Origin of the sequence: Paenibacillus sp. FSL K6-1330, from assembly GCF_037976825.1 — a bacterium.
Classification (GTDB): Bacteria; Bacillota; Bacilli; order Paenibacillales; family Paenibacillaceae; genus Paenibacillus_AQ.
The window spans coordinates 952,398-1,010,068 of the sequence record NZ_CP150269.1; the positions used below are offsets into that span (position 1 = coordinate 952,398).

General features: G+C 50.0%; 56 protein-coding genes and 1 pseudogene (2 of these 57 cut by a window edge). 37 read left to right on the forward strand and 20 right to left on the reverse strand.

Features of this window, described 5'->3' with window-relative positions; genetic code table 11:
• The 3 genes from NYE54_RS04175 to NYE54_RS04185 all read left to right on the forward strand — a co-directional run.
• Nucleotides 1-610: the 3' portion of an acyl-CoA dehydrogenase family protein gene (locus NYE54_RS04175; RefSeq protein ID WP_339270251.1), read on the forward strand. The gene continues 575 nt to the left of window position 1, outside the view; only the last 610 of its 1,185 coding nucleotides appear in the window; the start codon falls outside the window, past its left edge; its stop codon occupies nt 608-610.
• A 307-nt stretch (nt 611-917) separates the two neighbouring features.
• Entirely contained in the window at nt 918-1,691 is a 774-nt protein-coding gene (locus NYE54_RS04180; RefSeq protein WP_339270253.1) for a hypothetical protein, read from the forward strand.
• A 167-nt stretch (nt 1,692-1,858) separates the two neighbouring features.
• Nucleotides 1,859-2,626 carry a MerR family transcriptional regulator gene (locus tag NYE54_RS04185; RefSeq protein WP_339270255.1) on the forward strand — a complete coding sequence of 256 codons (768 nt, stop codon included), beginning with the start codon at nt 1,859-1,861 and terminating at the stop codon, nt 2,624-2,626.
• A gap of 192 nt (nt 2,627-2,818) precedes the next feature.
• Here the strand turns inward: NYE54_RS04185 and NYE54_RS04190 are convergent, their stop codons facing one another.
• Nucleotides 2,819-3,856: a YheC/YheD family protein gene (locus NYE54_RS04190; RefSeq protein ID WP_339273391.1), complete on the reverse strand. Its 1,038-nt coding sequence runs from the start codon at nt 3,854-3,856 to the stop codon at nt 2,819-2,821.
• A 190-nt stretch (nt 3,857-4,046) separates the two neighbouring features.
• On the opposite strand from NYE54_RS04190, the gene NYE54_RS04195 reads away from it, so the two are divergent.
• Together NYE54_RS04195 and NYE54_RS04200 are read left to right on the forward strand one after the other, a co-directional pair.
• The gene (locus tag NYE54_RS04195) at nt 4,047-4,211 is read left to right on the forward strand and encodes a hypothetical protein (protein WP_339270257.1); all 165 of its coding nucleotides are present in this window, start codon (nt 4,047-4,049) and stop codon (nt 4,209-4,211) included.
• Nucleotides 4,212-4,229: 18 nt separating this feature from the next.
• Complete coding sequence (locus NYE54_RS04200; RefSeq protein ID WP_339270258.1) at nt 4,230-4,574, forward strand: hypothetical protein; 345 nt, start codon at nt 4,230-4,232, stop codon at nt 4,572-4,574.
• Here NYE54_RS04200 and NYE54_RS04205 read toward each other — a convergent pair.
• Complete coding sequence (locus NYE54_RS04205) at nt 4,533-4,745, reverse strand: hypothetical protein (protein WP_339270260.1); 213 nt, start codon at nt 4,743-4,745, stop codon at nt 4,533-4,535. The genes NYE54_RS04200 and NYE54_RS04205 overlap by 42 nt on opposite strands.
• Before the next feature lie 104 nt (nt 4,746-4,849).
• Here NYE54_RS04205 and NYE54_RS04210 point away from each other — a divergent pair, with 104 nt between their 5' ends.
• From NYE54_RS04210 to NYE54_RS04225, 4 genes and pseudogenes are all read left to right on the forward strand, one after another.
• Nucleotides 4,850-5,275, forward strand: coding sequence for a hypothetical protein (locus NYE54_RS04210; RefSeq protein WP_053490059.1), 426 nt, complete (start codon nt 4,850-4,852; stop codon nt 5,273-5,275).
• Nucleotides 5,276-5,673: 398 nt separating this feature from the next.
• Nucleotides 5,674-5,889, forward strand: a pseudogene (locus NYE54_RS04215) (TipAS antibiotic-recognition domain-containing protein); the annotation flags it as partial.
• A 287-nt stretch (nt 5,890-6,176) separates the two neighbouring features.
• Nucleotides 6,177-7,595, forward strand: coding sequence for an alanine/glycine:cation symporter family protein (locus NYE54_RS04220; RefSeq protein WP_339270263.1), 1,419 nt, complete (start codon nt 6,177-6,179; stop codon nt 7,593-7,595).
• Between the two features lie 128 nt (nt 7,596-7,723).
• Nucleotides 7,724-8,704 carry an anti sigma factor C-terminal domain-containing protein gene (locus NYE54_RS04225; protein WP_339270264.1) on the forward strand — a complete coding sequence of 327 codons (981 nt, stop codon included), beginning with the start codon at nt 7,724-7,726 and terminating at the stop codon, nt 8,702-8,704.
• A 234-nt stretch (nt 8,705-8,938) separates the two neighbouring features.
• On the opposite strand, the gene NYE54_RS04230 is transcribed toward NYE54_RS04225, so the two are convergent.
• The 3 genes from NYE54_RS04230 to NYE54_RS04240 form a co-directional block, all read right to left on the reverse strand.
• Complete coding sequence (locus NYE54_RS04230; protein WP_076325955.1) at nt 8,939-9,454, reverse strand: DinB family protein; 516 nt, start codon at nt 9,452-9,454, stop codon at nt 8,939-8,941.
• A gap of 73 nt (nt 9,455-9,527) precedes the next feature.
• Nucleotides 9,528-10,133 (reverse strand): class I SAM-dependent methyltransferase, encoded by a 606-nt coding sequence (locus tag NYE54_RS04235; RefSeq protein ID WP_339270267.1) that lies wholly within the window; start codon nt 10,131-10,133, stop codon nt 9,528-9,530.
• Nucleotides 10,126-11,541, reverse strand: coding sequence for an NAD-dependent malic enzyme (locus NYE54_RS04240; RefSeq protein WP_339270269.1), 1,416 nt, complete (start codon nt 11,539-11,541; stop codon nt 10,126-10,128). Before NYE54_RS04240 ends, NYE54_RS04235 begins: the two co-directional genes overlap by 8 nt.
• A 205-nt stretch (nt 11,542-11,746) precedes the next feature.
• Here NYE54_RS04240 and NYE54_RS04245 point away from each other — a divergent pair, with 205 nt between their 5' ends.
• Together NYE54_RS04245 and NYE54_RS04250 are read left to right on the forward strand one after the other, a co-directional pair.
• Nucleotides 11,747-12,046 (forward strand): hypothetical protein, encoded by a 300-nt coding sequence (locus NYE54_RS04245; protein ID WP_076325952.1) that lies wholly within the window; start codon nt 11,747-11,749, stop codon nt 12,044-12,046.
• Nucleotides 12,047-12,436: 390 nt separating this feature from the next.
• Entirely contained in the window at nt 12,437-13,474 is a 1,038-nt protein-coding gene (locus NYE54_RS04250) for a lytic polysaccharide monooxygenase (RefSeq protein WP_339270272.1), read from the forward strand.
• 799 nt (nt 13,475-14,273) lie between these two features.
• On the opposite strand, the gene NYE54_RS04255 is transcribed toward NYE54_RS04250, so the two are convergent.
• On the reverse strand, nt 14,274-15,035 hold the full coding sequence (locus NYE54_RS04255) for a DeoR/GlpR family DNA-binding transcription regulator (protein ID WP_071221931.1): 762 nt from the start codon (nt 15,033-15,035) through the stop codon (nt 14,274-14,276).
• 361 nt (nt 15,036-15,396) lie between these two features.
• Here NYE54_RS04255 and NYE54_RS04260 point away from each other — a divergent pair, with 361 nt between their 5' ends.
• The 6 genes from NYE54_RS04260 (at nt 15,397) to NYE54_RS04285 (ending at nt 21,576) form a co-directional block, all read left to right on the forward strand.
• Nucleotides 15,397-16,452, forward strand: a complete 1,056-nt coding sequence (locus tag NYE54_RS04260) for an ABC transporter ATP-binding protein (protein WP_339270274.1) — start codon at nt 15,397-15,399, stop codon at nt 16,450-16,452.
• Nucleotides 16,445-17,323 carry a sugar ABC transporter permease gene (locus NYE54_RS04265; RefSeq protein WP_213647855.1) on the forward strand — a complete coding sequence of 293 codons (879 nt, stop codon included), beginning with the start codon at nt 16,445-16,447 and terminating at the stop codon, nt 17,321-17,323. Before NYE54_RS04260 ends, NYE54_RS04265 begins: the two co-directional genes overlap by 8 nt.
• A gap of 30 nt (nt 17,324-17,353) precedes the next feature.
• Nucleotides 17,354-18,187 carry a carbohydrate ABC transporter permease gene (locus NYE54_RS04270; RefSeq protein WP_339270277.1) on the forward strand — a complete coding sequence of 278 codons (834 nt, stop codon included), beginning with the start codon at nt 17,354-17,356 and terminating at the stop codon, nt 18,185-18,187.
• A gap of 61 nt (nt 18,188-18,248) precedes the next feature.
• Nucleotides 18,249-19,565, forward strand: coding sequence for an ABC transporter substrate-binding protein (locus tag NYE54_RS04275; protein WP_339270279.1), 1,317 nt, complete (start codon nt 18,249-18,251; stop codon nt 19,563-19,565).
• Between the two features lie 26 nt (nt 19,566-19,591).
• A complete protein-coding gene (locus tag NYE54_RS04280) occupies nt 19,592-20,359 on the forward strand; it encodes a glycerophosphodiester phosphodiesterase family protein (RefSeq protein ID WP_339270281.1) in 768 nt (255 codons plus the stop codon).
• Nucleotides 20,356-21,576, forward strand: a complete 1,221-nt coding sequence (locus tag NYE54_RS04285) for a sn-glycerol-1-phosphate dehydrogenase (RefSeq protein WP_339270283.1) — start codon at nt 20,356-20,358, stop codon at nt 21,574-21,576. The genes NYE54_RS04280 and NYE54_RS04285 overlap by 4 nt, the downstream gene beginning before the upstream one ends.
• A gap of 163 nt (nt 21,577-21,739) precedes the next feature.
• On the opposite strand, the gene NYE54_RS04290 is transcribed toward NYE54_RS04285, so the two are convergent.
• Nucleotides 21,740-23,203: a carboxylesterase/lipase family protein gene (locus NYE54_RS04290; RefSeq protein ID WP_339270285.1), complete on the reverse strand. Its 1,464-nt coding sequence runs from the start codon at nt 23,201-23,203 to the stop codon at nt 21,740-21,742.
• Between the two features lie 204 nt (nt 23,204-23,407).
• Between NYE54_RS04290 and NYE54_RS04295 the strand changes: the two genes are divergently transcribed.
• The 6 genes from NYE54_RS04295 to NYE54_RS04320 all read left to right on the forward strand — a co-directional run bounded on the left by NYE54_RS04295 (nt 23,408) and on the right by NYE54_RS04320 (nt 30,247).
• Complete coding sequence (locus NYE54_RS04295) at nt 23,408-24,406, forward strand: Gfo/Idh/MocA family oxidoreductase (RefSeq protein ID WP_339270287.1); 999 nt, start codon at nt 23,408-23,410, stop codon at nt 24,404-24,406.
• Nucleotides 24,403-25,398: a Gfo/Idh/MocA family oxidoreductase gene (locus NYE54_RS04300; protein WP_339270289.1), complete on the forward strand. Its 996-nt coding sequence runs from the start codon at nt 24,403-24,405 to the stop codon at nt 25,396-25,398. Before NYE54_RS04295 ends, NYE54_RS04300 begins: the two co-directional genes overlap by 4 nt.
• A 469-nt stretch (nt 25,399-25,867) precedes the next feature.
• Nucleotides 25,868-26,767: an AraC family transcriptional regulator gene (locus tag NYE54_RS04305; RefSeq protein ID WP_339270291.1), complete on the forward strand. Its 900-nt coding sequence runs from the start codon at nt 25,868-25,870 to the stop codon at nt 26,765-26,767.
• A gap of 268 nt (nt 26,768-27,035) precedes the next feature.
• Nucleotides 27,036-27,854 (forward strand): MurR/RpiR family transcriptional regulator, encoded by an 819-nt coding sequence (locus tag NYE54_RS04310; RefSeq protein ID WP_339270292.1) that lies wholly within the window; start codon nt 27,036-27,038, stop codon nt 27,852-27,854.
• Nucleotides 27,855-28,082: 228 nt separating this feature from the next.
• The gene (locus tag NYE54_RS04315; protein ID WP_076325939.1) at nt 28,083-29,573 is read left to right on the forward strand and encodes a PTS transporter subunit EIIC; all 1,491 of its coding nucleotides are present in this window, start codon (nt 28,083-28,085) and stop codon (nt 29,571-29,573) included.
• A gap of 29 nt (nt 29,574-29,602) precedes the next feature.
• Nucleotides 29,603-30,247 (forward strand): N-acetylmannosamine-6-phosphate 2-epimerase, encoded by a 645-nt coding sequence (locus NYE54_RS04320; RefSeq protein WP_213647847.1) that lies wholly within the window; start codon nt 29,603-29,605, stop codon nt 30,245-30,247.
• A gap of 173 nt (nt 30,248-30,420) precedes the next feature.
• Here NYE54_RS04320 and NYE54_RS04325 read toward each other — a convergent pair whose 3' ends face one another.
• From NYE54_RS04325 to NYE54_RS04360, 8 genes are all read right to left on the reverse strand, one after another.
• A complete protein-coding gene (locus NYE54_RS04325) occupies nt 30,421-31,263 on the reverse strand; it encodes an undecaprenyl-diphosphate phosphatase (protein WP_076325937.1) in 843 nt (280 codons plus the stop codon).
• Nucleotides 31,264-31,337: 74 nt separating this feature from the next.
• Nucleotides 31,338-31,949 (reverse strand): DedA family protein, encoded by a 612-nt coding sequence (locus tag NYE54_RS04330; RefSeq protein ID WP_215160472.1) that lies wholly within the window; start codon nt 31,947-31,949, stop codon nt 31,338-31,340.
• A gap of 40 nt (nt 31,950-31,989) precedes the next feature.
• Nucleotides 31,990-33,939, reverse strand: a complete 1,950-nt coding sequence (locus tag NYE54_RS04335; protein ID WP_339270296.1) for an ABC transporter permease — start codon at nt 33,937-33,939, stop codon at nt 31,990-31,992.
• Nucleotides 33,914-34,684 carry an ABC transporter ATP-binding protein gene (locus NYE54_RS04340; RefSeq protein ID WP_076325934.1) on the reverse strand — a complete coding sequence of 257 codons (771 nt, stop codon included), beginning with the start codon at nt 34,682-34,684 and terminating at the stop codon, nt 33,914-33,916. The genes NYE54_RS04335 and NYE54_RS04340 overlap by 26 nt, the downstream gene beginning before the upstream one ends.
• 184 nt (nt 34,685-34,868) lie before the next feature.
• Nucleotides 34,869-35,876 (reverse strand): HAMP domain-containing histidine kinase, encoded by a 1,008-nt coding sequence (locus NYE54_RS04345; protein ID WP_339270298.1) that lies wholly within the window; start codon nt 35,874-35,876, stop codon nt 34,869-34,871.
• Nucleotides 35,873-36,574 (reverse strand): response regulator transcription factor, encoded by a 702-nt coding sequence (locus tag NYE54_RS04350; RefSeq protein ID WP_339270300.1) that lies wholly within the window; start codon nt 36,572-36,574, stop codon nt 35,873-35,875. The genes NYE54_RS04345 and NYE54_RS04350 overlap by 4 nt, the downstream gene beginning before the upstream one ends.
• A gap of 326 nt (nt 36,575-36,900) precedes the next feature.
• Nucleotides 36,901-38,403: an ATP-binding protein gene (locus NYE54_RS04355; protein ID WP_339270302.1), complete on the reverse strand. Its 1,503-nt coding sequence runs from the start codon at nt 38,401-38,403 to the stop codon at nt 36,901-36,903.
• Nucleotides 38,400-39,086, reverse strand: a complete 687-nt coding sequence (locus NYE54_RS04360) for a response regulator transcription factor (protein ID WP_339270304.1) — start codon at nt 39,084-39,086, stop codon at nt 38,400-38,402. Before NYE54_RS04360 ends, NYE54_RS04355 begins: the two co-directional genes overlap by 4 nt.
• A gap of 238 nt (nt 39,087-39,324) precedes the next feature.
• On the opposite strand from NYE54_RS04360, the gene NYE54_RS04365 reads away from it, so the two are divergent.
• The 4 genes from NYE54_RS04365 to NYE54_RS04380 all read left to right on the forward strand — a co-directional run bounded on the left by NYE54_RS04365 (nt 39,325) and on the right by NYE54_RS04380 (nt 42,476).
• Nucleotides 39,325-40,089 carry a pirin family protein gene (locus NYE54_RS04365; protein WP_339270306.1) on the forward strand — a complete coding sequence of 255 codons (765 nt, stop codon included), beginning with the start codon at nt 39,325-39,327 and terminating at the stop codon, nt 40,087-40,089.
• Nucleotides 40,090-40,455: 366 nt separating this feature from the next.
• A complete protein-coding gene (locus NYE54_RS04370; protein ID WP_339270308.1) occupies nt 40,456-41,310 on the forward strand; it encodes an SH3 domain-containing C40 family peptidase in 855 nt (284 codons plus the stop codon).
• 188 nt (nt 41,311-41,498) lie between these two features.
• Nucleotides 41,499-41,696, forward strand: a complete 198-nt coding sequence (locus tag NYE54_RS04375; protein ID WP_053490029.1) for a YwbE family protein — start codon at nt 41,499-41,501, stop codon at nt 41,694-41,696.
• Between the two features lie 174 nt (nt 41,697-41,870).
• The gene (locus NYE54_RS04380) at nt 41,871-42,476 is read left to right on the forward strand and encodes a hypothetical protein (protein ID WP_339270310.1); all 606 of its coding nucleotides are present in this window, start codon (nt 41,871-41,873) and stop codon (nt 42,474-42,476) included.
• A gap of 82 nt (nt 42,477-42,558) precedes the next feature.
• Here NYE54_RS04380 and NYE54_RS04385 read toward each other — a convergent pair whose 3' ends face one another.
• Complete coding sequence (locus NYE54_RS04385) at nt 42,559-42,921, reverse strand: AMP-dependent synthetase and ligase (RefSeq protein ID WP_098741910.1); 363 nt, start codon at nt 42,919-42,921, stop codon at nt 42,559-42,561.
• 75 nt (nt 42,922-42,996) lie between these two features.
• The gene (locus tag NYE54_RS04390; RefSeq protein ID WP_076325928.1) at nt 42,997-43,482 is read right to left on the reverse strand and encodes a GAF domain-containing protein; all 486 of its coding nucleotides are present in this window, start codon (nt 43,480-43,482) and stop codon (nt 42,997-42,999) included.
• 189 nt (nt 43,483-43,671) lie between these two features.
• Between NYE54_RS04390 and NYE54_RS04395 the strand changes: the two genes are divergently transcribed.
• Nucleotides 43,672-43,977, forward strand: a complete 306-nt coding sequence (locus tag NYE54_RS04395) for a hypothetical protein (RefSeq protein ID WP_071221900.1) — start codon at nt 43,672-43,674, stop codon at nt 43,975-43,977.
• A gap of 117 nt (nt 43,978-44,094) precedes the next feature.
• Here the strand turns inward: NYE54_RS04395 and NYE54_RS04400 are convergent, their stop codons facing one another.
• Nucleotides 44,095-45,117 (reverse strand): alpha/beta hydrolase, encoded by a 1,023-nt coding sequence (locus tag NYE54_RS04400; protein ID WP_339270312.1) that lies wholly within the window; start codon nt 45,115-45,117, stop codon nt 44,095-44,097.
• Nucleotides 45,118-45,342: 225 nt separating this feature from the next.
• On the opposite strand from NYE54_RS04400, the gene NYE54_RS04405 reads away from it, so the two are divergent.
• From NYE54_RS04405 to NYE54_RS04425, 5 genes are all read left to right on the forward strand, one after another.
• A complete protein-coding gene (locus NYE54_RS04405) occupies nt 45,343-45,900 on the forward strand; it encodes a GNAT family protein (RefSeq protein ID WP_339270314.1) in 558 nt (185 codons plus the stop codon).
• Nucleotides 45,901-45,918: 18 nt separating this feature from the next.
• Nucleotides 45,919-46,677, forward strand: coding sequence for an energy-coupling factor transporter transmembrane component T (locus tag NYE54_RS04410; RefSeq protein ID WP_339270315.1), 759 nt, complete (start codon nt 45,919-45,921; stop codon nt 46,675-46,677).
• Nucleotides 46,678-46,859: 182 nt separating this feature from the next.
• On the forward strand, nt 46,860-47,390 hold the full coding sequence (locus NYE54_RS04415) for an ECF transporter S component (RefSeq protein WP_076326035.1): 531 nt from the start codon (nt 46,860-46,862) through the stop codon (nt 47,388-47,390).
• 4 nt (nt 47,391-47,394) lie between these two features.
• Nucleotides 47,395-48,960: an ABC transporter ATP-binding protein gene (locus tag NYE54_RS04420; protein ID WP_339270316.1), complete on the forward strand. Its 1,566-nt coding sequence runs from the start codon at nt 47,395-47,397 to the stop codon at nt 48,958-48,960.
• A 196-nt stretch (nt 48,961-49,156) separates the two neighbouring features.
• A complete protein-coding gene (locus NYE54_RS04425) occupies nt 49,157-50,677 on the forward strand; it encodes an MDR family MFS transporter (RefSeq protein WP_339270318.1) in 1,521 nt (506 codons plus the stop codon).
• A 69-nt stretch (nt 50,678-50,746) separates the two neighbouring features.
• On the opposite strand, the gene NYE54_RS04430 is transcribed toward NYE54_RS04425, so the two are convergent.
• Complete coding sequence (locus NYE54_RS04430) at nt 50,747-51,217, reverse strand: MarR family transcriptional regulator (RefSeq protein WP_076325923.1); 471 nt, start codon at nt 51,215-51,217, stop codon at nt 50,747-50,749.
• A 213-nt stretch (nt 51,218-51,430) separates the two neighbouring features.
• Here NYE54_RS04430 and NYE54_RS04435 point away from each other — a divergent pair, with 213 nt between their 5' ends.
• From NYE54_RS04435 to NYE54_RS04445, 3 genes are all read left to right on the forward strand, one after another.
• A complete protein-coding gene (locus tag NYE54_RS04435; protein WP_339270320.1) occupies nt 51,431-52,771 on the forward strand; it encodes an MFS transporter in 1,341 nt (446 codons plus the stop codon).
• 82 nt (nt 52,772-52,853) lie between these two features.
• The gene (locus NYE54_RS04440; protein ID WP_339270322.1) at nt 52,854-53,585 is read left to right on the forward strand and encodes an ABC transporter ATP-binding protein; all 732 of its coding nucleotides are present in this window, start codon (nt 52,854-52,856) and stop codon (nt 53,583-53,585) included.
• 14 nt (nt 53,586-53,599) lie between these two features.
• Entirely contained in the window at nt 53,600-54,862 is a 1,263-nt protein-coding gene (locus NYE54_RS04445; protein ID WP_339270324.1) for an ABC transporter permease, read from the forward strand.
• Between the two features lie 167 nt (nt 54,863-55,029).
• Here NYE54_RS04445 and NYE54_RS04450 read toward each other — a convergent pair whose 3' ends face one another.
• Nucleotides 55,030-56,304, reverse strand: a complete 1,275-nt coding sequence (locus NYE54_RS04450) for an NAD(P)/FAD-dependent oxidoreductase (RefSeq protein ID WP_339270326.1) — start codon at nt 56,302-56,304, stop codon at nt 55,030-55,032.
• A 211-nt stretch (nt 56,305-56,515) separates the two neighbouring features.
• On the opposite strand from NYE54_RS04450, the gene NYE54_RS04455 reads away from it, so the two are divergent.
• Nucleotides 56,516-57,671, forward strand: the 5' portion of a protein-coding gene (locus NYE54_RS04455; RefSeq protein ID WP_339270328.1) for an ATP-binding protein. It continues 569 nt past the right edge of the window; only the first 1,156 of its 1,725 coding nucleotides appear in the window; it begins with the start codon at nt 56,516-56,518; its stop codon lies off the right edge, out of view.

Here is a 57,671-nt window from a genome sequence, read left to right on the forward strand (position 1 = left end):
GCGCAGCGGGCCCGGGGTTAAGGTCGAGGAAACCTGGAATACGATGGGCATGCGGGCAACGGGAAGCCATGACATGATTCTGGAGGACGTGTTCGTGCCGGAGACGGAAGTGATTCGGGGACTCGATTATGAGAAACCTGAGTTTCCCGTATCGACGGAAGGCATTCTGCTTCACATCCCGGCATGTTATATGGGGATTGCTTATGCCGCACGCAATTTTGCCATCGATTTTGCCCGTCATCATAAACCGAATTCCTTGACGGTCCCCATTGCCGAATTGCCGAATATCCAAAGACATATCGCCCAAATCGAAGTGGATCTGCTTACGGCCCGCAGCTATTTGTATCAAACCGCCGACCGCTGGGACAAGGAAGTGGAGAACCGCGCTGCGCTCAAACCTGAGCTGGGTCTTGCCAAATATGTCGTGACCAATGCAGCGGTCCGGATTGTCGATCACGCCATGCGGATCGTTGGAGGATTGAGTCTCTCCCGGAATCTCCCGTTGGAACGAATGTACAGGGATGTCCGGGCGGGTCTTCATAATCCGCCGATGGACGATGTCGTGCTGACGAATCTCGCCCGTCGAGCCATTTCGGAAGTGGAGGAGTAGGGGAACTAAAGCTCGATATGATGGGATGAGGCCATTTCGAGAATAGTTGCTTATTGAATCGTGAAGGAATAACAGACAGGAACCGCTGAAGAGGCTGCCTCCGGCGGTTTTTTTCGTTGTCTTTTTGATTGGGAATAGCTATAAACCGCGTCCGCGATCCTGGTGAACACGGTATGTTGTGTCTAGCATTCAGCAAACCTTCAGCTTAGCCTAAGCCTGGCATAACGTTCCCCTAAGTTTACTTTCAGATTCCCTCTCTATACTTCAAATTGTAAGACAAACCATAACCCTAAAAGGAGAGATGAAGATGAATCCGATAAGTAAAAAAGTATTAGTAAGCAGCATGGCAGCAGCGATTGTGCTGGGGGGAGCCGGGTACCCTCAGAACAAGGCTTTTGCAGCGGCGAGCACGGACGCTTCCACCTCGGTATCCGAGGATGGACAGACGGGGACAGACTCATTGGCTGCGGATGCAGTGAAGAACCGAGCTGGAAAGTGGATGGATCGTAAAGCGGGTGGACCTCGCGGCGGTAACATCGTCAAAGAGACGGCCGAGGTCCTTGGGCTCACGGAGGCAGAGATCCGGACGGCGCTTAAAGCGGGCAGCACGTTTGCCGAAATTGCCGAAGACAAAGGAATGACCCAATCCGTGTTCGTGCAGAAGCTGACCGAGCTGGAAACCGCTAAGATCGATGAACGCCTGAGTGAAGGCAGTATAACGGAAACCGAAGCAGTCGAGTGGAAAGAGGGGCTGAGTGCCCGCCTTACGCAAATGGTAGAGAGCAGCGGAGTCGGTTTTGGAAAAGGTCATGGCAAAGGCGGCCGAGGTTTCGGCCAATTCGGGAATCCGGAGGAAATCGCAGCTTTGCTCGGATTATCGGAGGACGAGCTGAAGGCGGAAATGAAGGAAGGGCAATCGCTAGCCGAGATAGCCGCCTCGAAGGGGATTGCAGAGGATCAATTGGTTCAGAAGCTGAAGGATCAAATGACCGAGCCCTTGAAGCAGTGGATTAACGAGAAGCATACAGATGCCGATAAATCCGCAGCCGCTGCAGCGGATACGGAAGAGGAAGCGAACTAACATACTGAATGGGATCGTTGGGGAGACTGGATGATATTCTGTTAAGAATACATTCAGTTTCTTTTTTATTTTGTATGCTTAGGATGGCGGGTATCATTTATTTCGAGAAAAGTGTTGACCTTAACGTTACGTGAAGGTGTACATTGATGTTGTCAGGAGGTGAAACCATGGAATACACGGTGCAAAAGCTTGGAAAGTTGGCAGGAATAAGCACACGGACGCTCCGTTATTACGATGAGATTGGCATTCTGAAGCCGGCCAGAATCAACTCGTCAGGATATCGGATCTATGGGCAGGAGGAGGTCAATCAATTGCAGCAGATCTTGTTTTACCGGGAGCTCGGTCTTCACTTGGACGGGATCAAGGAGATTCTGACCTCGCCATCCTTCAACCGGACCAAGGCGCTCCAGGAACACCATGCGCAGCTCCTAGACAAAAGAAGGCAATTGGATTTGCTGATTACCAATGTGGAGAACACGATCGCCTCCGCCGAAGGGAGAAAAACCATGAGTGACCAAGAGAAATTCGAAGGATTCAAGCAGAAGCTGATTGATGATAATGAGAAGAAGTACGGTAAGGAAATTCGCGAGAAATATGGCGAAGAGACTGTAAATAAATCCAATGCCAAGCTGAAAAACATGACGCAAGCGCAGCATGAGGAAGTAACGCGTCTGACTGATGAACTGTACAAGACGCTGGCTGAAGCGTTTAAGCAAGGCGATCCTGCCAGTGAGCTGGCTCAGAAGGCGGCCGATCTTCACAAGCGCTGGCTCACTTATTATTGGAACGATTACAGTAAAGAGGCCCACGCAGGCCTCGCTCAGATGTACGTTGACGATGAGCGTTTTACCGCCCATTACGATGAGAAGCAGCCCGGAACCGCCAAGTTCCTCCGCGATGCGATTCTGATTTACACAGGTATGAATCCCTCGTAACAGGGATGAATAGAGGATTATCATATTTTTTGTAAAGGCCCTTCCACTGCGGTTAATCCGCCTCGGAAGGGCTTTTCATTTGGAATTTCTTGAGCATTTCATGCCAAGTTGTCTTTAGAGCAGAGGAAACTGATGTACGACCTCGTATTTCAGATAGATTTTATCGCGCATTTCACAGAGACTTATTATTTCTCAAGGTTGAGAGAGATAATAAGCATATTCCAATGGTCTACTATAAATTTTGCGTTTTATACTTTTAAGGTCTTTGTATATATTTTTTTGGGGTTTTCCGTTAAGTTCAATAATCCATAACTCTCTTTGCTCGTCTAACACAAAATCGACGCTCAATTCTCCCAATGAACCCATATGAATGTCTGCTTCATGTGCGGCCGTTACACTTACCTCATACAGAGATCGGAGGATTTTATTCATTTTCTCCGGCGAAAATAATCGCGGAAGAATTTCTGAAACTTCATAAATGCTTTCACACATACTCGTGTTAAAGTAATGTTCATAAGCCACTCTACATGTAATGATGGAAACCGTCCATTCTCCAAGAATATCTTTTTGAACAAGGACCCGGATATCAAAATACTGATGATCAAATTGACTCATATGGATCCCTTGCTGAACCATGTATTTCGTTAGTCCGAGAAGTTTATCCAATTTTTCCTGAATGCTTTCGTTTTTTCTGCAAATATATCTTGGAGCCAAGCTGTGCAAAGAGATGTGAATATCTCCATTATCCGTTAGTTCAACCCGATACACAGACTTCCCCTTAGATCCGTATAAAGGCTTAATGTATAGTAGTTTATATTTCTCTAATAGTTCTGATACATTCACTTCATTATATAAAAATGTGTCCGGCACATAAGCTTTAAGATCTGACTGTTGTAATAGGTTATAGAGATCCCATTTATTAAAAAAATTGATATTGTTGAAACATTTGTTTCTACCAATCGCCTTCTCTAGTCGTTGAATGGTTATTAATTTTTTGTTAAAACACCGGTTATAGACCACATGAGGAAATGGGAACGAACTTTGTTTCCATATGCCCTTTTTCAGGCTAAGTCCAATAATACGTTGTTCATCCCAAAGAATATCTGCCGGTGTAAAGGCGTAAAGTTTCAGGTTTAGATTGTGATAACGTTCATAAAGCTCCAAAATTCTTTTTCTGCTGTTCCTTTTAGCTACCAGAATACCTATTAAAGGGCCATTCTCCAATCTCATCACTCCCATGACTTCGATATCTCGTATTATCTAATGCCATCAGAGACATAATGCTATGGGACAAGAGCATAGGTGAACAGAAAATCAGCGATTGTAGTGCTCTATTTGCCTATATTTTCAGTTGATAGGTATTTGCCGTGTTTACCTTTTTAAGCTTTTAATATGATAAATTACTTTTGATAACAGGGAGATGAGACCATGGGAAGGTGTAATTGTCCACCAGGACCTCCAGGACCTCCGGGACCTCCGGGACCTCCAGGACCCCAAGGACCGCAATTGCTTCAAGAACTTGGAGGAGCAATTGCAGCAGCTGGACCCGCAGGACTTGCAGGAGCACTTGGACCAGCTGGATTAGAAGGACTTGTAGGAGCAATTGGCGAAGCTGGACCTGAGGGACTTGCAGGGGCACTTGGACCCGCAGGACTTGCAGGAATCGCAGGAGCACTTGGACCCGCAGGACTTGCAGGGATTGCAGGAGCAATTGGACCCGCAGGACTTGAAGGGATTGCAGGAGCAATTGGACCCGCAGGACTTGCAGGAATTGCAGGAGCAATTGGACCCGCAGGACTTGCAGGAATTGCAGGAGCAATTGGACCCGAAGGACTTGCAGGGATTGCAGGAGCAATTGGACCCGAAGGACTTGCAGGGATTGCAGGAGCAATTGGACCCGCAGGACTTACAGGGCCAGCAGGACCAGCAGGGCCAGCAGGGCCAGTAGGACCAGCAGGGCCAGTAGGGCCAGTAGGACCAGCAGGACCAGCAGGACCAGCAGGACCAGCAGGACCAGCAGGACCAGCAGGACCAGCAGGACCAGCAGGAGCTGCGGGTGCAACAGGAGCAGCAGGGCCAGCAGGGCCAGCAGGAGGTGGAGGATTAATTCCATTTTCAACGGGTATCATCCTCGTTGGAGCTGAAGTAGTATCGGCTGCTCCAATTTTAATGGGTTTTGGTAGTAGCACGGTTGAAGTTATTAACGCTTCTGGAGAATCAACTATGCCACCCGAAGCAGGTGGTTTTGCTTTCCCAATTCCCTTTGCGGGCACCGTTCAAGATTTACAAATAAGTGTAGATTTATTGGTTGCTTCTGAGGTTTCTATAAATACTCTCGGTCTTCAATATGATTTTACAGTATTCCGCGCACCTTCAGTTCCTAATAATGGCATTGATCATAGTTCTTCACCTTACGTGACGACTTCGCTGACTAGTTCGGTTAGATTCGGAGCTCCGAATACGGTCATTACACCTGGTAACCCAACCGGTTTCCGTACCGCAACGAATAGAAATGTTGGGGGATCATTGGTAGTCGCTGAGGGTGATCGTATTGGTATTCGTGTAAGGACGCTTGCTGAGACTGATCCCTCAGCAGCTGATATTACCCAACTTTCATTCAGCGCCAGTCTATCTTATACTCCTTTTTAATAAGAGCCTCCTGTATTGTACTCCTCTATTTGTTACAGGGGAGGTAAATGATTCAGGAAGTGAACCGCCACTGCCTTTGTATAATATTTACATCATACAAAGGCAGTAGTCCCCTATGTTACACAATCCATCCTCTGATGCGCATGATATATAATGAATGTGGAATCGTTACGGTTGCACGTGTTGCAGCTGCTGTAACGATTTTTTTGATTTTATCGTAACATTTGCGGGATCGCCCGTTGTCTAAATGAGAAGGGGGAGAGGAGATGGATGCAGAGTGATGAATAGGATGATCTGGCGGACGAGGGTGAGGCTGATTGTGTATGCTTTGTCGGCTGTGTTGATGGTTCTTTTTATTTATGCCGTGTATTACTCAGACGTCCAGATTTACTATGATAAATCCTGCTAGTGAGCTGGCCCAGAAGGCGGCCGATCTTCACAAGCGCTGGCTCACCTATTATTGGAACGATTACAGTAAAGAGGCCCACGTAGGCCTCGCCCAGATGTATGTTGACGAGCGTTTTACCGCTCATTACGATGAGAAGCAGCCCGGAACGGCAGCATTCCTCCGCGATGCGATTCTGATCTACACGGGCATGAACTCTTCATCATAGAAAGGCTGGTGGTAGGTAGGCAGCCTTAGCATTATGACAGGACCCTTTCCCTGCGTTTTAACACGCAGAGAAGAGGGTCTTTTCTTATATGAATGTCCAAAAACCCCACCTTGAGATCAACAAAGAATCGCCGCGAATAAGAAATGAGGTCACCGCCCAGTTAGAGTGCAGCATTTTCCACAATTAACCTCTTGTGTTTGAAGGGGAAGTAATGGTTAGATGAAACGTGGACTATTGTACACAAAAACCTACACCATGGGTGATGACTTCTATAGCGAGGGTAGATTATGGATCAAATTGTACAGCATGTAGTGAATATCTTTAATGATTTTTTATGGTCTAAGCTGCTCATCGTATTGCTGATTGCCGTTGGCCTGTATTTCACGGTAGGGACCAAGTTTCTGCAGTTTCGCCTGATCGGTGAGATGTTCCGGGTAATCCGCGAACCCAAGAGTAAAGGCAGCATTTCGCCTTTTCAGGCATTTGCCATCAGTATGGCTGCCCGTGTCGGGACAGGGAATATAACCGGGGTTGCTCTGGCCATCTCGCTTGGGGGACCTGGGGCCGTATTCTGGATGTGGATTATTGCGCTTATCGGTTCGGCATCCAGCTTTATCGAGAGTACGCTGGCTCAGATCTATAAAGTAAAAGATGGGGCGGGCGGTTATCGCGGCGGTCCCGCTTATTACATGCAGCAAGGATTGAAGAAACGGTGGATGGGCGTATTGTTTGCGATCCTGATCACCTTGTCCTTCGGGCTTGTCTTTAATGCCGTCCAGTCCAACACGATTACAATTGCTTTCGAGAATTCATTCGGAACCGACCGTTTAACCCTCGGAATTATCATGGCGGTTATCTTCGCCGTTATTATCTTTGGCGGCGTGAAGCGGATTGCCAAGATGTCGGAGCTGATCGTTGTCGTATTGGCGGTGGTGTATGTCGGTGCCGCGCTGTTTATCGTATTAGCCAACATCACTAAGCTGCCGGAAGTTTTTGCTCTTATTGTCAAAAGCGCGTTCGGCTATGAGCAGGTCGTTGGCGGATCGATCGGTGCCGCTCTCATGAACGGAATCAAAAGAGGGCTGTTCTCCAACGAAGCCGGCATGGGGAGCGCACCTAACGCAGCGGCTACCGCAACAACAAGCCATCCTGCCAAGCAAGGGCTGGTGCAGGCGCTGGGCGTAATGATTGATACGCTGGTCATATGTACAAGTACCGCCTTCATTATTCTTTTTACCGGTGCCTACCAGCAGACCGGACTTGATGGAATTGCCCTGACTCAGGCTGCGCTGGGCATGGAGATGGGGGCATGGGCGTCCGACTTCCTGGCGATCATGGTCTTCCTGTTTGCGTTTAGCACGCTGATTGGCAATTATTATTACGGTGAAACCAATATTGAATTTTTGAAGTCGAATCGGGCATGGATATGGGCCTATCGGGCTTGTGTGCTGGCCATGGTCATCTTCGGCTCCGTTACCAGCGTGAAGCTGGTGTGGGATTTGGCCGACCTGTTCATGGGATTGATGGTGATTGTGAATCTTGTGGCCATCACGCTGCTTTCCCGAACGGCCTTTGCAGCGCTTCAAGATTACTTGAAGCAGAAGCGGGCTGGCGTGAACCCTGTCTTCACCAAGGACAGCATCAAAGGGCTGCAGGATGTGGAATGCTGGGATGGACACAACACCCCATCCACTGAAGCGAAATAATATAGAATTTTGTGTGATATGGAATCGTTACAGTAGCTGCGTGTTTTTAGCTGCTGTAGCGATTTTTCTTGTTCTACCGTAACATTTGCGCGATTAAACCGTTGTCTACATGAGAAGGTAAAGAGGAGATGGATACAAAAGTGATGAATCGGATGATCTGGCGAACGCCCTTGAGGCTGTTTGCGAAAATTTTATCAGCTGCGTTGATGGTATTTTTGATTTATGGCATGTATTATTCAGCCGCCTACATATATCATGAACAATCCGGCCTGAACGATAAATTCTTAAGGTCTGTCATGACAACGGTTGAATTGCATGAGAGTGGACTTATAGTAGATAAACGAAGCTCGCCTTTGGGTGAAGTGACGCCCTTCCTCACTCAGAAGACAAATCTGAAAGTGTATAAGAATGTGGGGGAATGGCAGGTAATTGTCGGAGAGCTTCACGCGAAGAAGCAATTAGGGGGAAAACTGACGTATTCTATTGAGGAACTGAATCCTTATTTGAATCGTGAGGAAAGAAATCCTTATATCCTGAACTCTGCGCTGCTGGAGGGTAGGGAGATTAAAGACGATCCTCACCCTACTGGTGCAATGAACCAGTTAGGGAGACTTGAAGACGGAAACGTAGCGGAATTATTCTTCTCGCTTCGAACGCTTAGGTCACCGGAGGAGGTCTTGGAGCTCTTGTCGGACTATGACGTTAAAGCAACCAGTATGGCTGTTTTTGCAGGAGAACTGAAGGATTTCAAGCTGGGTACTTATAGCTCTAGCGGCGCAGATTACACGATCCCACATCTCACATTGAGGCCCAAGGTTCAGTTTAGCGATAATCATTTTCTTTCAAGTTGGCATACTTTCTTCTCACAGGATGACGGGATAACGGATCATGTGCAGCAACTGATCGCCGACGTTGAATGGATGACCAACAATATCAAATATAACGGTGTGGATGATGACAAACGCCGGCTGGCCTACTTGAAGAAAAATGGAGTTCAAGTTTACGGAGCGACCGTTACCGGACCTGTGCGGGAGTTGGAGAAGCTGAAGGAGGAGCAGGAATTTTGGGAGTTCCGTTTGGGCCGGATCGAGGTATGGAATTGGAGTTAAGACAGCTTGCGCTGCCAACCTTTACATCATACAAGAATGAGTTGGTGGGTCGCACTTCCATTTTACCAAGAAACGGTCTCCTTTTGTATTTCTAGCGGAAAGGACGAAACGATTCGTACACGGAGCGTCTCCTAACAGAAAAAGGGGGATCCCGTCAGATCTAAGATCTTTATGGACACCCCCATTTTGTTAAGAATAAGCAATATTAGACCCTTGCTAAGCAATCTTCATAAACTACGTTAAATATTTATCCCGCAGAATATTCAGGTGATGAAGCTCATGCCCAGCTATGACATAGGCGGCTGCCCGGGCGGAGAGCGGGTAATTGTTGAATGTACCTTGACGCAGCAGAGCTTCCTCCGTCAAGCTTCCAACCAGTGTAATGGTAGACTGCCTGACGGCAGCATAATCCTTAAGGGCTTCCCGTAACGGGAGATGGCTGAAAGGAGAATTCTGGACAAAAATCTCCCGGTCGTATCCCGAAAATTCACGGGCATCCCCACGCGCGATGTAGAGAATGCGGTAGTTCCATAAGCGCTCTACATCGGCGATGTGTCCGACCACCTGTTTTAGACTCCATTTCCCTTCCGCATAACGAACATTCGCTTGTTCTTCCGTCAGATCGCTGAGCGATCTCAACGTTTCATCATGCTGCCGCTGCAATACCTCAGCAATATGGCCTTCGGGGACAAGAGAGACGTATTTTTCGGCGAGGAGCAAATATTCATTAGAATCAGGCCTTGTATTCATAACAAGTTCCTCCAGATCAATTAATAAGAGCTTACATTAAAATTATGCAGACAGGTCAAAATCAATGAATGGATCAAGTTGCTTGTGCCCAGATTAGATGGACGATGCCGTTCCAATAGCGCTCCGTCTTCATGATATTCAGTTCCGAGGCATTCGCGATCTGGATCATGTCCCTATTATAATGACAGCCGGATATCCGCCGTGCTGCGGGGTTGATCAGATGCTGCATGGCGCCAAGGAGCCGATTCGTGCTCATGCCATGCTCCAATAAATAAATGCGGCCGCCGGGTTTGGCCCAGCGGTTGATTTTATTCAAGGCTTTGACCGGATCCTCATAGCCGCATAGCGACAGGGTGGATACAACGCAATCATAGGAACGTTCCGGCAGCTCCAGCGTCTCGATATCCCGTTCCAGGAAACTGGCCCGAATGCCAAGCTCGGAGGCCATCCGCCGCGCACGGCTTAGCATCTCGGGACTGAAATCGACAGCCGTTACGTTCACCTTATCGCGATGATAAAATGGGAAATTCGCGCCGGCACCAACAGCTACCTCAAGCACGTCACCCTCTACATCCTGAAGCAGCCGCTGTCTCCATTCACCGAGCCTCCGTTGCCTGGTGTTCCTTTCATATATCGCTGCCTGTTTATTGAACTTCCGAATGAGGGATTTCTTATTCACGCGGAATTCTCCGGGCAACGCCGGTTTTGACAGCTGCTTTCACGACAAGCTCCCGAATGGCTTTCACGACGTTCTGGTTGAACACGCTTGGAATAATATACGACGGGTTGCGTTCTTCGTCCGATACGGCGGATGCAATGGCTTCGGCTGCAGCCAGCTTCATCTCCTCATTAATCGTGGTCGCTCTGCAGTCCAAGGCCGCACGGAAAATACCCGGGAAACAGAGGACGTTATTAATCTGGTTCGGATAATCCGAACGTCCGGTTGCGATGACGCCTACAATATCCTCGACCTCTTCCGGTTTGATCTCGGGCGTAGGGTTTGCCATTGCGAATACGATCGGTTGATCGGCCATGGCTTGTACGTCCTCACGGCGGAGCAGGCCGCCGGCAGAGAGGCCGATGAACACGTCGGCACCTTGGATCACTTCACGCAAGGAACCTTCGACTTTATTCGGGTTCGTATGCTCTGCGTACCATTGCCACATACTATTGCTATATGCATGTCCGCCAACCAGTGCACCCTCGCGGTCTACGCCAATGATGTCCTTGACACCGGCTGACAGGAGGATTTTGCTGCATGCTACGCCCGCAGCACCGATTCCACATACCACGACCCTAATGTTATCGATCGATTTCCCGACAATTTTCAACGAATTGATCAGTGCCGCATACAGAACCACCGCCGTGCCGTGCTGGTCATCGTGAAACACGGGAATGTCCAGCTCATCCCGCAGTCGTTGTTCAATCTCGAAGCAGCGCGGTGAGGAGATATCCTCCAGGTTAATGCCGCCAAAAGCCGGAGCCATTGCTTTGATGCAGGCAATAATCTCTTCGGTATCCTGGGTATCCAGGCAGATCGGAAAGGAGTCTACTCCTGCAAACTGTTTGAAGAGCATCGACTTTCCTTCCATGACCGGCATGGCCGCATAAGGACCGATGTTGCCCAAACCGAGTACGGCGCTTCCGTCCGAGATGACGGCCACCGTATTTCTTTTAATTGTAAGCGTAAAGGCTTTTTTCGGGTCCTCTTGGATGGCTGCACATACGCGGGCAACATCTGGCGTATAGACGCGCGACAGGTCATCACGGTTTTGGATTGGGATTTTGGGCTGGGTTTCGATCTTGCCGCCGAGATGCAGCAGGAAGGTACGGTCCGAAACGTTGACGAGCCGGACGCCCTTTAGATTTTTCACTGAATTAGTAATTTTACCGATATCCACGCTGTCCGTAACCGTAATAGTAATATCGCGTACGGTAATGTGGCCGCTCGCCTGAATGACGTCGATGGCGACCATGTCTCCCCCCGCCTCAAATATGGCGGATGCAACTTGACCGAATTTGATTTCTTGTGTATTCATTTCTAGTCTGAGGATAATGCTTTTTCCTCCGAGTCCGTTGTTTTCCATTGCTACCTCCAAATGTTTGATCGATTTCGTCCTTCTGAGTGTATGTAGCTGTGCAAAATGTTAACGTTATCATAGTTCGCTGAGCAGTGGTCAATTTCCTGTTTCATTGGAAAGAAACCGTGATATATATAAGAAGAATTTATTGGAAATGCGAATGCCAGGGAAGTATAATCGAAAGCATCTTATTGTGAAGGAGAGAGCTGCCATGAATGCCAGAATCGAGGAGCTTGAAAAGCGTTTGACGACCCAGCATCATAAGGACCTGTTCCTTCAGATGAAACATACGTTGAAAGCCGTTGATGATTTGGCCGAACAGCACCGGGTCTACCAGGCTGTTCAGGCACTCAGTGGGACACGCATTGTGGGGACGGAGGAACATGTTTATTTCGACACCTTGAATCAGGTCAAGGAACAAATTGTGCATACCTTGGAGCTTACGATTGAGGATTTGGAGCACAAAGGGGATAAACATTATACGAAGCATTTTAAGGACGGCGTGGAATAGGAGTCGTTCTGCCGAACAGAACGGATAAAAAGTTTGGATGAAAGCAAGAATCCACAGGGATTCTTGCTTTTTTATATTTTGTTTTTTTGATTGTTTTCAGCAAATTCAGTGTACTTTCATAACATTTTGCGTTACATATTTATCCAATTTCGTTGAAATGTGTAACAAATCGTTGATTAGTATTATGGGATAAGGCTTCCAGATGCTTTAAAATAATTATAGTACTGGTAAAGCTTGGACGATGATTGTGGAAGATTTCCAAGTTCAGTCAAGTTATCTAGTCAAGTTAAGAGGGTAACTACTGTATCGAAGAAAGGAGGTGGACTGAACAGCCGGAGGTTGTGTAAACGCTTTATTTATTATCTTTTATATTAAAGGAGGATTAATTGTATGACTTTAAGTTTGCCGAACAAAGCTTGGCTCAAGCATCTAATCATTGCCGGTTCCACGATGTTAGTGATGACCTTATTCATGGTTTTATTTGCGGATAAAGCTTTTGCCCACGGGTATGTCGATTCTCCAGGCAGCCGCGCCATTCTGTGTAAGCAGGGGCAAAATACCGATTGCGGCGCAATCGTGTATGAGCCTCAAAGCTTGGAAGCCCCTAAAGGCTGGCCGAATGCAGGTCCTGCCGATGGCAAAATCGCCAGTGCAGGCGGCGCGTTCCCTAAACTTGACGAGCAATCCGCAACTCGCTGGAGCAAAGTAAGCATTTCCCCGGGAACCACAACGTTCCAATGGCATTTGACAGCCAATCATGTGACGGCAAGCTGGAAATACTATATTACAAAAGACGGCTGGGATCAAAATGCTCCACTGAGCAGAGCTTCGTTTGATCTGACGCCTTTCTGCTCCATTGACTACGGCGGTGTAAAACCTCCGACAAACTATGCATCTACTTGTAACGTTCCTGCTAAATCCGGTTACCATGTCATTCTGGCGGTATGGGAAGTAGCTGACACAGCTAACGCTTTCTATAACGTTATCGATGTGGACTTTGGCGGTGGCGGCGGAACTCCGAACCCAGGCGTACCGGCACCGACAGGACTTACTTCCCCATCCCAAACCAACAACAGTGTTTCCTTGGCATGGGCAGCTTCCACAGGTGCTTCCAGTTACGAAATCTACCGTGACGGATCCCTAGTGGGCACATCTACTACAACCTCCTATACCAATACGGGGTTAGCCGAAGGAACGTCCTACACGTATACTGTGGTAGCCGTAAGCAGTACGGGCAGCAAATCATCAGCATCCGCTCCCCTTTCCGTATCAACATCCGGAAGCACAACGACCTATCCGGCATGGAATGCAACAGCCGTTTACTTAGGTGGCAGCAAAGTCAGCTACAACGGCGTGAACTATGAGGCAAAATGGTGGACTCAAGGCGAAACTCCTGGATCTGCCGATGTTTGGAAAGTCATCCCTTAATCGAATAGTGTGCGAGGATCCGGCGTCATATGACTGCCGGATCTTTTTTTAAGCCGCCGAGGAAGGAATGGGAGAGTGGGGTTCATTAATATGTGTAGAGGAAATAGCTCCCGTCGGCTACGCATTGACCCTGGTGGCTCTTGGAAGTACCTATCGAAATGTTGTGGGTTCCCTGACTGTCGATGTTCTTCATTCGATGATTTCATGGCCTTCGTCAACTTTAACGGACCCTAGTTCCGTTATTTAAGATCATAACCCGATTTTTCACAATGTACCGGACTCCAGGTCCGCTATTATGAGAATTACGGGAGCAAACACCGATTAAAACAGCAAATAAGGTTTGCTGGGTCCGCTAAAATTACTAAAAGGGCTGTTTTCTATGAAATAAGGTATTCTGAGTCCGTAAGGAAGTCCTCACACCAAAGAACAAGTTGAGTTTTGAACATATTGAATGATATGACGATCGTATTTTTGGACGTACAGTGAATTTCTGCATATTGCCCTTTTGGTCTAAGCGGGGGGAATCGAAGTCAGCTCCCCAACTAGTCTTAATGGTAGTAGAAGAGTTATCCTTGAGAGTTAAAGGCAGCATGAGCTTGTTGTCACTTGGATGGTAAACATAGCAGTGGAATAGAAATAAATAAGCTGCCAGCAAGCCGCAGCGTTATCAGGGCACCCCTAGGGGTGCCCTTTGTGTTTTCTGTAAGAAGGATGTTTAGGTATGCCAAGGGTACGCAATGGTACGTAAGGTATGCAAAGGTATGCAATGGTATGCCAAGGTATACAAAGAGCGCAAGCCTCAAACCCTGTACACGGTAATGCCTCGTTCCTGAAACGGCTTGATATCCGAGTCGGAAGCCTCAGTGCCGGTGACGAGGGTATGTATGGCGCTGTTGGGAGCGACTGTGTGCAGAGACAGCTTGCCAATCTTGCTGTGGTCGGTGACCACGACAATTTCGCCGGCGGCTTGAATCATATTCTGTTTGGCCGGGACGAGCAGCGCCTCCGGGTGCATGAGGCCATGCTGAGGATGCAAGGCAGGGGTACCAATGAACGCTTTCTCGACATGCAGGGATTTCAGTACATGGTCGGTAAACATGCCGTTTAGCATATAGCTCGAGGGGTACAGCTCCCCGCCGGTCAGAATGACTTTGATACCCGGAGCATCGCGGAGCTCAACAGCAACGTTCATATCGTTCGTAATGACCGTAATGTCCGAGCGGTGCACAAGATGCGTCGCAATATGAAGGGTGGTTGTTCCCGAATCAATGATGATATTCTCCCCGTCTTCCACAAGCGAAGCCGCAAGCTGACCGATGCGTATTTTCTCGTCCCGGTGAAAGTTGGTTCGCTCATTAAAGGATGGCTCGTTATGCGTCCATTGCTCCATGATGACCCCGCCATGTGTGCGCTTCAAAGCGCCTTCCTGTTCAATCTCCGCCAAATCACGGCGAATGGTGGCCGTGTGAACACCGAATTCCGATGCCAGCGCAGCAACCGTTGCTGTTCGGTATTGCCTTACGTAATCAATGATCCTTTTCTTTCGTTCATGTGCCAGCAATCGATAATTTCTCCCTTCCTGAATGGACAATGAGCAGTTTAGGTGCGTTTGTACATACAATGCGCATTTTTGCTCTTTTATGCTTAAGGATTCCATGTCTTATTAGTGTACTCGCATTATGTTAATTCCATGTTAAATCCCTTGATACGAAGCGAATTTACAAAATCCGTACGAAGGTCTAACACTCTCCTAATATTGCACATCTACAATCGAATTAAATAAAAATGAACAAAAGTGATCATTACATGTGCATTTGATGCGTACTTATTATCAGGTGTATGTAAGGGATTTCATTTTTATGGATTCATTGATTTTTGCTTGTCATGACAACATCATTACACTTTCGTGAGGGGGATCGCTCTTGGCATCCATTGAATTTGTGAAAGTAAGCAAGTCGTTTGATCGTCAAACCGTTATCCAGGACCTGGATCTTACCATCGAAGACGGAAAATTCACCGTGCTGGTCGGTCCGTCAGGATGTGGAAAAACAACGCTCTTAAGGATGATTGCAGGCATTGACCCTCAAACCTCCGGTTCCGTTCTTATCAATGGCAAGGATGTTACGCGAATTGCACCGGGGAAGCGCGGCGTGGCCATGGTGTTTCAGAATTACGCAATCTACCCAACGATGTCGGTTCGCGAGAATATCGAGTTTGGTCTCGTGAACAACAAGGTTCCCAAAGCAGAACGCACACGTCTGGTGGAGACCATAGGGGCAACCGTGGGACTGAACGATTACTTGGATCGTAAGCCTTCTACCTTGTCTGGCGGACAACGGCAGCGAGTGGCTTTGGCCCGGGCGATGGTTAAGGATCCGTCCGTATTCCTGATGGATGAGCCGCTGTCCAATTTGGATGCCAAGCTGAGGGTTCAGATGCGGATCGAGCTGATTGAACTGCACAAGAAGCTGGGAACGACCTTTGTCTATGTGACCCATGACCAAATCGAGGCGATGTCGATGGCAGATACCATCGTGCTTATGAACAAAGGCGTCATTCAGCAGGAAGCGCAACCTGAGGTGGTGTACCGCGAGCCTAGCAATCTGTTTGCGGCCCAGTTTATCGGGGTTCCTCCCATGAACATTGCGCCGCTGGGCGACGACCGCACTACATTTGGATTCCGTCCGGAGAGCGTTGTGATCGGCACAGAACCGGAGTCGTTTCATTATACGACCAAGGGTGAGATCATCACGCGCGAAATGCTGGGCTCCGAGACAATTTATCAGGTAAGGACGATGGAGGGCCAGGCCTTCATGGTGAAGTGCCAGGATGACAAATTTCATGTCGATCAGGAGGTATATCTCGGCGTGCCGGCGGATAAATTGTTTTTCTTCGGGGCGGATGAGAAGCGGGTCGCAGAGCAGGACATCCGCTATAGGGAGTTTATGGAGCGGCTGAGAGGGCTGGCTCATGGATAAGAAGCGGATTTGGGAAGGGATCAGGCCCTATGTGCTAATCGCGCCGGCCATGGCGGGTATCATGCTGTTTGTGATGTATCCGGTAGGTTATCTGATTTACTTAAGCCTGTTCAAATACAACCTGATGAACAAGGATAAGAGCAAGTTTGTCGGACTGGACAATTTCACCCAGATTCTGGGTCGCGGGGATTTCTACAAAGCGTTATGGAACACTTCCATCTATACAGTCGGCGTCGTGATTCTAACCATGCTGCTGTCCCTGTTGATTGCGGTGTGGCTGAACAAGAAGGGCCGTTTCAATTCGGTCGTTCAGGCTGGGATTTTCACACCGCACGTCGTTTCCATTGTATCGATCTCGCTGGTCTGGCTGTGGCTGATGGAGCCGAATCAAGGACTTCTCAATTATCTGTTCAAGCTGGTGGGGCTCCCGCCGTCCGCATGGCTGCAAAGCTCCAAGACCGCATTGATATCCGTCATTATCGTATCGGTCTGGCAGGCCATCGGTTATTACACCCTGATTATCGTTGCGGCCCTGCAGAGCATATCGCCAAGCATTTATGAAGCGGCGGCGCTGGATAATGCCAGCAGGTTCAAGGTGTTTTATAAAATCACATTGCCGATGATTTCGCCGCAGCTGTTTTTTATCCTGATCATCATGACGATCGGTTCCTTCAAAGTATTTGATACCGTTCAGGTGATGACAGGCGGAGGACCGAATAATGCAACGACCACGCTTGTGTATTACATATACGGCTTCCGAACGACCAACATCGGTTATTCGGCTGCGACAGGCGTCGTGCTCATGGCCATTATCGGACTGCTTACGTTCATCTATTTCCGGCTACTGTCCAAGAAGGTCCATTATCAATAAGGCTTTGGCCATGCAGAAAGGAGGCACAGTTTGAAGACCTTTGATTTAAAAATCGTATGGACGGCGCTTGGCTATTTACTGAAGGCCGCAGTGCTCATGATTTTCATCTTTCCGTTTCTGTGGATGATCTCCACATCACTCCAGACATTCCGGGAAACGATGACGTTTCCACCGACGTGGTTTCCGGCCTCGCCGAAATGGGGCAACTTCGCGGAGGCGATGAATGCAGGTCCTTTTCTTACCTATTTCAGGAACTCGGTTGTCGTTACCGGATCCATCATCGTTCTGCAGTTTCTGATCATGATCCCGGCTGCCTATGCATTTGCGAAGTATAAGTTTCCGGGAAAAACGCTGCTGTTCGGCATGATCCTTCTGGCATTCATGATCCCGGGTCAGGTTACGTTCATACCGGTCTATCTGATGATGGCGGATTGGGGATTAGTCAAAACCCTGCTGCCGCAGATCATCCCGTTCATCTCGAATGCCTTCGGCATCTTCCTGCTGAGGCAGTACTTCATGCAGATTCCGGAGGAAATCATTGAAGCGGCCCGTCTTGATAATGCGAGCGAATTCAAAATCATTCGGAAAATCATGGTTCCCATGTCGAAGCCGGCACTTGCGACCATCGCGCTGTTCAGCTTTGTCAGTCACTGGAATGACTATTTCTGGCCGCTCGTCATGACCGATTCAGCTGCCGTCCGGCCGCTGACCCTGGGGATCGCCATGCTAAGGGAGACCGAGGGTATCAGCAACTGGCATATCATCATGGCCGGCAATGTGATTCTTGTGGTGCCCATCCTGCTTGTGTATGTATTCTGCTCGAAGCACATCGTGAAGGCTTTTGTTTATTCAGGTATTAAATAATTCCAGGAAATAACAGGGTTCGGCAATTCATAATCGAATGATTAATGGAGGAATGAGTCATATGAAATCCAAATGGTATACACTGCTATCCGTCATTATGTTATTCAGTTTGCTTGCCGCGTGTGGTGGTGGGGGAACTTCCGGTGATACGGGCAAAGCGCCGGGAAGCGGGGGAGCCGAAGCCCCGTCCGGAGACAAAGGGGAAACTACAGTTCAGTTCTGGCACTCGTTGGGAGGCAAGAACGGGGAATACATGGATGCACTCATTCAGCGCTTTAATGCATCCCATGAGGATATCGAAGTGGTAGGCACCTTTCAGGGGAGTTATGACGAGACGGTAACCAAGCTGCAGCAGGCGATAGCCTCCGATACCGGTCCGGATGTCAGCATGCTGGAGCGAGCCTATGTTCAGATGTTCGCAGATTCGGAAGTGCTTGAGGATCTGACGCCTTATCTTGAAGGCTCTGGCATCAGCGCCGATGACTTTACGCCGGGACTGATGGGACACTCCGTCTTCAATGACCAATTGGTATCGCTGCCGCTGAACCGTTCCACCCCGATTCTGCATGTGAACAAAACATTGCTGGATGAGCAGGGGCTGCAAATTCCGACCACATGGGAGGAGCTGAAGGAGGTCGCAAATGCGCTTGTAGTCAAGGAAGGCAGCGAGTATAAGCGATACGGCGTTACGATGCCCTATGACACTTGGTATCCGATTGCCATGATCTCGCAGGCGGGCGGCACTTTCTTCAATGATGACAATACGTCGATCGGCTTCGGGGATAACGGTGTCGGCGCCAAGATGTTCGCTTACCTTAAAGACCTGCAGAGCACAGGCGCCTTGTATTATCCGCCGGCTCAGGATTCCGGCAACATTGTGAACAGCATGTTTGTGGAAGGCAAGGTCGGAATGATGTATCAATCTACGGGATCGATTGGCGGGTTGTCCAGCGCGGTGGATTTCGATTACGTCACAGCGTTCCTGCCTAAGGACGAAGTGTATGCGAATCCGACCGGAGGCGCGAATGTGACGATGCTGTCCTCTTCCAAGAACAAGGAAGCGGCATGGGAATTCATCCGGTGGATGGAGATGGAAGAGGAAGGCGGTCTTGAATTTATTTTGCAATCTGGCTACCTGCCATTCACGAAGAAGATGGTGGAGTCGGAGCAGATCCAAGAGCTGTGGGCCAAAGAACCGAACCGCAAAGTCGCTTATGATCAGCTGGAATTTGCCGTCGATACCAATAAGGACGTGGCATGGCCGGAGATTATGCATGAGTTCTTCTCGGCTATGGAAGCGATCATGTACGACAGCAAGGATATTCCGGCTACGCTGGATACCTTCAAGAAAGAAACGGAACGGATTTTGGCCCAATAACAACTGGTAAAGGAGTGGCAGGACATATGATCGAACGACTACGGGAACCATCCTGTACGATGGTGGCTGCACACCGCGGGTATAAATCAGCTTATCCTGAAAATACACTGCTGGCCTTTCGCAAGGCGCTGGAGTTAGGCGTAGATATGCTGGAGTTTGATCTCCGGCTGACGCGTGATAATGAAGTGGTGGTTATCCATGATGCAACCGTTCAGCGTACGACCAATGGCGCCGGCGAGGTAAGGGATTACACGCTTGCGGAGTTGAAGGCTTTGGATGCGGGCGGCTGGTTCGCTCGGGAGTTTGAAGGATTGAAGATCCCGACGCTTGCGGAGCTATGCATGCTGCTCCGGGAATATCCCGAAGTTCTGTGCAACGTGGAAATTAAGCCAAGCCCTGATGCCAAAGAAACCGCAGACCTGGCGGTTGATGTGCTGAACCAATACGGGTACCTGCCGCGCTGTGTATTCACCTGTTTCGATGCAGAAGTTCTGACGCATATTCATGATACGCATGGTCTGAAGACACAGGGCTTCCCGGGTGAGAAAATGTCCCGATTTGTCTTCGAGGAGGATGGAACCTACTCCAAGATGTGGGCAATCGGCGTAGAGATGTCGCTGCTTACGCCAGAGCTCGTTGCCCGGTTCCAGGAACAGGGGCTGCTGGTCTGGAGCTATTGCCCGGACGATGAGGAGGGTGTCCGCTATTCGCTGGAATGCGGGGTTACCGGCATGACCTGCAATAACCCCCTTCCGGCGCTGGCGATGATCGGAAAGAAGGGCACGCGGATATGACCTCCATTTTATCGAATATCCGAAGTTTTGCGGCGCATTTACCTGCTAGGCAGCTTTCGAATCTGGACGAAGTGGAGTCGATTCAGATTCAGTACGGAGCTCTACGCGAGGTCGCGGGTTACCTTGAGACAAAACAGTGGACCTCGGTGGTGATGGTCGTAGACGGCAATACTTATGACATAGCGGGCCAGCCGCTTGCGAACCTGCTTACGAAATCCTCGATTGAGGTCCAAGTTACCAAGCTTCTTCCTGACCGGAAGGGAGATGTTATCGCGGATGAGGTTTCCCTGATTCAGGTCATACTGGATATCCAGCAAAGCAGGGCGAAGGCGGTGCTTGCGGTAGGTGGGGGAACGATTCACGATATTAGCCGGTACGCTGCTTATACCGCGGGTATCCCATTCATCTCGGTACCCACGGCCGCTTCGGTGGATGGATTTAATTCCAAGGGAGCGCCCATCATTATACGGGGTGAGAAGAAGACGATTCCAGCTATTGGACCGAGCGCGATTTTTGCGGATGTCGATATTCTCATGTCGGCTCCCCCGCAGCTTACCGCGGCCGGGTTCGGGGATATGCTGGGCAAGTACACGTCCCTGTTCGACTGGAAATTCGGCAGCCTGGTGGCTGATGAACCCTATTTGCAAATTTCGGCGGATATTACGCGATCCGCGCTCAACCAATGCGTGAACGGGGTCGAGCAGATTGGGAAGCGAACCGAGGAGGGTGTACGCATCTTAATGGGTGCGCTCGTTGAATCGGGCTTAGCCATGCTGCTGTTCGGTCAATCCCATCCGGCTTCAGGCTCGGAGCATCATCTGTCCCACTATTGGGAGATGGAGTTTATCCGGCTAGGGGAGAAGCAGCTGCTGCACGGTGCCAAGGTGGGTGCCGCTTGCGTGGAAATCTCGAAGCTGTATCACCGTCTTGGGGAACAGGGGCTTGAGATGTACAGAAGCGCCTCTGTAGGTGCGAATGACACTGAACTTCGGATCACGCAGCATTGGAACGAAATCCGATCGCAAATAATGCAAATCCCGGAACCGGTAGAGCTGGCCGATCTGATGCGCTCGGTTGGCGGACCAGCCGGGGTATCGGAGCTTCCGATCAAGAGCGAATTGCTGAAGCGGAGCCTGAGTGAAGCCCACAAGGTTCGAAACAGTCGGTACACGCTGCTCCATGCCTATAATGAACAGGGATCCCTATTCGTAAATTAAGGATCGACATGCAATGAAATAAGGCTGTCTCCTCAAGCAGACCATTCTGCATGATAGGGACAGCCTTACTTGGCTTTTATCCAGCTTTGTTTCTATTTGGACGGGTCTTCTGGAGTTGGCCAGCCGCCCCAAAGACTGACGGTGTCGCCGTCACTTGTTCATTTTATAATTGCAGCATTTCCCGCTTCTCCGCATCCGGATCCTCGATGATCCTGCTGTCGTTGTTGAATATCATCGTTGAACGTGATGCCAGATCATAAGCAGGCCACGGCAGTGCCTCCGTATCCGGTGAGCCATTGCGCGCAAATGCAATCCAAGCATCCTGCATTCGGTCGGAAAGGGCTTGTGTGGCGGCATCGACTTGCACACCGATGTTCTGAAACAGCCCCAGCGTGTTGAATACAAACGGTATTTCCAGTGCGTGCATCGCTTTGCCGAGAACCGGATGATTCGGCAGCGTCCAATCGAATCGGTACATCCATACCGGCGTGTGCTTGCTCTGAGCGGAAGCGAACTGCAGGGCCGAGCGCCAGAAATACAGGTCGGTCATAATCTGGGCATGTCCGTCGATGCTGTACGGATATTCTTTGGTGATAGGCGCAGCATCCTGGATGCCGGTCATCATTTCAACGGTGCGGACAAGATCGTCCTCCTTCACAAGCGGCATGTCCGGCCGGAAGAACAAGGCGCCTTCATCGAGATTCGTTCCGATCAGGATTGGCACGTCCTTCGCCCAGCCCGATTGAATAGCCTGCAGCGGATCATGAGGCAGCGTGTGGGGTTCCAGCACTGGTTGGAAGATCATGCTGACGCCGGGACCGATTCGTTTCTTCAGCCGTTCCCCGGCTTCGAATATTTGCTCACCTGTGAGGGATTCAAGTTGATGGGCCTTATCAGGCGTTATGTCCAGCTCTTTAAGCAAACCAGCCGTTATCATCTGTGCCTGCTCCGGAGCCATCACCTGGGCAGCACCGCTTTCCATGATGGCTCGCTGAAACAACCCTTTGGCTGCCGGCATTGCAAGTAAAGCTGCAATGCTCATGCTGCCGGCCGACTCTCCGAATACCGTGACCCGTTTGGGGTCGCCGCCGAAGGCCGCGATATGATCCCGTACCCATTGCAGGGCCGCAATCTGGTCCAATAAACCGGTATTAGAGGCAAAGGATTCGCCGTATGGGGAGAGATGGAGAAAGCCTAGCGGACCCAGACGGTAATTGATGGTTACCACAATCACATCGCCTCTGAGTACGAAAGATGTACCGTTATAGCTTGGCAAACTGCCGGAGCCCGTGATGAAAGTGCCCCCGTGAATCCATACCATGACGGGCAGCGGCTCCGCTGGCGTATTCAGGGGTGCCCACACATTGAGGTAGAGACAATCCTCGGACACCGTTTTGGCCACTCCTCCGCCAAGCATGCTTGACGTGGATTCTATTGGCTGAAGGCACATGGGGCTGAAGGCGGTGGTATCTTTTATCCCGTCCCATGAATCGGGGGGAACAGGAGCACGGAATCGAAGCGGGCCTACCGGGGGGTTCGCATAAGGGATCCCCTTCCATACACGTACTCCGTTTTCCGAACTGCCTTGAATATGCCCGCCTTTCGTTTGAACGACAAGTTCTGACATGTTCTCGCTACACCCTTTCTCTCTACTCTATATATACACTTTACCAAGTTAGCGGCATAAGTTCAAAAAAGCACGAATCATGCGAAATAGAGGCAGGAATGTTGCGCTATATGAAGAATGTAACAGGGTGGGTAGTATTCGCGGACAACGGATACGGCATCACTTTTTGGTCCAAGTCATTATAGGTATACTGGAGGGATAAGCATGAACATTGCGATTTTGGGCTGCGGAACGATGGGGACAGCCTATGCGCATAATTTGGCGAAAATGCCGGGAGTAACAGTGACGGGTGTGGTCGATATTAACGCCGGGCGGGCGGAGCGGGCTGCAGCTTTGACCGGGGCGAAGGCATACACGGATGTAGAGTCGCTGTTTGAACAAAAAGATTTGGAAACGGTTGCGGTGTGTCTGCCCACCTATCTCCATAAACCGTTTGTATTGAAACTAGCTGAAAAAGGGCTGCACGTCATCTGCGAAAAACCGGCTGCATTGACCCTGGAGGATGCACAAGAGATGAAGGCGGCGTGCGAGAAAAACGGAGTCCGGTTGTTTATCGGACATGTCGTCCGATTCTTCCCGAACTATCATGATGCCTATCGGCAGGCCCACTCCGGGAACATCGGAACACCGAAGATGGCTCACTTCAAGCGGTACGGTTCGTATCCGCAGGGTATGGATGGATGGTATAACGACCCGAGTAAGAGCGGCGGTGTTATTATGGATCTCATGATTCACGATATCGATTTTGCCTGCTGGCTATTCGGAGAAGTGGAGTCGGTATATGCTTCCATCGTTAAGCGGGATGAGCCTGAGATGGAGTATGCTCAGCTTACGCTTCATTTTAAAAATAGTGCAATCGCCAGTTTAACCGGCTATTGGGGGTATCCCGGACCGTTTACGACGCAGTTCGAGATTTCGGGTGACCAGGGAATCATAAGATTTGATAGCAATCAGGTGCAGTCTTTGGACATTAAATTGGTCAATGCGGAGGCAGGGGAGGGAGCAGCTGTACAGGTTCCTTCAAGCCCAAGTCTGCATGACCCTTATTATAACGAGGTGCAGCATTTTATCGAGTGCATCCGAAACGGCAGCGAGCCGCTCGTAAGTATTAAGGATGCTTGCTATGCCGTTGAAATCGCTCAGGCAGCGGAGCAATCGGCTCAGACTGGACAGCCCGTGATGATCGGAGGGACGGTTTCATGAAGAAAGTTAAAGTAGGCTTTATCAGCTTTGCCCATATGCATGCAGCGAGCTATCTCCTAGGCATGCTGAAGCGGGATGATGTCGAGGTGGTCGGAGTCGCGGATGAAAACGCGGAGCGCGTGCGTCCTTACTCTGTGGACCGGGGAATCCCGTATTATGCGGACTACAATGAATTGCTGGCACAGGAACTGGATGCTGTTGTCATCTGTTCGGAAAATGCACGTCATGCGGAACTTACCAAGCTTGCCGCTGCGGCGGGCAAGCATGTGCTGTGCGAGAAGCCGTTAGGTTTGTCCGAGTCCGAGATGCTGGAGATGATTCAAGTGTGCAAGGATCATGGCGTGCAGCTTATGACGGCTTTTCCTTGCCGTTATATTACGTCCGTTCGTCAGGCGAAGGAAGCGATTGACGCAGGGCAGATCGGCGAAATTTTGGCCATGAAGGGAACCAACCGGGGAAGCATGCCTGGCGGCTGGTTTATCGAACGGGAGAAATCGGGTGGCGGAGCTGTATTGGACCATACCGTCCATGTGATGGACCTGATGCACTGGTTTACCGGCAGCAAGGCAGAGGCAGTATACGCCCATGCGGAAACGCTCTTCAATGACACGGAGATTGACGATGCCGGTATGGTCCACGTCAAATTCGCGAATGGCGTCGTGGCTGTACTGGACCCAAGCTGGTCCCGTAATCGCACCTTCCCGACCTGGGGGGATGTAACGCTTGAGATCATCGGCACCAAGGGTGTGCTGAACATTGATTCTTTTGCCCAGAAGAACGATGTCTACAGCGATGTAACTGGGAAAGCTGCGTGGAGCTTCTGGGGCGATGATATGGATGAAGGTCTCGTCAACAGCTTTATCGACAGCATTCGCGACGGCAAGCCGGTCGAAATAACAGGGGAAGACGGCTACTATTCTGCCCGTGTTGCCATTGCAGCGTATGAATCCGCAAGCACCAAGCGTACCGTTCAGCTGAAGCCGCTGGGATAATGCGGTTTTTGCGGCATTAGCCGTACAGCAGGATTACGCGCTCGGTCATGTGCTTGCCGTCGAGGACACGTATCCTCAAGACGTGAGGTCATGTCGAAACGTCCGACACTCATCCGGCAATATTTTATGCTCACTCACAAAGAGCATGTAATGCGGGAGTGCAACGGGATTCATCGGTGTGACTTCAAGTTATCTGGGTACTGGTAATCGATGATTTGCGGGATAACCGGCTAGAGCTCTTCTTCTTTCTCGTTGCGAGAAGGTATCGCCGCTAACGATGGATGAAGTAAAAAGCGCGGTTATACCTTCTTCATGGCAGGGAGCCTTTCCTGTGATCCATAACGAGAATCGTATCATTGTTTAAGCCTCTTCGATCTTTGTAATCGAAGGGGCTTTTTGATGTTGGCAAAAAAGATCAAAAACGTCCCTCTCCCATTTGGTATCCTTTATAACAAAGGAGGGCCTAACCTTGAGTACCCAGCGTATCATCCAAAAAAGTATAGCGTACATGGAGCAGCATCTGGAGGAGCAGCTGACCCTCGCGGATATTGCATCCTATGCCGGTTTTTCGCCATATCACTTCCACCGCTTGTTTCGGAAGGAGGTCGGTATGAACATCGCGGATTACCTTAGAAAACGAAGACTCTGTTATGCGGCACAGCTACTGCTGCACTCCGAGGCTGCGATTATCGACATTTCCCTGCACTGTCACTTCGAAAGTCAGGAGTCGTTTACGAGAGCATTCAAAAAATTATACGGCATGCCGCCGGGGCGTTACCGGAGAATCTTTGCGGTTCACGCTCAACACGCAAGCTACTTTAAAGGAGAGGATCACATGGAGCAGCAATCTCAATCCGCATTAAAAGGCTGGTTTCTGAGCGGAAGCCACCCGCATGATTATGAAATCGGTGTCGATCGGTCCACCGTCCACCAAGGAAGCACTTCCGGTTACCTAAAAGCCCTAACCCCAATGGAGGCTGGCGCTTTTGCGACCATGATGCAGCAGTTCAAAGCCGATAAGTATGCGGGCAAACGGATGCGGTTTTCCGGATTTGTCAAAACCGAGAACGTCAAAGAATACTGCGGGCTGTGGATGCGTGTTGACAACAGAGCGGAAGACGTACTCCAGTTCGACAATATGAACGATCGGCGCATTGTGGGCAGCATGCACTGGAATCACTATGCCATCGTGCTCGACGTACCCGAGGACAGCGCCACGATTTCGATCGGTGTTCTGCTGATGGGGGCAGGCAAGGTGTGGCTGGACAGCCTCCGCTTTGAAGAGGTGGATCTTAGCGTACCGACGACGAACTTTGATTTTCACTATGAGCTCCTGGAGGAGCCTACCAATTTATCGTTTGAAGAGTGAGGCGCAGGGCTCCTGGCTTTCACACATCATTACAGAAATGAAATGATCCTAGCGCGCTGATGGATAGGGGAAGCTCCCATTCAACTATAACCTGGAAGTCTCTCCAAAAACGGAGGGCTTCTTCTTTTTTTCTTCATGGATGGATGGTGGTTGCGTTGCATCATGTTTACTCCTACGATGGGTCCTGAGCAATGCTCCCTACTATAGTAATAATATTGAATCCTTATGCTTTTTTTGTTATAATTCCCAAATGGCGGTGGTGGATTCGATGGATATTTATATGGTTATTCAGCAGTTATATCCGAGTTTCTCGAAGAAAGAACAGTTGGTAGCGAATTATATTCTTCAAGAAGGTCAATCGATTAATAACATGAATATATCTGTGCTCGCGAACCATGTTGGTGTCTCGAATGGGACAATCACGCATTTCTGCAAGAAGATTGGTTGCAATAATTTTGCCGAATTAAAGGTTCAGTTGGGCAGGCTACGAACTGCGACGGCTCCTTCGGTGGAGGACAATATTCTCATTCAAGTATCTAAATTCTATCAGACAGTTATTGAGCGTTCGAATCAATTACTGGACATTACATATTTGCATCAGCTTGCTGAAACGATTAAGGGCGCAGCACGGATTTTCATATACGGGATCGGAAGCTCGGGACTTTCAGCGAAGGAAATGATGCTTCGTTTGCTCCGTATGGGCTTCAATGTGCAGAGTATAACGGATTCGCATTTAATGCTGATCAATAGTTCGATAGTGAATGAGAATGATTTCGTTATTGCGATTTCCAGTTCAGGGGAAACGTCTGTCATTGTCGACGCAACCAGAATTGCAAAGAATAATCGGTGCAAAGTCATCTGTCTGACCAGCTTCTCCGAGAGTACGCTGGCGCAGCAAGTGGACTCTTTTATTCTGGTCCCGAATACATTGTTTGTTGATAAAGAAAGGTTTGTAAATAGTCAATTTTCCGTCATGTATGCGATCGATATTTTATGTATGATCTTACTCGCGGATGCGGATTTGAATAGACGGATGCAAATTACAGTTAATACGATTCTTGAACATAATCGAATGGATTACCAATAAAGCATTCATCGTACCTGTGAACCTCAGAAGTAGACGTATTTATCGTCTACTGGAGGGGCACAGGTTTTTTTATTGGTGAGTTGTTCATACTAAGGGTTGTCATGGATTTAATTGTCAGGTAATAATAAAATTATTTTAATAAAATTATATTTACTAAAATAATTTCATGATGTAGAATCGACATATCGCGATGGAAGTACAATGCTTGATCTAATAGGAGGAAAATCCATGTTTAAACAGTTGCAAAAGCTTGGTAAGTCATTTATGTTACCGATTGCAATCCTACCTGCTGCGGGTTTGCTGCTTGGGATTGGCGGATCCTTATCGAATGCAAATACGATTGCGGCATATCCGATTCTGAATACGCCGTTTTTACAAGCTATTTTTCAAATTATGTCAGCAGCCGGCAACGTTGTGTTTACCAACTTAGCGCTAATCATGTGTATTGGTCTTGCCGTGGGATTAGCGAAAAAAGATAAAGGTACTGCCGCACTGGCAGCAGCCGTCTCGTTCCTAGTTATGAATGCATCGATTGGTGCAATGATCACGGTATTCAATCCAAGCGTTGAATCCATTGACACCGGGGTTGTAGGGGCTATTGTCATTGGTATCCTGGTTACTTATTTGAATAATCGATACCGGGGGATTCAATTACCTTCCTTTCTAGGATTTTTTGGGGGCTCGCGGTTTATTCCGATCGTCTCATCGTTTAGTGCTATTTTTGTAGGCGGGATCTTCTTCTTAATCTGGCCTACGTTTCAAGGATGGCTGGTAGCGGCAGGAACTGCTATTGCCGGCATGGGATATTTCGGAACCTATTTATACGGATTCTTGCTTCGTCTTACAGGTGCTGTCGGTCTACACCATATGATTTATCCGATGTTCTGGTTCACAGAGCTGGGCGGTGTCGCCACGGTTGCAGGTCAGCAAGTTGTGGGTGCGCAGAAAATCTTTTTTGCCGAACTGGCTGATCCGAATCATGTTGGAATGTTCTCCGAAGGAACCCGTTTTTTTGCAGGGCGTTTTGCTACGATGATGTTTGGTCTTCCTGCGGCATGCCTTGCGATGTATCATTGCGTACCGAAGAACCGTCGCAAACTTGTGTTTGGTTTGTTCTTTAGTGCTGCGCTGACATCGTTCCTGACAGGGATTACGGAGCCGATTGAGTTTATGTTCTTATTCGTCGCTCCATGGTTATATGTGATTCATGCGGCTCTGGACGGTCTATCCTTTATGATCGCGGATATGTTATCCGTTCGTATCGGGAATACCTTCTCTGGCGGGGCCATCGACTTCTTGCTCTTCGGGGTTCTGCAGGGGAATGCCAGAACTAATTGGATCTATGTCATCATTATCGGGCTCTTCTGGGCGATCATCTATTACCTTGTGTTCCGCTTCTTAATTACGAAATTCAATGTGGCGACACCTGGACGTGAAAGTGATGGGGAGAGCGTATCGGTTGAATCCAAGGACAGTATTGGAGATACCGCGATGAAAGTGCTGAGTGCGCTTGGCGGCAAGGAGAACCTGGAAGACGTCGATGCATGTATTACAAGACTTCGTGTTGCCGTCAAAGATGTATCGAAGGTAGATAAGGATACAATTAAAGAACTGGGTGCTACCGCAGTATTGGAAGTAAAAGGCGGGATTCAGGCTGTATTTGGCGCCAAAGCCGACTTAATTAAACAAAAGATAAATGAGACTATTGGTGAAGAATAAAACAGGATAGGGCATGGAGGGAACATATTGTGAATCGAGGATTAATTGTATCATGTCAGGCTTTGCCAGGCGAACCGTTGCATAGTTCATTTATTATGGGGCGTATGGCCATTGCGGCTGCCGAATCCGGTGCGGTGGGGATTCGTGCTAATAGCGTTGAAGACATCGAAGAGATTAAGAAGCAAGTTGAGTTGCCCATTATTGGCATTATCAAAAAAGAATACCCGGGTATGCAATCGTTCATTACAGCGACCATGACCGAAGTGGATGCGCTTGTTGGCACGGGGGTTGAAATTATTGCTGTGCAAGCAACGATGGATCAGGATGAGGCATTCCTGCAATCGATCTTTACAAAATACCCTTCGCAGAAGTTCATGGCGGATATCTCCACCACGGAAGAGGGGTTGCGAGCAGATCGATTGGGGTTCCACTACATTGGAACGACACTTATTGGTTATACACCGCAGTCTCAGCATGTGGAGAAGTTCACCGTGCTGGAAGAACTGATTAAGCAGTGTAAGAAACCAGTCATTGCAGAAGGCAACTTCAACACACCGGAGCAGGCTGCAAAAGCGATCAAAATGGGGGCTCATTGTGTGGTTGTAGGCAGCGCCATAACAAGGCCGCAAATCATCGCGAAATGGTTCTCTGATGAGGTAAACGAAGTTCTATAACAAAAGAAGCATAGAGGAAAGATTGTTATGATATAGTCTGTTAATACCATAGCCATCCGCGCACTTTTAATAAAACGGGGCTGTCCCAGAAGTCATGAAAGATGACTTTGGGACAGCCCCTTTATACGTGCCCGAGCACCTCTAGGATTGTAAACGGTACTTGTAGAACGGTTTTACAGATAAAGCACCAACGCAATAATAGCAGCGAGCACGATCCGATAGATCGCAAACGGCACCAGCTTGATCCGGTTAATCAGCTTCAGGAAGAAGCGGATGGAGATCAAGGCGAAGACGAAGGCTGCCACGAATCCGGCGATGAAGAATGGAAGAGCCTCCAGCGTGAAGTATTCCCAATTCTTTAGCAGCGACAGTAAGCTGGCTCCGAACATGATCGGCACCGCCATAATGAAGGTGAAGTCCGCCGCCGCGCGGTGACTCATACCGAGCATGACGCCTCCGGAGATGGTGGAGCCGGAGCGGGAGAAGCCTGGCCAGAGCGACAAACACTGAATCAATCCGACGCTGAATGCCTGTTTGTACGTTATTTGGTCGACAGTGACCACGTTCGGCTCTCTTTTCGAGCTGACTTTATCGGCAACGATCATGAAGATGGCCCCGATTACAAGTCCGATCAGCACCGTTTCGGTAGAAAATAAATGCTCGTCAATTAGGTCTTCGAACAAGACGCCCAGAACACCAGCCGGAATCAAACCGACGATAACCTGGCTGAGCTTCAGTCTGCCCGTAACCGCCGGTACGCCGGCTTCAGGCTTTTTGCGCTTGAGGCCCAAGAGATCCAGGAAGCGGTCCTTAAACACAACGAGGACGGCTAGAATGGAACCAAGCTGAATGACAACCTTAAAAGTGTTGGCTACGTATTTCGTCAGAAACTCCTCGGATTTCAGCCACATATCATCAACGATGATCATATGACCGGTAGAGGATACAGGAGCGAACTCGGTCAGTCCCTCGACGATTCCCAGAATAATTGCTTTGAGGATGGTTAAAAAATCCATGACCTATAGTCTCTCCCTTACTAAAATGTTAAATGTAATGATATGAATGATCAATGGCATGAATATGCGTAACTTTAAGCTGACTTTCTCCGCTTGCGGAAGAAAAAGAACAGGAACGCAATTACGGCCACAGCTATTACAGCATAAGCGATATTGGAATAGACGTCCATGAAGGCTACGATTTTTTCCCATGAATCGCCGACAGCGGCTCCCACGCATACCAGAATAATGTTCCAGATCAGGGTGCCGATGGTTGTGAAGAGGAGGAACATGCCGAACTTCATGTTGGACATCCCTGCCGGGATGGAGATCAAGCTTCGGATCAGCGGAATCATGCGGCAGAACAGCACGGTCCAGTAGCCGTATTTATCAAACCATGCATCCGCCTTGCGGATGTCTTCTTTTTTGACACGGAGGATATGCCCCCAGCGATCTACGATTTTTTCAAGCCGCTCGACATCGAGCAGGCGACCAATCCCGTACAGAATAACAGCACCGACGACAGATCCGATCGTAGCGGCAATGATAACGCCAGGCACCGTCAGTTTCGTGTAGGTGGTCATGAATCCGCCGAAGGTAAGAATGACTTCGGAGGGGATCGGAGGAAACACGTTTTCCAGGGCAATCATCAGCAGGATGCCGATATAGCCGAACTGCTCCATCATATCCGTAATCCAGTTTTCCAAGGGTTACACCTCTTTCAAAATAAGGATGCTGCTGCATCCTTTATATAAGGGTCTGCTTCAGCTTGCGCAGATATTGACTGCGGATAAAGAAGAAATACAGGACCTGCATCATCAGGAAGCTGATCAACACGATGCCCATTTCAGCCGCAATGGATAAATAGAAGTAGCTCTGCAGCGCGATAAAAGCAAAGATGCTGTGCACAATCGCAAGGCTGATCGGTACAAAAAACAGCAGCGCCAGCTGTCCGGTGACGATCCGCCGGAACTCCTTATCGGTCATTCCAAGCCGGGATATCGTGGCATAATGCCTGCGGTCATAATCCAGATCGGCATAGAGGCGGAAGTACAGGAAACTTCCTGCCGCGATAAAAAACACCGTGCCCACAAGCAGCGCCGCAAAGAGCAGCATATTGTACAGGCTGTCTCGAAGGGCAAAGAGCGTGCCGCTGACCGCCAACGCATAAGGCTGGCCCATCTCATAACGCACCGCTCCGCGCGGGGCCAGATGGGGGACGATGCCCTCCGTCTCTGTGAAATCATCCACATAGAAGCCGGTGTACCGCTCTAGCCGGACCGGATTCGTGATGGCGGCGAAGGCTTCGTCACTGACCACAAGCCCGCCGAAGCGAGAATCGTCGTCCATTTCCGGCAGCAAATATTCCGGTACGCCGACATGATCGGAATAACCGATTTCATGCAGGAGAAGTTCGGAATCATGGATTCGGTACGAAGCGTGCTCCCGGTCGCGGATATAAGCCCTGTCATTTTGCGAAGCAATGAGGACAAGCGCATCCTCACCGCTTAGCGGCTGTTCATCAAATGGCAGTCCCGCCATTAGCACCGCCGCCTTATAGTCGGAGAAGGAGATCAGTGCCAACGGATTTTGCAACTGCCCGACCTGTGCGGAAGCTGGCTCAACTTCCGTATATTTCACGCGAAACGATAGCGTTTCAAACGGTATTTTTTTCGACTCAAGCTCCTGCCGGATTTCATGTAAATGCTGCTTCTCGGAGGTGTCCCCCGCTTTGGCGAGATAACCGATGGCAGCAGGGAAATCCTCGTTGAATTGCTTCGTGAGCACCGGGATGGAGGCAAATACGCCTACCGAGCAAAAGGAAACAGCCAGCACGATTGTCACCATCGAGAACATCTGTGCATGATCCCTAAGCCGGTAATGCAGGCTGGATAGCGAGACCAACTTGGTCCTTCTCCAGGCTAACCGGCGGCTCTGCTTCAACCTTCGCACGAGAGCAACTCCTAGCTGCGTATACAACAGATAAGTGCCGATCATCGTCATTAAGGTAACCGGGAACATGCGCAGCGCCAGGGTCGATGCGTTTGTCGTGGCGGCCAAGCTGTAGCTGACCACCAGCAGCACGGCTGCCAATATCGATAACCAGGGCGATGTCCTGGGCGCGGTTTTCGGCCGCTGTCCGGACTGAAACAGATCGATCAACGCTTTAGGACGCAGCAGCCTAGAGGTGCACAGCGAGATAATGATAAACAGCAGCACATAACTTGCAACCGTCAGTCCAAGCGCACGCAGGGGCAATCGAAACGGCAAGGGCGGGATTCCAAGAAAGGCCGAGCCTGCCATCAGAAACAGCTTGCCTGTAATGATGCCGAACAGGATGCCTGTAGCAATGGCGCTTACGCCGATGATCATATTTTCGAGAAACACCATCTTGTTAAATTGGCGATCCGTCATGCCATGCATGAACAGAATGCCGAACTCGCGCTTGCGCGTCTTTAGAAAAGCCCCCACGGAATACAGCACGAAGAAAAACGAGAATACGTACATGATCAGCTCGGCCCCGAGCATCGCCTGGATAACAACCGGATAGAACATCTCGTCCGCTATCGAAGGATGGAACAGGAACAGCGCACACACGAAGAAAATCATGACGGAGAATGCGCTGCTTAAGAAATAGGCAGCATAGGTCCGCTTATTCCTCAGGACATTCCTAAAAGCGAATTGTCGAAAGGTCATGACTGCCTCCTCCCAGTAAAGCCAGCATGTCAATGATTTTCTGGAAAAAGGCTTGGCGGTTGTCACCGCAATACATCTCATTATATAGTTGTCCGTCTTTGATGAACAAGACGCGGTCACAGTAGCTGGCTGCCACCGGATCATGAGTGACCATGAGAATCGTTGCGGAAGCCTCTTTACTCGAAGCAGAAAGCGTCTGCATCACCTCTTTGGAGGCTTTGGAGTCTAGGTTGCCGGTGGGCTCGTCAGCGAGAATTAGAGAGGGCTCCTGAATGAGCGCTCTGGCAATGGCGGTACGCTGCATCTGCCCGCCGGATATCTCATAGGTATGCTTATGCAGAATGGACCCGATGCCGAGTCGATCTGCGATCCGGCTCAGCCGGATGCCCATTTCGTCAAGCGGCATGCCCTCCAGCGTCAACGGGAGAACGATATTTTCCTCAACGGTCAGTGTATCCAGCAGATTGAAGTGCTGGAAGACGAAGCCCAGCTCCCGGCGCCGGAACAGAGCGGTGTCGCTTCTGCTGAGAAGATGAGGATTGCGCCCGCCTATGATCACTTCTCCGGCTGTGGGCTGATCAATGGTTGCAATCAGATTGAGGAGCGTGGTTTTTCCGCTGCCGGAAGGACCCATAATGCCGACGAATTCCCCTTTGGTGACGTTGAAGTGAATATTGTTCAGCGCTTGGAACGCCACTTTGCCCTCATAGATTTTAGATAGATGCTTGACGCTCAAGATGGGCATATCTTCACTCCTCTATAACGATGATATCATTGTAAAAGATTCCTTCGCGTTCATGCCATATTCGTAACTTACAGTTACCTTACAACCTTGTAAGGTTTCTTTAACTGCCGTAAGTTAGATCAGGAACTGCCACTGCTATCGTTTCCGAATGGGCAAAAAGCGCTGCCCTGCCTGCCGTTGAACTTTATTGTGCAATGTGGCCTGAGGAATCCGCAAAAATGATGCGAACCGTCGTTCCTTCATCCACTTTGGATTCGATTTCGAAGGCATGTCCTAGCTTATCGCATATTTGTTTGACAAGAAACAGCCCCATGCCTGTCGATTCCTGGAACCTGCGCCCGTTCTCTCCGGTGAAATAGGGGTCGAACACTCGCGGCAGGTCGCTTTGGGGAATGCCGATGCCTTCGTCCCGGATTTCAAGTACAACTTGATTCTCCCGGGTGTAGCCGTTAAAAAAGAGGGTGCCTTGTTCCTTCAGCGTATACCGAACCGCATTGGTCAGCAGCTGTGTCAGCACAAAAGAGAGCCATTTCTCGTCCGTGGCCACCGTTAGTCCGGAATCGATCTGGATGGACGGATAAATTCTCCGCCGGATGAACAGACGCTTTTGCTCGGAAGTGACATTCCGGACGATTCGCTGAAGCGGCAGGTTCTCCACGTGAAAGTCATGCTCGAACGTATCAAGCCTGGCGGTGTACAGCACCAGATCAAGCCCTTTTTTGAGTCGATCCAGCTCGTCGCCGATCGCGGCAAAACGGGGATCATCATCATCCTGAAGAATCAGGTGAATGACCGAAATCGGCGTTTTCATCTGGTGGGCCCATTGATTGATGAACTGAAGATGGCCCTCAATCTTATGCTTATAGTTATGCAGATCCGTGGTGTAATGCCGGAACTGGGTTTTCAGCAGTTGATGAAGCGCTTCGGCGAGCGGGGTATGGGAGGATTCTGCCGAGGATTCGCCGGTGAGGGATTCTCCCGGGAGCCGCTGTTCTAATCGTTTATAGAATGAACGGTTGGCTGTAAATCGGAAGACCAGATAGCCGAGAAGCAGCAGCAAGCTGATGATGCCTGCGTACAGACTAACCATCAAATTGCGATAGCCATCCAGTCTGTAAATGAGTGTTATCACGAGAAGCTGGGCTATGTAGACAATCATTAAGGGACGTTGTTCTTGCAGAAATAGCCTCATGCTTCGTCCCCCCAGTTCGGTACCAGTCGATAGCCGCGACCGCGCACGGTTTGAAGGCCATCCTCGATCCCAAGGGCAGCAAGTTTCTTGCGGACGCGGGTGATGTATACGTTCAGCGTATTATCGTCCACGAAGGCCTGATCATCCCATATTTTCTCCAGAAGCCGGTCCCTGCTGATGATCTGCTCGGGCTTCTTCATTAACTCGTCCAAAATTTTGGCTTCAGTATGGCTGAGCTCCGTTTGGTTCTGCCCAAGCGACAGGGAGAGACGTTCAACGTCGAGCGTGAGTCCGGCAACGCTGAGCACGCGCTCATTCTGAGCGACAGCATAAGAGCCGTAGGCACGCCGGAGCTGGCTCTTGATTTTGGCCATGGCAATCTCGTAGTCAAAGGGTTTGGTTATATAATCATCGGCACCGTTCTCCAGCGCCATCACCTGATCCATTTTCCCGTCGCGGGCGGAGATGAAGATGATCGGGCAGGTGGAGAGGCTTCGGAACTGGCGGCACCAGTAATATCCGTCGTATTTTGGCAGATTGATATCCAGAAGCACAAGGTGGGGGTCATACGATTCAAATTGATCGCGTACCGTCTCGAAATCATGAACGGACTGCGTCATGTAACCGAATTTATGAAGATACTCTTTCAGCAGGTTGACCAGCCCGGTATCGTCTTCGACAATAAAGATTTTGAACATATCGATCATAGTCCCTTCATTTTACATTCTTCTAGTACCGAGTGTATTGTACCAAATTGTCAGGATATAAGGAAAAATACGTTAGCACACATCTGCTGATAATATAGTTGGTAATTCCAATCGAATAACTATGATAATTTCAATCGACCAGTCTACTGGAGATCATGAGCATCCTTCATGATCTCCTTTTTTTTGTTGTTATGATCTCATATTATTTAGCAATCAAGGAGGGGGGATCATCGATTGCGTGCAAATGAGGAACTCAAACTGACGGCCGATGTTCTTGTCATTGGTGGTGGTCCCGCCGGAGCTTGTGAAGGGGGATTTCAGGCTAAGGACTGAATGATACCCGGCCACTCGGCACGAAAAACCGTTCCTTGGTTGACCGTGCTGTCCACACTCATCTGACCGCCATGTGCGGCAATGATGGATTGGGTAATGGATAATCCAAGACCCGCACCACCGTGCTGTCTGGTCCGGGATTCATCGATGCGGTAGAACCGCTCGAACAGATGGGGCAGATGCTCCTCCGGAATCCCGGCTCCATTATCGCTAACCAGCAGTACGGCCTGGTCCTTGGTTTTATTAACCGTAAGGGTAATCCGCCCTATGGCAGAATCGGTATGCTGTACCGCATTATGAAACAGGTTATAGATGACCTGTTTGATCTTATCGGGGTCACACCGGCACAGCACCGGTACCGCTTGAATCGTTACAATCCTGCCTTGGGCAAGCATCCTCAGATGGGGCTCCATCTCAAGCAGCAGCTGATCCAGCCGGGTTGCCTGCAGATGGAGCTCCGGCTTGCGGTCAAGCTTGGCTAACAGAAGCAAATCCTCGATCAATTTCTTCATGCGCTTGGATTCCCCGTGCATGCTGGATAGTGCAGCATGCAGCTGCTCCGGGTTGTCGGCAGCGCCGCGGCCAAGCACCTCCAGAAAGCCGTGAATGGAAGTGAGCGGCGTTCGCAGCTCATGGGAAGCATCGGCAATAAACCTCCGCATCTGCTCTTTGGCTTCACGTTCCGTTTCAAACGCATCCTCGAGCCTTTCCAGCATGCCGTTAAACGATTCGGCCAAGCGGTCAATCTCCCGTTGACCCTGCACGGCAGGAAAACGCTCCGCCAAGTTCCCGGCGTCTGTGCGTTTTACCGCTTCGACCATTCGGTTCAGGGGGTGGAGCGTTCGGCGCAGCAAAGGCAGGTACAATGCAACCCCTGCAGCCATGGCCAGTAAAGCCAGTACGGCAAAAATCAGCAGCTGCCGCAGCAGAACGGCATGCAGGGGCTGCGTATCCAATCCAAGCTGCAGTACACCCGAGGGGCTGCTCGGATTGCCGTAAGGGCGAAAGACAATGATCTGCTCTGTGCCCTCGGCATTGTCGATTACTTCATACGGAATAGGCATGCGCTTCTGGAATTTCTCCAGGATCGCTGAATAAACCTCTGCTGTCAGCTTTGGCGCGGACAGACCGTTATCAGCGGCCAGATCGGTGTAGCCTCCGTCGGTTTCGATCTTGGAAAGCGACATATTCGGCAGAAAGAACATAGGTCTGTCCCCCTTACGCGGATTTTCCGGAAGGGCTTCGTTATTTCGCCCTGAAGGCCGGTTATGCGGCTCCTGATCAGCCTCCCATAGCTCCATGGGGATCGACCGAGCCTGAAGGGAAAGCGCCTCGGCTTGATTGCGGAACAGGGCATTTTTCATTAATACATATTGCAATGCGCCGATCAGCACAAGCAGAAGCGCCAAGATGATGAGGGATCGTGACAAGAGCTGCGTACGTAGAGACGTAGGCCCGGATGAACGTGTACGGTTTCGCAAACTCATGGCAAATCGACCCGGTAGCCGGCTCCGCGAAGCGTGCGAATGACCCGGTGTTCCTTATCGCCGAGCTTCTCGCGCAGGGATCGGATATAAACCTCAACGATGTTATCCTCTCCGCCAAAGTCGTAATCCCACACAATATTCAAAATATTCGGTTTACTCAAAACGCTGCCGTGTTTGGTCACAAGCAGATTAAGCAGCTTATACTCCGTGGGCGACAGCTCAAGGGCCTCCCCCTGGTATGCAATTTCCTTCTTCCGGTCATCGATGGTGAATGGGCCAAGCCGAATTTCACCCAGCAGGCTCGGGAACTGATTGCGCAGCCTTGCTTGAATTCGGGCAAGCAGCTCTTCGAAACTGAAAGGCTTGGCCATGTAATCATCCGCTCCGATCATGAGGCCCTTCACACGGTCATCAATCTCGTCCTTCGCGGTAAGCATAATGATCGCGATATCCCGACCCTCCTCTTTCAACCGTCTGCATACCGAAAGTCCGTCCATTCCCGGCATCATCACATCCAGAACGATGATATGCGGCTCGAAGCGGCTTGCTTCCATTATCGCACGTTCCCCATCCGGGGCCGTTCGCACCTCAAACCCTTCATTTTGGAGACCAAGCTCCAGAAACTGCAGGATATGCGGCTCGTCGTCCACTAGCAAAACACGAATACGATGCGTTGATTCCATAGCACAAAACTCCCCTTATCTCATTCCTTCAACTTTATCATACGTGCTCTAGCTGAATGAAGACTGAACGTGAACTGAAAATAAACTGAAAAGTGATTCGCAAATATGCATCCGCAAGAAGGGAATTTAAGGATGTTGATATATATTCTGTTATCGTTGATACTATCTTAAAGCCGAGATAATCAATGGAGCACCTGTTCAAGGTCCATCATGGATGGGTGAAAGGAGGAGACTGGACATGATAGGAAATGTATATCCACCCGAGAATCAGAGCACGGGCTCTCTCGATGGAGGAAGGATAACGGAGCAGAAGCCGATTGGTTTCTCCGGAGAAGGGTCTGCCGTGACCCGGGTGGGGCCACTATTCTATTGGTCCTGGTTCCGTTCGCCCGTCGAAGGTTATATTGCGCCTCATCCCCATCAGGGTTTTGAAATCGTGACTTATATGATTCAGGGAAAGGGCGTTCATAAGGATTCGCATGGCACGCACAGTGAGTTGGGGCCTGGAGGCCTGCAATTGATGAGGGCCGGTTCCGGGCTAACACACGAGGAACGTTTGACTGGACCGGATGCAGAAGGATTTCAGATTTGGTTCGAGCCGTATCTTCGCGATTCATTGAAACAGAATCCTGCCTGTCGTCAGTATCGACCGGATTCCTTCCCGGTAACCCGCATACAGGGTGGACTGGTCAAAACGATGATTGGCGGTTCTGCACCAACCGATTTATCCGTAGATGTGAGGATGCTGGATATTCAGATTCTGGCTGGTAATGAAGCTCAGTATGAACTGAAGTCCGGCAGGAGAGCGGCTGTGCTTGCCGTAAGGGGAGCTGGCAGCTTTTGTGCCGAAGAGGAAAGCCTTCAATTTCGTCAGCGGGACTTTATGGTAATGGATACAAAGCTGGGCGAGACGCTAAGCCTTAAGGCGCAAGACAATGTCAGGGTTATCCTGATTGACGTACCGGAAAACCCTGGGTATCCGCTCTATTCCAAGAGGCCATAAGGTCAAATGTTTACAAAATTGTAGTGGAATGAAATTTAGGATGTACGATAAACTAAAGTCTGTCAGATGGGGATACCCGTCTGGACAGGCTTTTTTAGCTGTAGGAAGGATCGCAATATATACTCTCCTGCAACAATAGTAAGAAAAAATACGTATATATGGTAAGTAGAAAGACCCAACAGAGAATTCCGGCGTTTGTTATACCGGGCTGGTTGGGTTATTTTGGCATGTATTATTTCTATAATAATCTATTTATACTAAATTTAAGCATAAAAAGAGACTATAGTCCCCCTCTTTACCAATAGTTGGCATGCGTTTTTGTGAGGATGGTAGCATGCGTCCCGAGACATGGCTTGTCTATAATGATTGCGGGATCACGAAAATGACAATTTCGTCATTCCACAATCTAACGAGATGGGGGAGATCATTATTTTCTCGAAAAAAAGCTTTAAACAATTGATGGCCGGAGCGCTTCTATCAGCAGCGGTTCTTGGTTCTTACGGATATGGTTCTGTGAATGAAGTGGCTGCTGCCAGCGTGCAGTCTGCAACAAACGGCGTGGCAAGCTCGAATGTGTATATGCGCAATAAGGCTTCGACTTCGGGTAAAGTCGTTGACCGCGTGCATAAGGGTGACCGCGTTCAAATTCTGGGTAAGAGCTCAGGCTGGTATAAGATCAAAACTTCGAGCGGCAAGCAAGGATATGCTTCGTCTAAATATATTAACCAAAGCAGCGGCTCTTCTAACAATTCCGGCAATTCGGGAAGTACTGCGCCTTCTGCCAGCGCCAGCGTTGAAAAAGTAATCAGTGCAGGCATGAAGTATCTTGGCACGCCGTACGAATTCAGTTCTAACCGGAATTCAACGAAGACCTTTGACTGCTCCGCTTTTGTTCGCCGCGCATTCATGGACGGCGCTAACATTACGCTGCCAAGCGATTCCCGCAAACAAGGGCAATACGTCAAGGATAAAGGAACGGCTGTTTACAACGTCAATCAATTAAAACGCGGGGATCTAGTATTCTTTATGAGTTACAGAGGTTCATCGGCATCCGCTTATGCCGGATTGGACAAGTCCAAACAGCGGATCACCCATGTAGCTATTTATTTGGGAGACAATAAGCTGCTGCATACGTACTCAAAACAATCCGGTGGTGTCCTTGTAGGTACCTTCGGTGATTCCTGGAAAAATCGCTTCATGCATGGCGGAAGCGTCCTGTAGCGCATCATAATTTTTCATTGGGTATGTACCCGTACTTAGAATGAGATAGAAGGACTGTCCGATTCGAAGATCTGAATGATCTTTAAACGGGCAGTCCTTTGTTGTTTGGAATTTGCTTTTCAACCTTGATTTCAGTAAGGTGGACAAAGAGAATGGACAGCATCAAGAAATGGACAGGAGGGACGACGATGAACGGTGGGCAGCGTTCCAATATCAAACCGGGACTTGAGGTTGATATCGTATTGAAGCAGGATCAGCGAACGGGCAAATTAACCCGCGGCGTGGTCAAGGATATTCTGACCAATTCCCCGAACCATCCGCATGGCATAAAAGTACGCCTTCAAGATGGCCAGGTGGGACGGGTAAAGAACATTTACGAGTCTTGAAATTCGAAGCAGTCCTGTGGCCGTCAAAAAACTCAGGCTGCCATGAATGGAACAGTTTGACTATAAGTCGATCCAAAACTTCGCAATTCTGAGGAGTTTTGGATGCGGCTTTTTTGCAGTTCTATGCAACATTGCCCTCTGACCATCCGTCTGGAAGTTGAGGTGAAAATGAAGATGAAAAGATACCTTTATATGGGGTTTATCTTGATGTTGATGCTAACAGGTTGTGTGAAGCAGGAGACGCTAGGGGCGGCTCCATCTGATCCTCCATTGAATATAGCTGCCAGGGGACATTATGCGGAAGTTCCTGACGGGGACTTCGTGTATCGCCTCGTTAGCGAGAAGGAGCAGTACGAGCATGGAGATCAGGTTCGAGTATACGCGGAACTAGAGTATGTCGGCGAGTTGGATGAGGTTACGATCGGCCATGCGGCTTCCGCCTTTTATTTCCCGATGAAAGAGCTCACAAGGGACTACAACATCAGTTATGCCATGAATGAGCCCTATATTACAACCACGCTGAAAAAGGGCGAGCCCCTTCGCGAATATTATAAAATCGGCGGTGGTTACGACAGCAGTGACGACAAGAGGTTCAAAGATTTCATCCGTTCCCTGAAGGATGGCTTTCCGGATGGGGACTACGTCGTCTATGGATCTGCGGATTTTGTGATTGATTCACAATCGCACGGCGCGGACCAGGGCGATTCGAACGGGGAAGAGCCAAAGAGGTATAAGATACAAGCCGAGATCGAATTCAGAGTAAGTGAAGAGAAAAAGTAGATAACAAAGAGAAGAAGTAGATAACGATAGAAGGGGTATCTCGCAGGTCTTATCGACCTGTGAGATACCCCTTTTAACATTTTTATTGGAAGCCTTGGCCTTGGTGTGTGTTAGGAAAACCCTGTTGGCCAAATGAAGGCTGAATGTGTTGTGTTTGGTTGTGAGCTTGCACGGAATTCTCGACTTGTCTAACGATTTGGGAGATTTGCTGATACTGCTGCATCGCCTGTTGATGTCCTTGAAGGGCAGACTGGATCATCTGTGCCGCTTGACGCTCACGTTGAGCGAGCTCTTCCAGGCGGGCTGCATTTTGCTGCTCTTGCTGCATCAGTTGCTGGTACATAGCCGAACCCTGCTGTGTTTGCTGGGTCAACTGCTGAAGAATTTGCTCGCACTGACGAATTTGCTGCGAAATTTGCGAGTTGTTGTTATTCATTTGATACATAGCTTGTATTCCTCCTAAGAATTGTGGTTTCAAATCCTTGATTAGTGTACGGAAGAATACGTAAAAACATCCTGATTATAAAGTGAGCTGACCTTCCAATATATGGACAAACTCCTCCAGAAAAGCTTGATCCTCCTGATCGAAACGGTTCTTTAGCGGACTATCGATATCGAGAACGCCATACAGTGCGCCATCCACCATGATCGGAACAACAATCTCGCTGTTCGAAGCTGCATCACAGGCAATGTGCCCGGGGAATTCATGTACGTCGGCAACTAGCAGTGTCGTCTGTTCAGCCGCAGCCGTGCCGCAAACGCCACGATTCATTGGAATCCGAATGCAAGCGGGCAGTCCTTGGAACGGCCCGAGCACCAGTTCTTTACCATCATAGAGATAGAAGCCGACCCAATTTGTATCGGACAGAAACTGCTTGAGCAGCGCCGAGGCATTGGACAAATTGGCAATGGCATTGGGCTCATCGTGTATAAGTGCTTTTAACTGGTTCAGGACCTGGGCATATTGCTCGCTTCGGGTGCCTTCGTAAGGTGTGTTTTGAAACATGTGATTATCCGCCCTTCCTTTATTTTCGCGTTGGTTCCATCACCTTAGTATAAGTATATGATATTCGTCAAGAGACAAGCTAAGAGGAAGAAAGCTCCAAGTGAATCCAACTGATTCCTCTTCTAGGCGCAAGGGTAATGTATGACATGACCAGGTATCAATTTAATCAGGTGGAGGGAGAGAACCTTAATGCGGGCAGACGTACAGAATTTGTTTATCGGTATTCATATGCTCTATCACGCCCATGAGCGGGACCTTACGATCAGCGAAATGCAGCCCGAGTTGGAGCGCCATGGATATAAGGTTGGCGATAGGGAGGTTAAGCATGAGCTCGAACGTTTGACCGAGGAGAACTTCCTGACGGCGCACGGTGAAGGATACAGCCTCACGGGAGCCGGAATCGAGGAATTCAAGGAAATTCAGAGCAGGCTTAAGGAGCTTTGCGATGAAGTGCTTAAACCGGTGAATCCCAAGAAGGCAGACTCCATGGCGTAAGTAGATAACGGCATAAAAATTGAAGAAGCCCCCGACTCACGCTGGTTTTTATGCGTGCAGGCGGGGGCTTTTTTGAAGGGATAAGAAAGGGTTAGAGCCAGCGGATTATATCGTGGATTATATCGTTTCAAGCGAGCCGTCCAACTCCAGTTGGAAAGGATGGGGTGCAGGTGCAGCTTCCTTTTCCGGCTGTGATACGCGTTCAGCTTCCGCCTGCGGTACTTTAACGGGTTGATCAATATGTTCGCGAAGGAAAGAGTGCACGCTTTCCCGATATAACTTGGGATCAACATGATAAGCGTTCGCATGGATAGCGCCTTCGATAAGAAGAAGTTTTTTCGGGTCCGGTTTAGCCTCGAACATGTCGATACTCATTCGGGTAGGCACGTAATTATCCTTGGTGCCATGGATAAACATAACCGGCAGCGTGCTGTTCCGAACAGCACGGATCGGACTGACTTGATCGAGGCTGAACCCGGCTTTGCGTCGAATTCTGGCGTTAACCCAAGACAGGAACGGCACCGAAGGGATTTTGTTAATGCGCGTAAGCTGATGCCGCATTAAATCCGTCAAATCGGAATACGGGCAATCGGCGATGACAAGTTTAACCTGCGGCTCGGCAATGGACAAGTATTCAAGCACGGTTCCGCCTCCCAGCGATTGACCATGCAGCCCGATGGCCACATCCTGGCCATACTGCCGAATAAGCCAGCGTACCCACGCTTGCACATCGTGTTTCTCATAATAGCCGTAGGTGGTATAACGTCCTTCGCTTCGTCCATGCCGGCGTTGATCGATGAGGAGTACATTATAGCCCTCTTCTGTGAACAAATCGATAAATTGAGTGGATACGGCTCGGGATCCGGTATAACCGTGAGCGAGAAGCATCCAATGCTTGGAGCCGGGATTGTTCTCAATGGCTGCGCCGCACAGCTTCAATCCGTCAAAACTCGTGATAACCACTTCGTTCTTCTGAAGCGACTCATATTGCTTTCTGCTGTATAGTCCGGCTTTTTCGAGAACATTGAACAGCTTGAGATCGTTCTTTACTCTCATCCTTGTAATTTGCAGATATCCGATTTGTGTAATGGCAGCGGCAATGACAACGACGGTGAACAGCAAGACAATCGCGATATACATACTCAGATGATTTTCCTCCTTCTTCCGTACTGTACAAGGGGGGCCGTAACATGCATATTGACGGAAGCCTCCCGAATCCATCAATATAGATACATCTAGGTTCTAAGATGCAGATGGATGACCAGGACACGGATTAAATGTTCGCTATACTCTTTTATACACGCACATAGTATCACCGGAAACAGCCCATACAAGTCAGTTTTTTTGCAAGGAGGTGCGAAAGCCATGTATGTTTGCGAGGGAATCATTCCGGAAATAAATGGCGGGCGAATACGGCTGCGAAGGATGGAGGCGGATGATGCGGAAGCGATGCTGCGCTGTTGGTCCGATCCGAAGACGAGCGCTTTTCTGGATTTGCCTGCCATGCATTCGGCTGAGGATGCAAAGGCATTGATTCATTGGCTGCATCTGCTTGCGGAGCAGGACGAAGCCATCCGCTGGGGCATCGAAGTCATCGACACCGGCCAATTGATCGGCAGCTGCGGGTTTAATATTTGGCAGCTGGAGGGCGCATTCAAGGGCGAGTTCGGCTGTGAGCTCACAAGCGCTTATTGGGGGCAGGGCTTCATGTCGGAGGCGGCCGAAATGGTTGCGGCATTTGGGTACACATCCATGGGACTAAACCGGATTGAAGCTTTTGTTGATCCGAGAAATGAACGGGCATGTCGATGGTTTACGGGGATCGGCTATACGCGCGAAGGACTATTGCGGGATTATCGCCATACGCCAAGCGGTTATGTGGATGCCGTCGTTTTTTCGCGATTAAGAAAAGATTGCCGATAGAGAGGCAGGAGTTGTAATATGCTGATTCAATATGAGAAGGGGAACGCGCTTCTTCATCGATATGATCCATTAAGCAAGCTGGTGATATTATTTTGTACCGCTGTGATAGCCATGCTGCTTGACCAGGCCTGGCAGCAGGCAGTATTCCTCCTGCTATGCATCGGACAAGCCCGACTTGCTGGCCGGGTATCAGGCAAACGGCTGCTGGGTGGGATCCGGCTGATTGCGATGGTTGCGGTGCCCTATTTCATTCTGACCAGCCTGACGGTCAAAGGAGAGACGGTATGGCTGCAGTGGGGACCCATCTCCCTGACGGTGGAGGCGTTAAACGCTGCGGGCGCCATGACGCTCCGGATGTTTACCTTGTTTCTAACCTCGATGGCTTATATCTTGACGACAGATCCGAGAGAACTGGTAGCTGAATTAACCCGACGTCTTCGAATCCCTTATCGGTTTGCGTTTGGCATATCTGCTGCGCTAACCTTCATCCCGCTGTTGGAGGAAGAGGGAACTCATATTCTGGCTGCCCAGCAAGTAAGGGGCCATCGACCTCCCAGGGGCCTCGGTAACCGAGTGCGCTACGGCTTGAAGTTTGTATCGGCTGTACTGCTCAATGCACTGCGGCGTGTGCAACAAACGGCGGGTGCCATGGAATCCAAGGGCTTTGGCGCGTATCCGGACCGAACGTACCGCACGGAGGTTAACATTCCATCTTGGGCGGTCATATCGGCTGTCATGTATATACTGGCAACGGTTTTCGTGTGGTGGATTGTCTAAATTGTTAACCAATAACAATAAAAATTAGGTTGACGTTAAGGGCTGAAGCATGCAAAATATGAAATGAAGCATTCGAAAGCGCTAGTACAGCCGCCCATGGCTGGAAATAAGGAGGACTACATTTGAATTCATCATCATCCCCAAAAAAATGGTTTGCTTTTACGACGCAGGAAATTATTCTGATGGCGATGCTCGCTGCCGTCAATGCTGTTCTAACTGTATACATAGGGCCGGTTAACAAGCTGCTGAACAGTCTTGGCGGACCCATCGCAACCTCGACGACGACGGGCATCTACATGGTATATGGGCTCTTGGCCTATTACATCATTCGTAAACCGGGAACGGCGGTTGTTACGTTTGCGATCGGCGGCACAATACAGGCTCTGACAGGCACGGTATACGGCATCGCTTCGTGTTTTGTGGCCGCAGGCTGCTATATGATCGTGGCAGAGACGATTTTTGCCATCTACCGCCACAAAAAGTGGAGTGCCGGCGTGCTCATGCTGGTTGGCGGCGCGATGGTACCGTTATGGTTCCTATTCGCGGCCAATATGTTCGGATATACGTCCTGGCCGCTTGAAGTGCTTGGCATCGCGCTGGTTGTGCGCATTCTGAGCGGCGTGCTTCTCTGCGGTCTGTTAACCAAAGTGTTAGGAGAGGCGTTAGTGAAGACAGGCCTGCTTCGCCGGTTTGCCGTCGCCGTGAAGGGATAGTTCCATGTCGGGAACAACGGTAACATGCCGGGAACTCGGGTTTATCTATGATGGAGAAGAGCGCCCGGTTATACAGGATCTCCATCTAGAGATCGAGCAGAACGGGTGGGTCGCTATCCTTGGGGCAAGCGGCAGCGGGAAGTCGACGCTTTGCCAGCTGCTGTGCGGCCTTCTTCCACGGAGCGGCGGAGGTACAAGAACAGGGGAAGTGCTGCTGGATGGCATTGATCCTGCAGCGGCGCCGATTGCCGACGTGGCTGAGGCGGTAGGGGTATTGTTTCAGGATCCGGATGCGCAGCTCGTTCAAGGCATCGTAGAGGACGAGGCGGCCTTCGGTCCTGAAAATATGCGGGTTTCACCCGCGGAGATCGAGGAGCGGGTGGTGCGCTCCCTTACGGCGGTCGAGTTGCTGGAGCGCCGGATGGATCCGGTGCGCAGCCTGTCCGGCGGACAGCGGCAGCGGACGGCCATTGCCGCGGTGCTGGCGCTGCGCCCGCGGCTCTTCGTCTTCGACGACGCCTGCGCCAGCCTGGATGCCGCGGCGCAGGCGAACTTCCTGCAGCTGTGCCATAAGCTGCAGGCGGAGGGCCGGACGCTTGTCACCGCGTCCGGCCGCTTTGACGATGTCGCGCGCGCCGCGCAGCGCGTCATCGTCCTGGATGGCGGGACCGTCGTGCTTGACGGTCCGCCGGAGGAGCTGCTGCACCGCTGCGGGGAGCAGCTGGTGCAGCTGGGCTTGCTGCCTCGGCCCGCAGGCGAGGCAGCGGGTGCGTCCGCCGGAGACAAGCCTGTCCCGGCGGCGACTCCCCCGCAATTGGCTGCGCGCCATGCGGGCAAGCCGATCGCCGCAGGTGCCATGCCTGCGGCGGTGCCCCATGCAGAAGGCGGTAGGGAGTCTGCCGCCTCCCCGCTGCTTGAGGTCGATTCGCTAACATTTGCCTATCCCGGGGGCCGGGAGGCGCTGTGTGATATCCATGCGAACATTTACCCCGGCGACTGGGTGCTGTTAACGGGGGAGAACGGCTCCGGCAAAACAACCCTCAGCCGTCTGATCATGGGGCTGCTGCCCGCTCCGGCAGGCAGTATACGCTGGCAAGGGGAAGATACGAAGGGAATGGCCGTCTACCGCAGAGCCGAGATGATCGGTTATGTGTTCCAGCAGCCGGAATATATGTTTACCGCCCCGAATGTATGGGAGGAGCTGATCTACAGTCTTCATGGAGGGCTGCCCATGAAGAAGCGTCCGGAGCTGTCTGCCAGCCAACAGCAACGAGCGAGGTTCCTGTTGGAGAAGGCGGGACTTGCGGATCGGCTTCAGATGTCACCCTACCTGCTCAGTCAGGGTGAGAAGCGCCTCTTAAGCATCATCAGCCAATTGATGCTGGAGAGGTCGCTGTACATCCTGGACGAGCCGACCTCCGGGATGGACTATGCCGCCATCGATAAGGTGATCGAGCTGTGTCATTTTGTCATTGGGGAAGGCTCGGCCATATTGATGATCACTCACGATCCAGAACTCATGAAGAAACATGCTACATCGTTCATTCATCTGAAGAGCGGGAAAAAGTGACTGTGCAACCTTCAAGGTAACCTTTATAATAGAAATATTACATGATATGAAAGCGCTCCTGGTATCGGGAGGCGCTTTTTATGCTGTTGGCCCCGGTTGCACCTTATTTTTCTCTATTAAGGATACATGCCAGAAACCTGTTGCAGCAGGTCTGGGATTATGCCGGGGCTGTCTAGAGTAAAGGGGACGAAGGAACGTGGGTGTATTAAAACAAGACAAACGCGGTTATATCTTGGTTGGTATTCTGTTATCCACCTTTATGGCTGCAATCGAGGGAACGGTTGTCGGTCCGGCAGGTCCGGCGATTATCAGCAGCTTCGGCAGCGTGAGTCTGATGAGCTGGATCTTTACGGCCTATCTGCTGACGATGGCTGTGACGACGCCGATCTTCGGTAAAATAAGCGATTTATATGGACGCAAGCCCGTATTTTTATACGGCTCGCTGATCTTTCTCGTAGGCTCATTACTGTGCGGCCTGTCGCAGAACATGACGCAGCTGATCATATTCAGGGCGATTCAAGGGATCGGGGCGGGCGCCGTCATTCCGGTGACCTTCACGATTGTAGGAGATATTTACAATCTGGAGGAGCGCGGTAAAATTCAGGGGATGATCAGCTCCGTATGGGGAATCTCCTCTCTGATCGGCCCGCTGCTTGGCGGTTATTTTGTCGATTACCTGTCCTGGCACTGGATCTTTGTCTTTAATGTACCGTTTGCGCTGTTATCGATATGGCTGATTTTCCGTTATTTCAAAGAGGAACGCACCACCCGCGAGGTGTCGATCGATTACGGGGGAGCGGCTCTGTTTACCGTTGGGATGACAGCGCTGCTATTTGCGCTCGCGGTAGGAGGCGGAGAGACCTATTCCTGGACTTCTCCATTCATGCTCAGTCTGATCATCGGTTCCGTGGTGCTGCTGCTTGCGTTCCTGGTAGTGGAGAGCAAGGTGAAGGAGCCGATGCTGCCGCTGCATCTGTTCAAGATCAGGGATATTACGGTATCGACGGTGGCCAACATTCTGGTCAGCGCGCTTATCATCGGGTTGACCACGTATTTGCCGCTGTGGATTCAAGGCGTTCGAGGCGGCAACGCGACCTTGTCGGGACTGACATTGGCCCCGATGTCGATCGGATGGCTCATCGGTTCGATTATCAGCGGCCGTTTGATCGTTAAATCCGGCTCCCGGAAAACGGCGATTATCGGCGTCGTATTCCTAATGATCGGAGCGGTGGGGTTGGCTTATATGCATAAGGATACAGCGCTGGGCGTGCTGCTGGTCTTTACTTTCATTTATGGCGTCGGCTTCGGTTATATCTCCACCTTGTTTCAGATCATCGCGCAATCCTCGGTGGGTTATCAGGTTCGGGGAGCGTCCACGGCGCTGAACTCCTTCATTCGGACGTTCGGTCAGACCGTGGGCGTAGCGGTGTTCGGATTATGGGTCAACGCGGGAATTGCGGGCAGACTTGCGGCGGAGCCGGATGCTGCAGGCATTACCAGCGACGACATTAACAAATTGCTCTCTCCGCATGGAATGGCTGAACTGCCTGAAGGGTCAGGTGGTCTGCTGAGCGGAATTCTGGAGGGCAGTCTGAATTCGCTGTTTGTGGTGATGGCCGTAATGGCCGTGATCTGTTTGTTTATCGTGGCCGCCTTCCGCAATGCCCCTCCTGAACCGGAGGCGGAAACGGAAGAGGCGCAGACTTCAATGAAATGATAGATAGACTCTTATTAATAAGAAGAACCCTGATTCCGAGAAGGAGGAAGGGTTCTTCTCTTTGTTTTTTCAGCCTTGCTGGCGTACGATTTGCACCTGTTCCGCATGTTTGCCCATTTTACTCAGAAGCCCAATCAGTTGATACTTCTCTTCCTCATCCAATCCACCCAGGGCATGCTGGATGTGACGTTCATGCAGGGGGTAAAGCTTCTGCATCAATTGTTCTCCGGGCGGAGTCAGCTCTGCGTAAATCACTCTTCTGTCCTCGGGACAGGGCTTGCGGCGTACATATCCTTTTTCGACGAGCTTATCAACCACATAGGTTACGTTTCCGCTCTGCAGGAGCAGCTGTGCCCCGATCTGCTGGATGGGCTGGCGGCCTTTATAGAACAGTACTTCCATTACGGCAAATGAAGTTGGATTAAAGCCTTCGATTTTACTGCCATTCACGACATGTTCGTTGACGCTCTTGAATGACTTGGCAAACACCCGATACAGGTGCATAGCAAGCTGTGTATCGCGTTCATGTGACACCTTCATACATTCTCCCGCCTTTGATATGGACTCATGTCCTGAATTACTTCAAATCTAAGATTACGCTGAAATGAATAAATTCAACATGTGATTTGTCACAATGCAGCCGAAACATTTTCATTCTCCGGCTCCGTATCAACTACACCTCCAGCCCGATACGCCTTCTGAACGCCGATTTTATAATGAAATTATTCAGATAGGATGAAAAGGGTGGGGAACATGAATCAAGCACAAACCGTGGAATCAGAGGGATTAAAACCGCTGCTGCGCAATCGGAACTATATGTTATTGATGGGATCTCAGCTGGTGTCCAACATGGGAGAGTGGCTGTATATCATTGCGCTCTTGACGCTTGTCGGATTGAAATGGCAGGCCGCGCCCTGGGAAATAACGGCGATGACATTATGCATGGCCATTCCCGTTTTGATTGGCGGCCCTGTGGCAGGATGGATCGGTGACCGGTATGACCGCAAAAAAATCATGGTGATATCGGACGGGGTCAGAGTTTTTATCTTGATTGGGGTTTTGTTTGCAGGCAATCTAATACAAATTTATATACTGCTGATCGTTAAAGGCCTGATGGATGTCCTGTTCTCTCCTGCCAAGAGCGGCAAGATTAAAGAGATCGTAGACCCGAAGCACATCGATCAGGCGGTGACGATCAGTTCATCGATTGAGCAGTTGTCCAAGATCATCGGGCCGTCCTTGGGCGGTTTATTACTGGCGTTGTTCGGCATTCAGTTATGCTTCATTATCGATGCCGGCGCTTTTGTCGTATCGGCACTGTTTCTGCTTGGCGTGCCGGGTCGGAAGCAGCTTAAGCAGAAAGGATTGACCGGTGAGTCCCCAAATGAAGGGCATAGTGGACATGACGGACGAAAAAAATCCTTCTTCAAGGAAATCGGGGAAGGGGTTCAGCTGATCTATGGCATACCGCTGCTGCTGGGAGGCGTTGTTACGATATGCGCAGTAGTACTGGTGCTGCAGATGGCTGATTCTCAGATTGTAACCTTGTTCCGGTTGATTCCGAATATATCAGAAGATCTGCTTGGTTACTGTATTTCCGCCAGCGGCCTGGGCACGTTGATCGCAGCCATGTTTGTCCGCAAGTTGAGCTGGAGCACGCTTGCCAAGATGGGAATAGGCGCTGCCGCAGCGGGTTTGGTGTTTGCCGTATGTGCCGTAGTCGTCGTGACCGAAATGCCGCATCTGCTGCAGAGCGTGGTGCTGTTCGGATCCTTCTTTCTGGCGGGTGCAGGTGGAGGCTTCGTGCTTGTACCGTTCCAGATGCTGCTGATGAAGAGGACCCCGGAGCATATGACGAGCCGCGTATTCGGAACAGTCAATAGTCTTACCAGCGGTGCGGCGATCATCGGACCTACGCTCGGCGGCGCTCTCGTTACAGGCCTGGGACCTGTGCCGACTTATATCGTTGCAGGGCTTGGAACTGCTGCAGTGGGTGCCGTGCTGCTGCTGTTCAAAGGCAGAATCGAACGGAAGGATGAAGCCTCTGCCACAGGGAATGGAGTCCATAGGGGCCCTGAAACTTCTACGATGTAATGTAAGAGTATTTCACTAAATGCAACGAATCCCCGTCCATCTGCGTAATACTGAGAATAGGATTAATGGATGGGGTGTTAAGATGCATAAGATTCAAGAGAATGGACTTGAGCCCGAGCCGGTGCTGAAGGTGGATATTCAGCAGGCGGGTTACGAACCAGGTCGCCCGCGCATACGGGATATATCGTTTCAAGTGGTACCCGGCGAACTGCTGGGGTTGATCGGACCGAATGGAGCCGGAAAAAGCACGACCATTAAAACGGTGCTGGGGCTGCTTAAAGATAGTAAGGCCGACGTCTTTATTGCAGGCCATCCTCCCCGATATGCTTACGTTCCCGAGCAGCCGGTGTTTTACGAGGAATTGACGCTATGGGAGCATCTGGATTTGGCAGCTGCCGCATTTGGAATGGATGATGAACATTTCGAAGCACAGGCTGATCAGCTTCTCCGTCAGTTTGGAATGGAGTCGGTGCGCAATGAACTGCCAGGAGGCTTCTCCAAAGGAATGAAGCAGAAGATGATGCTGATGATCGGCTTTCTCTCCAAGCCAGACGTCTATATTGTAGATGAACCGTTTATCGGATTGGATCCCCGGGCCACCCGAGATTTTTTGAATCTGCTGCTTGAGGAGAGACGCCGGGGAGCCGGTGTATTGATGTCTACCCATGTGCTGGATACCGCAGAGAAAATTTGCGATCGCTTTGTGCTCATATCCGGCGGCCGGATTGCTTCGGAGGGCACGTTGGATCAAATCCGCCAGGCCGCTGATCTTCCCGGCGCATCGTTGTTTGATTGCTTCGATGCGCTGACATGAGGGAGGTGATGGATATGGATCGATCCTATCATTTTAGCCATCCGGGCGCTCTCTTTTGGCGAAGGGTAACCGCTCATTGGAAGAATCAACGCGATAATCTGGCAACCGTGGTCGACTGGATCGTGATGCTGTACATCATTGTTCCGGGTCTGCTGCTGGGAGGCGGGCTCTACCGCGAGTTATGGACGAGCCCGCTTCCCGGATGGGCACAGTTCTTCCCGCTGCAGGCGGTGGTAGGCATCCTGCTCTTTATGTTCTCCGGTAGAGTGCTGCTGTTCCTGGAAGAGGCTGACGTGTTGTTTCTTCGGCAGCAGGGGGGATGGATGAAGGGCTTAATGATCAGAGGCATGGTATACAGCCATACGGTCTCAGCAATCAAGGGATTGGTCGTTACAGTGCTTGTGCTGCCAATCCTGGTCAGGGAACATGGGATAACCGGTATTGTTCTGGTGACCTTGCTGATGATTACAGTTGTATGCGCCTGGTGCGCGAATCTATTAACCGCTATGATTCGTTCCAGCTATAAAGGCTGGCGGAAACATGTGCTGACTTATATCGTACGCTGGCTCTCATTCGGACTGCTGGCACTGCTTGTTACATTTTGGCTTGAGTCCTACGTTGTACTGTGGGCAGCTTCCTTGATTCTGCTCTTGGTGCTGTTTCTTCTTAGCCGCAAGCGTCTTGCCATGCAAGGGACCTTCATCGCAGATGCGCGTGAGGATGCGAAGACAAGGATCCAGTTGACGGAGAAGCTGCTCATTCAAGCTGTCGGTAAACCTCCCAGCGTACGAAGTAAAACCTGGTTTATGCGCAAGTCCGGCCGGTTGTTCAAAGGTACGGCGGAGAAGAGGCTTGCCGATGCGGGGTTAAAGGCGATTTTGCGCCACTCTGAGAGCTTATTATTATATATTCAGATTACGCTGGTCGGCATCCTGGCCGTCTGGCTGCCGCCGACGATCATCAAAATCATCGTATATCTTGCTCTGGTATTGATGATGTCATATTGGCTGAATACAAGGTGGGCATTGTTCGCCAAAGCCGAATTTATGCAGGTGCTCCCGTTTACGAATCAGCAGCATCGTTCGGCTGGTGTTCTCGCGGTCCGAACCTTACTCGCTCTTCCCGCCTTTCTTTATTCGCTCATGACAGGGCTAACGCTTTTACAAGGGGGAATGGGATGGCTCGCCGCGCTTGTATTGACTGTGCTGGCTGTCATGGTCGCGCCCTCGCTCATGTCCTGGCCGGTCTACAAGGAGGAGAGACACCCGCAAGAATAATAAAAAGCGCGCTGGAATGCTCCAATGGATGGGGCATACAGCGCGCTTTATTTTAAGATATCAGAAAGTATAAACTTCGAAGCTTGTGACTTCCTGATATCGCAAGAAAAACTTCCTCTAACTGCGGTCTGTCATCTGTGAGAGTACGTCGATAGACGTTTTTCTTATTATTTGTTTATCACTGCGACTTCGGCTGCATGCTTGCCTGCCGTATAACCGGTTGCAAAAGCGGCCGTAATATTGTAACCGCCGGTGTATCCGTGAATATCCAGAATTTCACCACAGAAGAAGAGCCCGGGCATCAGCTTGGATTCCATGCTTTTGGGTTGGACTTCCTTGAGGCTGACGCCGCCGCCTGTCACGAAGGCCTCCTTCAGCGAACGGGTGCCCGAAGCGCGGAACGTGAACTTTTTTAGAATGGAGGCAAAGGTTGTCAGCGCCGTTTTGGAGATACCGCTGCAGATCATGTCGCTGTCGATGGACGACTTGGATAGCAGCAGGGGGATCATTCGTTCCGGCAGCATGCCCTTGAGCACGTTTTTGATGCTCTTTCTTGGCTCATCCTCCAGTCGCCATTTGAGCTCGGCCTCAAGCTCCGCTTGGGAGCGGTCGGGGAACATATCGATGCCCATGTCCACATTCACGATATCAAACTTCCGCTGCACCTGGCGGATGAACTGACTGCAGCGCAGCGCGATCGGACCGGACACTCCGAAATGGGTGAACAGCATATCTCCCCGGTGGGCAATCACTTTTTTTCCTTTCGGATTCCAGACGGACAGCTCAACATCCCGCAGTGACAAGCCCTGCAGCTCTTTAGAGGCAATAAAAGGCTCGGTGGAGACGATAGGCACTTCAGTTGGATACAGCTCCGTGATGGTATGTCCTGCCGCCTCAGCCCATGGATAGCCGTCCCCCGTGGAACCGGTTTGAGGCACGGATTGTCCACCCGTTGCAATAATCACACAGGAAGACTTGATTACTTCCCCGGATTTCAGTTCGACCCCGGCCGTCCGGCCGTTCGCATAGAGAACGCTCTTCACCGGACTGTTTGTCCGGATACCGGTACCAAGCTCCTTCACTTTGCCAATCAAGGCATTCACAACGCTCGAGGCTTTATCCGTCACAGGAAACATGCGCCCGTTGTCCTCTTCTTTGAGGCGAATGCCAAGCCCCTCAAAAAAAGACATGATATCCTTGTTGTTCCAATGCTGAAAAGCACTATATAAGAAACGGCCGTTTCCCGGGATGTTGGCAATCAATTCATCCTGTTCTTTGGCGTTCGTCACATTGCATCTTCCGCCGCCCGATATGCCAAGTTTACGGCCCAGTTTATCTCCTTTGTCGATTAGCAGAACGGAAGCTCCTCTTTCCCCTGCAGCAACGCAGGACATCAATCCGGAAGGTCCGCCGCCGACGACAATAATATCATAATCAAGCATGTTTGCTCATAGCTCCTTTGGGGGTATATCAATTAATAGATGAATCTTATTATATAGGATATTTGCGAATTATCCCAAACCTCATGAAAAGGACACAGGATGGAGTTTCCCCAGGCTTCGAATGAGAAATTACAATATATTGTAATATGATGTCGCCTATGCTTTAATCAGAAATATTAGATGCGTTGTCCAATTGAGGTGATCGATCGCTGTGCTGAGCCTATGGAAAGATATTTTGCTGCAAGTTTTGCTGTCTGGTACACTCATCTTTCATCTGCCGCTTCTCCTCGACAGACATCTAAAGTGCCTGAACAAGAAGAATCCGGATGATCTGCTTCGCTTTCGCCAACATATTGTCATTGCATGCGGAATCAGTACTGTATTATGCGTCTTGATCTCGGCTATGAACGATTATTACGTTCCGATCCATCTTGGCGTAATCCCGTTATTTTTAGGCATATTATATGGAAGTCGGCGTTCAGGTCTATGTCTTGCAGCTATATATATCACAAGCTATGGGCTGATGAACGGCTGGTCCACGATCGGCCTCATTCTGTATATGCTGGTTCTAGGGTACTCGCTATTACCCTGGATTACCTCCAATTTCAAGAAAGGCTCCATGACCGAAAAGATTTGTTGGCTGTGGAGCGCGCTTATTCCGGCTATGCTGATTATTGTAGCCTCCCACGCGATTGAAGGAAAGGTTAACCAGTATGCTCTGAATCCGGATACGATTCTGATAACCATTCTGTATATGCTGATCGGTATTTTTTATTCTGGAATGATTGTGTACTGGATCGAATTAACATGTGAGCGCCTAGGCGCAGGTCAATACGATGTGAAGGTCAAAGAGTGGTCATCTTTAACAAAAATGATGGAGATGATTCCTTTAGGAATGGTTGCGGTGGATCGAAGCGGCAATATCATTGCCTTTAATCAACCGCTTATCCGCAGCTTTCGAAACGTCTTTCCTAATCTGACGACCAAGGATGTCATCGGCAGACCATTATTTGACTTATTGGACGGCATGATTCAAAAGGAGCATCTGCGCAGCCGGTTTCAGAGAGCTATGGATGGAATCGAAAGCACCGGCGAGATTATGCGAAGCGCTACCCGGGTGTATTCCACCGGCATCTATCCACTTATACATAATGGGAACGGAGACATCTTGGGTGCGGTAGGAGTTATGGAAGACATTACGGAGCTGGAGAGGCTTCGCACGGAATTTATGAATGTAGAGCGTTTAAGCTTGGTTGGCCAAATGGCGGCAAGTATTACCCATGAGATTCGCAATCCGATGGCTGTCGTGCGCGGATTTTTGCAGCTGATGCAGGAGAAGAGTCCTGATACGCTGGACCATTATTACC

Bases quoted from the DNA above. Each gene is read 5' to 3' on its own strand.
- NYE54_RS04390 (WP_076325928.1), bottom strand. From the start codon at position 43,482: ATGTTTCAAAACACACCTTACGAAGGCACCCGAAGCGAGCAATATGCC.
- NYE54_RS04435 (WP_339270320.1), top strand. From the start codon at position 51,431: ATGAATCAAGCACAAACCGTGGAATCAGAGGGATTAAAACCGCTGCTG.
- NYE54_RS04345 (WP_339270298.1), bottom strand. From the start codon at position 35,876: ATGAGGCTATTTCTGCAAGAACAACGTCCCTTAATGATTGTCTACATA.
- NYE54_RS04185 (WP_339270255.1), top strand. From the start codon at position 1,859: ATGGAATACACGGTGCAAAAGCTTGGAAAGTTGGCAGGAATAAGCACA.
- NYE54_RS04355 (WP_339270302.1), bottom strand. From the start codon at position 38,403: ATGAGTTTGCGAAACCGTACACGTTCATCCGGGCCTACGTCTCTACGT.
- NYE54_RS04310 (WP_339270292.1), top strand. From the start codon at position 27,036: ATGGATATTTATATGGTTATTCAGCAGTTATATCCGAGTTTCTCGAAG.
- NYE54_RS04440 (WP_339270322.1), top strand. From the start codon at position 52,854: ATGCATAAGATTCAAGAGAATGGACTTGAGCCCGAGCCGGTGCTGAAG.
- NYE54_RS04335 (WP_339270296.1), bottom strand. From the start codon at position 33,939: ATGACCTTTCGACAATTCGCTTTTAGGAATGTCCTGAGGAATAAGCGG.
- NYE54_RS04195 (WP_339270257.1), top strand. From the start codon at position 4,047: ATGAGACCATGGGAAGGTGTAATTGTCCACCAGGACCTCCAGGACCTC.
- NYE54_RS04275 (WP_339270279.1), top strand. From the start codon at position 18,249: ATGAAATCCAAATGGTATACACTGCTATCCGTCATTATGTTATTCAGT.
- NYE54_RS04380 (WP_339270310.1), top strand. From the start codon at position 41,871: ATGAAAAGATACCTTTATATGGGGTTTATCTTGATGTTGATGCTAACA.
- NYE54_RS04400 (WP_339270312.1), bottom strand. From the start codon at position 45,117: ATGTATATCGCGATTGTCTTGCTGTTCACCGTCGTTGTCATTGCCGCT.
- NYE54_RS04375 (WP_053490029.1), top strand. From the start codon at position 41,499: ATGAACGGTGGGCAGCGTTCCAATATCAAACCGGGACTTGAGGTTGAT.
- NYE54_RS04315 (WP_076325939.1), top strand. From the start codon at position 28,083: ATGTTTAAACAGTTGCAAAAGCTTGGTAAGTCATTTATGTTACCGATT.
- NYE54_RS04340 (WP_076325934.1), bottom strand. From the start codon at position 34,684: ATGCCCATCTTGAGCGTCAAGCATCTATCTAAAATCTATGAGGGCAAA.
- NYE54_RS04250 (WP_339270272.1), top strand. From the start codon at position 12,437: ATGACTTTAAGTTTGCCGAACAAAGCTTGGCTCAAGCATCTAATCATT.
- NYE54_RS04420 (WP_339270316.1), top strand. From the start codon at position 47,395: ATGTCGGGAACAACGGTAACATGCCGGGAACTCGGGTTTATCTATGAT.
- NYE54_RS04445 (WP_339270324.1), top strand. From the start codon at position 53,600: ATGGATCGATCCTATCATTTTAGCCATCCGGGCGCTCTCTTTTGGCGA.
- NYE54_RS04265 (WP_213647855.1), top strand. From the start codon at position 16,445: ATGGATAAGAAGCGGATTTGGGAAGGGATCAGGCCCTATGTGCTAATC.
- NYE54_RS04410 (WP_339270315.1), top strand. From the start codon at position 45,919: ATGCTGATTCAATATGAGAAGGGGAACGCGCTTCTTCATCGATATGAT.
- NYE54_RS04415 (WP_076326035.1), top strand. From the start codon at position 46,860: ATGGCGATGCTCGCTGCCGTCAATGCTGTTCTAACTGTATACATAGGG.
- NYE54_RS04230 (WP_076325955.1), bottom strand. From the start codon at position 9,454: ATGAATACAAGGCCTGATTCTAATGAATATTTGCTCCTCGCCGAAAAA.
- NYE54_RS04395 (WP_071221900.1), top strand. From the start codon at position 43,672: ATGCGGGCAGACGTACAGAATTTGTTTATCGGTATTCATATGCTCTAT.
- NYE54_RS04300 (WP_339270289.1), top strand. From the start codon at position 24,403: ATGAAGAAAGTTAAAGTAGGCTTTATCAGCTTTGCCCATATGCATGCA.
- NYE54_RS04360 (WP_339270304.1), bottom strand. From the start codon at position 39,086: ATGGAATCAACGCATCGTATTCGTGTTTTGCTAGTGGACGACGAGCCG.
- NYE54_RS04280 (WP_339270281.1), top strand. From the start codon at position 19,592: ATGATCGAACGACTACGGGAACCATCCTGTACGATGGTGGCTGCACAC.
- NYE54_RS04240 (WP_339270269.1), bottom strand. From the start codon at position 11,541: ATGGAAAACAACGGACTCGGAGGAAAAAGCATTATCCTCAGACTAGAA.
- NYE54_RS04180 (WP_339270253.1), top strand. From the start codon at position 918: ATGAATCCGATAAGTAAAAAAGTATTAGTAAGCAGCATGGCAGCAGCG.
- NYE54_RS04385 (WP_098741910.1), bottom strand. From the start codon at position 42,921: ATGTATCAAATGAATAACAACAACTCGCAAATTTCGCAGCAAATTCGT.
- NYE54_RS04295 (WP_339270287.1), top strand. From the start codon at position 23,408: ATGAACATTGCGATTTTGGGCTGCGGAACGATGGGGACAGCCTATGCG.
- NYE54_RS04405 (WP_339270314.1), top strand. From the start codon at position 45,343: ATGTATGTTTGCGAGGGAATCATTCCGGAAATAAATGGCGGGCGAATA.
- NYE54_RS04210 (WP_053490059.1), top strand. From the start codon at position 4,850: ATGCCACCCGAAGCAGGTGGTTTTGCTTTCCCAATTCCCTTTGCGGGC.
- NYE54_RS04350 (WP_339270300.1), bottom strand. From the start codon at position 36,574: ATGTTCAAAATCTTTATTGTCGAAGACGATACCGGGCTGGTCAACCTG.
- NYE54_RS04220 (WP_339270263.1), top strand. From the start codon at position 6,177: ATGGATCAAATTGTACAGCATGTAGTGAATATCTTTAATGATTTTTTA.
- NYE54_RS04365 (WP_339270306.1), top strand. From the start codon at position 39,325: ATGATAGGAAATGTATATCCACCCGAGAATCAGAGCACGGGCTCTCTC.
- NYE54_RS04290 (WP_339270285.1), bottom strand. From the start codon at position 23,203: ATGTCAGAACTTGTCGTTCAAACGAAAGGCGGGCATATTCAAGGCAGT.
- NYE54_RS04430 (WP_076325923.1), bottom strand. From the start codon at position 51,217: ATGAAGGTGTCACATGAACGCGATACACAGCTTGCTATGCACCTGTAT.
- NYE54_RS04285 (WP_339270283.1), top strand. From the start codon at position 20,356: ATGACCTCCATTTTATCGAATATCCGAAGTTTTGCGGCGCATTTACCT.
- NYE54_RS04325 (WP_076325937.1), bottom strand. From the start codon at position 31,263: ATGGATTTTTTAACCATCCTCAAAGCAATTATTCTGGGAATCGTCGAG.
- NYE54_RS04450 (WP_339270326.1), bottom strand. From the start codon at position 56,304: ATGCTTGATTATGATATTATTGTCGTCGGCGGCGGACCTTCCGGATTG.
- NYE54_RS04245 (WP_076325952.1), top strand. From the start codon at position 11,747: ATGAATGCCAGAATCGAGGAGCTTGAAAAGCGTTTGACGACCCAGCAT.
- NYE54_RS04225 (WP_339270264.1), top strand. From the start codon at position 7,724: ATGGATACAAAAGTGATGAATCGGATGATCTGGCGAACGCCCTTGAGG.
- NYE54_RS04190 (WP_339273391.1), bottom strand. From the start codon at position 3,856: ATGAGATTGGAGAATGGCCCTTTAATAGGTATTCTGGTAGCTAAAAGG.